Annotated in this window: 44 protein-coding genes and 1 pseudogene (1 of these 45 cut by a window edge); 28 read left to right on the top strand and 17 right to left on the bottom strand. The window is 73.6% G+C overall.

All coding sequences use genetic code 11. The features are described 5' to 3' along the window. A protein-coding gene (locus ACFZCY_RS41825; protein WP_391186141.1) for a hypothetical protein crosses the window boundary here: on the top strand, positions 1–779 show its 3' portion. Its footprint begins 16 nt before the window's first position; only the last 779 of its 795 coding nucleotides appear in the window; its start codon lies off the left edge, out of view; it ends in the stop codon at positions 777–779. A gap of 313 nt (positions 780–1,092) precedes the next feature. Here the strand turns inward: ACFZCY_RS41825 and ACFZCY_RS41820 are convergent, their stop codons facing one another. Continuing rightward, positions 1,093–1,275, bottom strand: a complete 183-nt coding sequence (locus tag ACFZCY_RS41820; protein WP_055553795.1) for a hypothetical protein — start codon at positions 1,273–1,275, stop codon at positions 1,093–1,095. Between the two features lie 143 nt (positions 1,276–1,418). Between ACFZCY_RS41820 and ACFZCY_RS41815 the strand changes: the two genes are divergently transcribed. The 3 genes from ACFZCY_RS41815 (at position 1,419) to ACFZCY_RS41805 (ending at position 6,893) form a co-directional block, all read left to right on the top strand. Further along, positions 1,419–4,352, top strand: coding sequence for an SNF2-related protein (locus ACFZCY_RS41815; protein WP_391186134.1), 2,934 nt, complete (start codon positions 1,419–1,421; stop codon positions 4,350–4,352). Continuing rightward, complete coding sequence (locus ACFZCY_RS41810; protein WP_391186131.1) at positions 4,349–5,662, top strand: SWF or SNF family helicase; 1,314 nt, start codon at positions 4,349–4,351, stop codon at positions 5,660–5,662. The genes ACFZCY_RS41815 and ACFZCY_RS41810 overlap by 4 nt, the downstream gene beginning before the upstream one ends. A gap of 133 nt (positions 5,663–5,795) precedes the next feature. Further along, positions 5,796–6,893 (top strand): pectinesterase family protein, encoded by a 1,098-nt coding sequence (locus tag ACFZCY_RS41805; RefSeq protein WP_391186129.1) that lies wholly within the window; start codon positions 5,796–5,798, stop codon positions 6,891–6,893. Positions 6,894–7,022: 129 nt separating this feature from the next. Here ACFZCY_RS41805 and xylA read toward each other — a convergent pair whose 3' ends face one another. Then, positions 7,023–8,195, bottom strand: a complete 1,173-nt coding sequence (gene xylA, locus ACFZCY_RS41800; RefSeq protein WP_391186127.1) for a xylose isomerase — start codon at positions 8,193–8,195, stop codon at positions 7,023–7,025. Positions 8,196–8,320: 125 nt separating this feature from the next. Here xylA and xylB point away from each other — a divergent pair, with 125 nt between their 5' ends. Together xylB and ACFZCY_RS41790 are read left to right on the top strand one after the other, a co-directional pair. Beyond that, positions 8,321–9,778 (top strand): xylulokinase, encoded by a 1,458-nt coding sequence (gene xylB, locus ACFZCY_RS41795; protein ID WP_391186125.1) that lies wholly within the window; start codon positions 8,321–8,323, stop codon positions 9,776–9,778. Positions 9,779–9,841: 63 nt separating this feature from the next. Further along, positions 9,842–11,089, top strand: a complete 1,248-nt coding sequence (locus ACFZCY_RS41790) for an ROK family protein (protein ID WP_391186123.1) — start codon at positions 9,842–9,844, stop codon at positions 11,087–11,089. On the opposite strand, the gene ACFZCY_RS41785 is transcribed toward ACFZCY_RS41790, so the two are convergent. Together ACFZCY_RS41785 and ACFZCY_RS41780 are read right to left on the bottom strand one after the other, a co-directional pair. Continuing rightward, a complete protein-coding gene (locus ACFZCY_RS41785) occupies positions 11,070–11,570 on the bottom strand; it encodes a GNAT family N-acetyltransferase (protein ID WP_391186121.1) in 501 nt (166 codons plus the stop codon). The two genes, ACFZCY_RS41790 and ACFZCY_RS41785, sit on opposite strands and share 20 nt — an antisense overlap. A 76-nt stretch (positions 11,571–11,646) precedes the next feature. After that, positions 11,647–12,507: a phosphatidylinositol-specific phospholipase C/glycerophosphodiester phosphodiesterase family protein gene (locus ACFZCY_RS41780; RefSeq protein ID WP_391186119.1), complete on the bottom strand. Its 861-nt coding sequence runs from the start codon at positions 12,505–12,507 to the stop codon at positions 11,647–11,649. A 457-nt stretch (positions 12,508–12,964) separates the two neighbouring features. Between ACFZCY_RS41780 and ACFZCY_RS41775 the strand changes: the two genes are divergently transcribed. Both ACFZCY_RS41775 and ACFZCY_RS41770 read left to right on the top strand, forming a co-directional pair. Further along, positions 12,965–14,377 (top strand): family 2B encapsulin nanocompartment shell protein, encoded by a 1,413-nt coding sequence (locus ACFZCY_RS41775; protein ID WP_391186117.1) that lies wholly within the window; start codon positions 12,965–12,967, stop codon positions 14,375–14,377. Between the two features lie 82 nt (positions 14,378–14,459). Further along, positions 14,460–15,848 carry a family 2B encapsulin nanocompartment shell protein gene (locus ACFZCY_RS41770; protein WP_391186114.1) on the top strand — a complete coding sequence of 463 codons (1,389 nt, stop codon included), beginning with the start codon at positions 14,460–14,462 and terminating at the stop codon, positions 15,846–15,848. Between the two features lie 31 nt (positions 15,849–15,879). Here the strand turns inward: ACFZCY_RS41770 and ACFZCY_RS41765 are convergent, their stop codons facing one another. From ACFZCY_RS41765 to ACFZCY_RS41750, 4 genes are all read right to left on the bottom strand, one after another. Then, positions 15,880–16,074, bottom strand: a complete 195-nt coding sequence (locus ACFZCY_RS41765) for a hypothetical protein (RefSeq protein WP_009720740.1) — start codon at positions 16,072–16,074, stop codon at positions 15,880–15,882. Positions 16,075–16,256: 182 nt separating this feature from the next. Further along, positions 16,257–17,393 (bottom strand): acyl-CoA dehydrogenase family protein, encoded by a 1,137-nt coding sequence (locus tag ACFZCY_RS41760; protein WP_391186110.1) that lies wholly within the window; start codon positions 17,391–17,393, stop codon positions 16,257–16,259. After that, positions 17,390–18,601, bottom strand: a complete 1,212-nt coding sequence (locus ACFZCY_RS41755) for an acyl-CoA dehydrogenase family protein (RefSeq protein WP_391186108.1) — start codon at positions 18,599–18,601, stop codon at positions 17,390–17,392. The genes ACFZCY_RS41760 and ACFZCY_RS41755 overlap by 4 nt, the downstream gene beginning before the upstream one ends. Next, positions 18,598–19,602, bottom strand: a complete 1,005-nt coding sequence (locus tag ACFZCY_RS41750) for a zinc-binding dehydrogenase (protein ID WP_391186105.1) — start codon at positions 19,600–19,602, stop codon at positions 18,598–18,600. Before ACFZCY_RS41750 ends, ACFZCY_RS41755 begins: the two co-directional genes overlap by 4 nt. A 411-nt stretch (positions 19,603–20,013) precedes the next feature. Between ACFZCY_RS41750 and egtA the strand changes: the two genes are divergently transcribed. The 6 genes from egtA to ACFZCY_RS41720 all read left to right on the top strand — a co-directional run bounded on the left by egtA (position 20,014) and on the right by ACFZCY_RS41720 (position 26,983). Continuing rightward, the gene (gene egtA / locus ACFZCY_RS41745; protein WP_391186103.1) at positions 20,014–21,279 is read left to right on the top strand and encodes an ergothioneine biosynthesis glutamate--cysteine ligase EgtA; all 1,266 of its coding nucleotides are present in this window, start codon (positions 20,014–20,016) and stop codon (positions 21,277–21,279) included. After that, positions 21,276–22,610 carry an ergothioneine biosynthesis protein EgtB gene (egtB, locus tag ACFZCY_RS41740; RefSeq protein ID WP_391186100.1) on the top strand — a complete coding sequence of 445 codons (1,335 nt, stop codon included), beginning with the start codon at positions 21,276–21,278 and terminating at the stop codon, positions 22,608–22,610. Before egtA ends, egtB begins: the two co-directional genes overlap by 4 nt. Positions 22,611–22,676: 66 nt before the next feature. Beyond that, entirely contained in the window at positions 22,677–23,432 is a 756-nt protein-coding gene (gene egtC, locus ACFZCY_RS41735; RefSeq protein ID WP_391186097.1) for an ergothioneine biosynthesis protein EgtC, read from the top strand. Further along, positions 23,429–24,394 carry an L-histidine N(alpha)-methyltransferase gene (gene egtD / locus ACFZCY_RS41730; RefSeq protein WP_391186094.1) on the top strand — a complete coding sequence of 322 codons (966 nt, stop codon included), beginning with the start codon at positions 23,429–23,431 and terminating at the stop codon, positions 24,392–24,394. Before egtC ends, egtD begins: the two co-directional genes overlap by 4 nt. Before the next feature lie 242 nt (positions 24,395–24,636). After that, positions 24,637–25,857, top strand: coding sequence for a transglycosylase family protein (locus ACFZCY_RS41725; RefSeq protein WP_391186091.1), 1,221 nt, complete (start codon positions 24,637–24,639; stop codon positions 25,855–25,857). 52 nt (positions 25,858–25,909) lie between these two features. Beyond that, on the top strand, positions 25,910–26,983 hold the full coding sequence (locus ACFZCY_RS41720) for an SGNH/GDSL hydrolase family protein (protein ID WP_391186088.1): 1,074 nt from the start codon (positions 25,910–25,912) through the stop codon (positions 26,981–26,983). A 16-nt stretch (positions 26,984–26,999) separates the two neighbouring features. On the opposite strand, the gene ACFZCY_RS41715 is transcribed toward ACFZCY_RS41720, so the two are convergent. Together ACFZCY_RS41715 and ACFZCY_RS41710 are read right to left on the bottom strand one after the other, a co-directional pair. Continuing rightward, entirely contained in the window at positions 27,000–27,914 is a 915-nt protein-coding gene (locus ACFZCY_RS41715) for an SDR family oxidoreductase (RefSeq protein ID WP_391186085.1), read from the bottom strand. Continuing rightward, a complete protein-coding gene (locus ACFZCY_RS41710; protein ID WP_391186082.1) occupies positions 27,911–28,717 on the bottom strand; it encodes an SDR family oxidoreductase in 807 nt (268 codons plus the stop codon). Before ACFZCY_RS41710 ends, ACFZCY_RS41715 begins: the two co-directional genes overlap by 4 nt. 86 nt (positions 28,718–28,803) lie before the next feature. Between ACFZCY_RS41710 and ACFZCY_RS41705 the strand changes: the two genes are divergently transcribed. The 9 genes from ACFZCY_RS41705 (at position 28,804) to ACFZCY_RS41665 (ending at position 41,175) form a co-directional block, all read left to right on the top strand. Then, positions 28,804–29,604 (top strand): enoyl-CoA hydratase family protein, encoded by an 801-nt coding sequence (locus ACFZCY_RS41705; protein WP_391186079.1) that lies wholly within the window; start codon positions 28,804–28,806, stop codon positions 29,602–29,604. Further along, complete coding sequence (locus ACFZCY_RS41700) at positions 29,601–30,470, top strand: CoA-transferase (RefSeq protein WP_391186076.1); 870 nt, start codon at positions 29,601–29,603, stop codon at positions 30,468–30,470. The genes ACFZCY_RS41705 and ACFZCY_RS41700 overlap by 4 nt, the downstream gene beginning before the upstream one ends. Next, positions 30,467–31,201: a CoA-transferase gene (locus tag ACFZCY_RS41695; RefSeq protein WP_391186073.1), complete on the top strand. Its 735-nt coding sequence runs from the start codon at positions 30,467–30,469 to the stop codon at positions 31,199–31,201. The genes ACFZCY_RS41700 and ACFZCY_RS41695 overlap by 4 nt, the downstream gene beginning before the upstream one ends. Continuing rightward, positions 31,201–32,259, top strand: coding sequence for a nitronate monooxygenase (locus ACFZCY_RS41690; protein WP_391186071.1), 1,059 nt, complete (start codon positions 31,201–31,203; stop codon positions 32,257–32,259). Before ACFZCY_RS41695 ends, ACFZCY_RS41690 begins: the two co-directional genes overlap by 1 nt. A 36-nt stretch (positions 32,260–32,295) precedes the next feature. Next, positions 32,296–33,810 carry a glutamate synthase small subunit gene (locus tag ACFZCY_RS41685; RefSeq protein ID WP_391186068.1) on the top strand — a complete coding sequence of 505 codons (1,515 nt, stop codon included), beginning with the start codon at positions 32,296–32,298 and terminating at the stop codon, positions 33,808–33,810. A 68-nt stretch (positions 33,811–33,878) separates the two neighbouring features. Then, positions 33,879–34,859: an MBL fold metallo-hydrolase gene (locus ACFZCY_RS41680; RefSeq protein ID WP_391186066.1), complete on the top strand. Its 981-nt coding sequence runs from the start codon at positions 33,879–33,881 to the stop codon at positions 34,857–34,859. A gap of 138 nt (positions 34,860–34,997) precedes the next feature. Beyond that, positions 34,998–36,467: a hypothetical protein gene (locus ACFZCY_RS41675; RefSeq protein ID WP_391186063.1), complete on the top strand. Its 1,470-nt coding sequence runs from the start codon at positions 34,998–35,000 to the stop codon at positions 36,465–36,467. A 243-nt stretch (positions 36,468–36,710) separates the two neighbouring features. Further along, positions 36,711–38,471: an ATP-binding protein gene (locus ACFZCY_RS41670; RefSeq protein WP_391186185.1), complete on the top strand. Its 1,761-nt coding sequence runs from the start codon at positions 36,711–36,713 to the stop codon at positions 38,469–38,471. Between the two features lie 79 nt (positions 38,472–38,550). Further along, positions 38,551–41,175 carry a hypothetical protein gene (locus ACFZCY_RS41665; RefSeq protein WP_391186060.1) on the top strand — a complete coding sequence of 875 codons (2,625 nt, stop codon included), beginning with the start codon at positions 38,551–38,553 and terminating at the stop codon, positions 41,173–41,175. On the opposite strand, the pseudogene ACFZCY_RS41660 reads toward ACFZCY_RS41665, so the two are convergent. Continuing rightward, positions 41,168–43,622: pseudogene (locus ACFZCY_RS41660) on the bottom strand (SpoIIE family protein phosphatase). The gene ACFZCY_RS41665 and the pseudogene ACFZCY_RS41660 overlap by 8 nt on opposite strands. A 204-nt stretch (positions 43,623–43,826) precedes the next feature. On the opposite strand from ACFZCY_RS41660, the gene ACFZCY_RS41655 reads away from it, so the two are divergent. After that, positions 43,827–44,039, top strand: a complete 213-nt coding sequence (locus tag ACFZCY_RS41655) for a hypothetical protein (RefSeq protein ID WP_391186058.1) — start codon at positions 43,827–43,829, stop codon at positions 44,037–44,039. Between the two features lie 33 nt (positions 44,040–44,072). Here ACFZCY_RS41655 and lpdA read toward each other — a convergent pair whose 3' ends face one another. After that, positions 44,073–45,473, bottom strand: a complete 1,401-nt coding sequence (lpdA, locus tag ACFZCY_RS41650; protein ID WP_391186055.1) for a dihydrolipoyl dehydrogenase — start codon at positions 45,471–45,473, stop codon at positions 44,073–44,075. Positions 45,474–45,503: 30 nt separating this feature from the next. On the opposite strand from lpdA, the gene ACFZCY_RS41645 reads away from it, so the two are divergent. Beyond that, a complete protein-coding gene (locus ACFZCY_RS41645) occupies positions 45,504–45,878 on the top strand; it encodes a S4 domain-containing protein (protein WP_391186053.1) in 375 nt (124 codons plus the stop codon). Between the two features lie 29 nt (positions 45,879–45,907). Here the strand turns inward: ACFZCY_RS41645 and ACFZCY_RS41640 are convergent, their stop codons facing one another. Genes ACFZCY_RS41640 through ACFZCY_RS41630 form a run of 3 tightly spaced genes read right to left on the bottom strand, consistent with a single transcriptional unit; the run spans position 45,908 to position 50,095 of the window. Then, the gene (locus ACFZCY_RS41640; RefSeq protein ID WP_391186050.1) at positions 45,908–47,161 is read right to left on the bottom strand and encodes an FAD-dependent oxidoreductase; all 1,254 of its coding nucleotides are present in this window, start codon (positions 47,159–47,161) and stop codon (positions 45,908–45,910) included. Continuing rightward, positions 47,158–48,588 (bottom strand): FAD-dependent oxidoreductase, encoded by a 1,431-nt coding sequence (locus ACFZCY_RS41635; protein WP_391186047.1) that lies wholly within the window; start codon positions 48,586–48,588, stop codon positions 47,158–47,160. Before ACFZCY_RS41635 ends, ACFZCY_RS41640 begins: the two co-directional genes overlap by 4 nt. Before the next feature lie 31 nt (positions 48,589–48,619). Then, a complete protein-coding gene (locus tag ACFZCY_RS41630; RefSeq protein WP_391186045.1) occupies positions 48,620–50,095 on the bottom strand; it encodes an FGGY family carbohydrate kinase in 1,476 nt (491 codons plus the stop codon). Between the two features lie 300 nt (positions 50,096–50,395). On the opposite strand from ACFZCY_RS41630, the gene ACFZCY_RS41625 reads away from it, so the two are divergent. Both ACFZCY_RS41625 and ACFZCY_RS41620 read left to right on the top strand, forming a co-directional pair. Continuing rightward, a complete protein-coding gene (locus tag ACFZCY_RS41625; RefSeq protein ID WP_391186042.1) occupies positions 50,396–51,403 on the top strand; it encodes a hypothetical protein in 1,008 nt (335 codons plus the stop codon). A gap of 86 nt (positions 51,404–51,489) precedes the next feature. Beyond that, a complete protein-coding gene (locus tag ACFZCY_RS41620; RefSeq protein WP_391186040.1) occupies positions 51,490–53,010 on the top strand; it encodes an amino acid permease in 1,521 nt (506 codons plus the stop codon). 101 nt (positions 53,011–53,111) lie between these two features. Here ACFZCY_RS41620 and ACFZCY_RS41615 read toward each other — a convergent pair whose 3' ends face one another. Further along, on the bottom strand, positions 53,112–54,353 hold the full coding sequence (locus tag ACFZCY_RS41615) for an FAD-dependent oxidoreductase (RefSeq protein WP_391186037.1): 1,242 nt from the start codon (positions 54,351–54,353) through the stop codon (positions 53,112–53,114). Between the two features lie 182 nt (positions 54,354–54,535). Here ACFZCY_RS41615 and ACFZCY_RS41610 point away from each other — a divergent pair, with 182 nt between their 5' ends. After that, positions 54,536–55,264 carry a peptidoglycan-binding protein gene (locus ACFZCY_RS41610; RefSeq protein ID WP_391186034.1) on the top strand — a complete coding sequence of 243 codons (729 nt, stop codon included), beginning with the start codon at positions 54,536–54,538 and terminating at the stop codon, positions 55,262–55,264. A 15-nt stretch (positions 55,265–55,279) separates the two neighbouring features. Here the strand turns inward: ACFZCY_RS41610 and ACFZCY_RS41605 are convergent, their stop codons facing one another. Further along, complete coding sequence (locus ACFZCY_RS41605; RefSeq protein ID WP_391186032.1) at positions 55,280–56,578, bottom strand: CAP domain-containing protein; 1,299 nt, start codon at positions 56,576–56,578, stop codon at positions 55,280–55,282. Between the last annotated feature and the right edge of the window lie 180 nt (positions 56,579–56,758).

Raw genomic sequence — 56,758 nt, 5'->3', positions numbered from 1 at the left:
AGTCGGGCGAGGACGCGCTGTATGTGCTGACCGCCGTGCTGCTGACGCCCGCACAGTTCCCGAGCGTGCTCGGCGACGACTATCCCGAGGCGTGCGCCGCGCTCGGGCTGGAGCCGTACGAGCCGGGCTACGGCCTGGTGCTGGGGCAGGACGGCCAGGGCGCCCGCTGGACGGTGGTCACCGACGATGTGTCGCTCGTGGCGTGCGCCATCGCGACCTGGGACTGCGGCATGGAGTACGAGCTGTCGCTCGACGACCGGACCGTGGTCGCCTCCCTGCCCGGCTGGCCGCTCGCGGTGGCGGTGGCCGCTCCGGGAGTGCCCGCGCCGCACGACCCCGCGCCCGACGCGCAGCCCGGGGGCGCGGCCCGGGCGCCGCTCGCACCGCCGGACTCCGGGCAGTGGGGCCCGCCGCAGCGGCGGCTCGGCGCGGACGAGATCGCGCTCCAGTGGGCGATCTGGCGCGAGCAGGTGGACGGCGAGGTGACGTTCGTGGCGCCGGGCGAGAAGCCGCACGGGGGCGTGCGGCGCGTCCTGGAGGAGGCGCGCGGCTATCTGGACAAGCCTCCGCCGCTGGGCCGGATCCGGTCCGCGTTCGCCGCGGGTGACGCGCGGACGCTGCGGGCCGACGGGCCGGGCTGGAGCATGGTGGCGCGGACCGACGACATCGCGTTCGTGCTGCTGGACGAGGCGCCGGGCGAGGTGCTGCCGGTCGGCCGCGGTCCGGAGCTGCCGGGGCTGCTGACGGCACTGGACGAGCTGGCCGTACGACCGCACTGAGCGCGGGAACCGGCGCGGGGCAGCCCGCGGACGCCCCCGGACAGCCCGCGGGGGCCTCCCGACAGCTCGCAAGGCCCGGCAGACGGCCCGCCCGGGCGCGGGCGGGCGTCTGTACCGGCCGGGGCGGGGAGCCGGGACGATCCGCGATCGGTATTGCGCGGTCACTCCCAGGCGCGCGTCGCCCCCGCTCCCGAACCCGGCCGGCGGCCCTATGGCCCGCCCGGGCGCCGGGGCCCAGGGGTGGTTTGTCGAGGTGCCGTGCCAGGCGTCGGGAGCCCGGCATGATCGACGAGACACCCCCTGGCGGCCGGGGTCAGCGCCCCAGCTGCTTGCGGGAGACCCCGCGCAGCCTGCGCCGCTGCGACGGGTCCAGCAGCAGATAGGCGGCCACCGGCACGCCGACCATCACGAGCAGCGCGGCCCAGAAGGGCAGCAGCCACAGCAGGATCACACCGGCCACCACACCTCCGGCGGCGACCTTCGCGCGCGTGGACATCGCACCCGCCTCCTTAACCCGGCCCATAGCCGTATTCACTCCTCACAACGGACACCGGCGGCCGCCGGTTCCACATCCGCCCCGACGTCCTGTACCCTCGGCCGCCCACTGCAGTAGTCAAATTTGAGGAATGCGTCAGAGCCGTGACCCCACCCTCCGCGACCACCCCCTCCGAGATCGCCGAACTCTGCCGCTCCACCGCCGTCTTCCTGCCCGCCGACCCCTCGCGCGCCGGGCGCGTCGCCTTCTGGCGGCCGGACGGACCGCCGCCCGGCGGGCCTTCCGGCTCCGCAGAGGAACTGACCGTCGTCGTCCCGGACGGCTCCACAGGGATCCGCACCCGCGCCGTACGAGCGCGGGTACTGCCCCTGTCCGACGCGCTGCCTGTCCTCACCCGGGCCCGGGCGCGGGCCGCCGCGCGGCCGGGCGGAGAGCCGTCGGACCGGGCAGGTGCCGACCCCGCGACGGCCTTCTGGGGTGCCGCCGCCGTCCTCGCCCTGCAACTCGCCGCCCGCGGCCGCCTGCTGCCCGGGCTCACCGCCACCGACCACGACGCCTGGCGCGCCGGCCCGCTCGACGGCGACGACCTGCAGCGGGTGCGGGAGCTGGCCGCCACCATGCCGCCCGCCGCCCACGCGGTGCCGCTGCCCGGCACCGACCCCCTGCTGCTGCCCGACCCCGAACGGCATCTGCGCGCCTTCCTCGACGCGGTCGCGGACGGGCTGCCGCGCTCCCCCGCCGCGTCCAAGGCCGCGGGCGGCCCCGCCTTCGCCGCCACCGCCCCACGGCGGCTGCCGGAACAGCGCGCCTGGGCGGCCGATGTCGCCGCCGGGCACGACGCGGGCGTACGGCTGTCGCTCCGTATCGAACTGCTCCACGGAGCCGGCGACAGCGGCCCCGGCTTCCGCGCCGTCCTCCAACTGCACAGCCTCACCGACCCCTCCCTGGTCGCGGACGCCGCCGAGGTATGGGCGGGCACCACGCCCGCCGGGGCGGCGCTCGGCCCCCGGGCCCGGATGGACGCCCTGCTCACCCTGCGGCGCGCGGCCTGCGCCTGGGCGCCGCTCACCCCGCTGCTGTCCGCCGCCGTGCCCGAGGCGGTCGACCTGGCCGATGAGGAGGTCACCGAGCTGCTGGGCCCGGCGACCGGGGCGCTGGACGCCGCCGGGGTGAAGGTGCACTGGCCCAAGGAGCTGGTGCGCGGGCTCACCGCGCGCGCCGTCGTCGGCCCGGACGACTCCGATGAGGCGGATGAAGCGGACGATCCCGAGAGGGCCCAGGGGCCCCGGATGCCCTCGTTCCTCTCCGCCGACGCGCTGCTCCGCTTCAGCTGGCGGTTCGCTGTCGGAGACCAGGAACTGACCAGGGAGGAGCTGGACCGGCTCGCCGAGGCCGGTCGCCCGGTGGTGCGGCTGCGCGACCAGTGGGTGGTCCTGGACCCCGAGTCGGCGCGGCGCGCCCGCGACCGTCAGGACCGCAAGCTCGCCCCCCTCGACGCCCTCGGCGCCGTCCTCACCGGTCGTGCGGAGGCCGACGGCGCCGAGGTCGAGGTGCGGGCCACCGGCTGGCTGGCCGCGCTGCGCGACCGCCTCGCCCGGCCCGGGGAGTCCGGGCCCGGGGAGGACGACGGCGCGCTGCCCGTCGCCCAGCCCGCGGCCCTCGCCGCCACGCTGCGCGACTACCAGCTCCGGGGCCTGGACTGGCTGGTCCGGATGACCTCGCTCGGTCTCGGCGGCTGTCTCGCCGACGACATGGGGCTCGGCAAGACCATCACCCTGATCGCGCTGCATCTGCACCGGCAGGACGTGCCGGAGGCCGCCGGGCCCACCCTGGTGGTCTGCCCCACCTCGCTGATGGGCAACTGGCGGCGCGAGATCGAACGGTTCGCGCCGGGTACGCCGGTGCGCCGCTACCACGGCACGGCGCGCAGCCTGGACGGCCTCGCCGACGGGGAGTTCGTCCTGACCACGTACGGCACGATGCGGCTCGACGCGCACCGGCTGGCCGAGGCGGGCCCCTGGGGCATGGTCGTCGCCGACGAGGCGCAGCACGTCAAGAACCCGTTCTCGGCGACGGCCAAGCGCCTGCGCACCATCGGCGCCAAGGCGCGCGTCGCGCTCTCCGGCACCCCCATCGAGAACAACCTCTCCGAGCTGTGGGCGATCCTCGACTGGACCACGCCCGGGGTGCTGGGCACCCATGACGCGTTCCGCAGGCGCTACGCCCAGGCGGTGGAGAGCGGAAGCGACCCGGCCGCCGCGGCCCGGCTGGCGAAGCTGGTCCGTCCCTTTCTGCTGCGGCGCCGCAAGTCCGACCCGGGCATCGCGCCCGAACTTCCCCCCAAGACCGAGACGGACCGGGCGGTGGCGCTCACCAAGGAGCAGGCCGGGCTGTACGAGGCGGTGGTGCGGGAGATCCTCGCGGAGATCTCGGACAGCAGCGGGTTCGAGCGGCGCGGACTCATCGTCAAGCTGCTGACCGGGCTGAAGCAGATCTGCAACCACCCGGCGCAGTACCTGAAGGAGGACCGGCCCGTGGTGCCCGGCCGGTCCGGGAAGCTGGAACTGCTCGACGAGCTGCTGGACACCATCCTCGCGGAGGGCGCGAGCGTCCTGGTCTTCACCCAGTACGTGCGGATGGCCCGGATCCTCGAGAGCCACCTGGCCGCGCGCGGAGTACCGGCCCAGCTGCTGCACGGGGGTACGCCGGTGGCGCGCCGCGAGGAGATGGTGCGGCGCTTCCAGGACGGCGGGACGCCGGTGTTCCTGCTGTCACTGAAGGCGGCGGGCACCGGGCTGAACCTCACCCGGGCGGGCCATGTCGTGCACTACGACCGCTGGTGGAACCCGGCCGTCGAGGCGCAGGCCACCGACCGCGCGTACCGCATCGGCCAGACCCAGCCGGTGCAGGTCCACCGCCTCATCACGGAGGGCACCGTGGAGGACCGGATCGCCGCGATGCTGGAGCGCAAACGGGAGCTGGCCGACGCGGTGCTGGGCTCCGGCGAGGCCGCGCTGACCGAACTGACCGACGCCGAGCTCACGGAGCTGGTGGAGCTGAGGGGGACCGAGCGATGAGCCGTACGACCGATGAGCACGGGTACGCCGAGGACGCGCCCGGCGCCCGCCCCGAGCGCACCCTCGCCGCCCTGCCGCCCGCCCACGGCCGCGGCTTCGCCCGCACCTGGTGGGGCCGTGCCTGGCTGAAGGCCCTGGAGGACACCGCGCTGGACAACGCGCAGCTGAAGCGCGGCCGCAAGCACGCACGCGAGGGCGCGGTCGGCGCGGTGTGCGTACGGCCCGGGCGGATCACCGCGGTGGTACGGGACCGGGACCGCACCCCGTACCGCTCCGATGTGCTGCTGCAGGAGCTGGACGACGGTGAGTGGGACCGGCTGCTGGGGGTGGTCGCCGAGCGCTCGGGGCACATCGCCGCGCTGCTCGACCGCGACATGCCGCCGCAGCTCGTCGAGGACGCGGCCGCCGTGGGCGTCGATCTGCTGCCGGGGATAGGCGACCTGGAGCCGGAGTGCGCATGCGAGGCGTGGGACCACTGCCCGCACACCGCCGCGCTCTGCTACCAAGTCGCCCGGCTGCTGGACGAGGACCCGTATCTGCTGCTGCTCATGCGCGGCCGCGGGGAGCGGGAGCTGCTGGACGAGCTCCAGGTGCGCAGCGTGGCGCACGCCGCCCGGCACGCCCCGCAGGCAGGGGAAGAGGCGCCCGCCGCGGCTCCTGAGGGCGTACCGGCTCGGGCGGCGTTCGCCGCTCCCGGCCGGACCGCACTGCCCGCTCCCCCACCGGCCGTCGCCGCGCCCGGCCGTCCCCCGGCGCTCGCCGGTGGTACGGACCCGGCGCCCGGACTGGACGTGGCCGCGCTGGAGTTCCTCGCGGCGGACGCCGCCGTACGCGCCCAGCGGCTGCTCGCCGAGGTGCTGGCCCCCGGCCATGCCGAGTCCGCCGTCCCGGCCGCGCTGACGGAGTGGCAGGACACGGTGCGGCTGGCCGCCGCCGGTCCGCCGGCCGCGATCGCCGCCCGGCTCGCGGCGGGCTGCGAGCGCGATCGCCTGGATCTGGCCCGTGCCGTACGGGCCTGGGAGCACGGCGGGACGGCCGCGCTCACGGTGCTGGAGGAGGAGTGGACGCCGGACGCCGAGGCCCTGGCGCGCGCCCGTGCCCAGCTCGCCGCCGCCTGGGAGGAAGGCGAGCGGGCGCCCCGGCTGCGCGCGGCGGGCAACCGCTGGACGGCGGTGGGTACCGATGCCCAGGTGCGCTACGGGCGTGACGGGCGCTGGTGGCCGTACCGCAAGGACCGGGGGCGCTGGTGGCCCGCCGGTCCGCCGTCCCAGGATCCGGAGGCCGCCCTGGCGATGCTCGCCGTGGACTGACGCGGCACCAGGCCGGGGCGTCGGTGCCCCCGGCGCGGACGCGGCGGCGGGGCGGCAACCTTTCGCGGGGGCGTGGCAACCGTAGGGCGTCAGAACACCCCCCGCACACGCCTCCACGGGACGGAGATCCCCCATGCTCCCATCGCGTCCGCGCTCCCGGCGCCGCCGCCCCGGTCCGCTCATCGGCCCCCTGGCCCTCGCCACCGGCGCCACGCTGATCGCCGCTCCGGCCACCGGATGGTTCGGCGACGGCGGCCGGGCCCACGCGGCCGAATCCGCCGCGGCGGCGACCCTCGTCGTCGCCAAGGACGGCAGCGGTCAGTACACGACCGTCCAGGCAGCGGTCAACGCGGTCCCGGCGAACAACTCCTCCGCGGTCACCATCTCCGTCAAGCCCGGCACCTACCGGGAGACCGTGAAGATCCCCTCCAACAAGCCGCACATCCGGCTGGTGGGCAGCACCGGCAACAAGGGTGACGTGACCATCGTCTACAACAACGCCTCCGGCACCCCGAAGCCCGGCGGCGGGGCCTACGGCACCAGCGGCAGCGCGACCGTCGCCGTCGAGGCGGACGACTTCCAGGCGCGCCATCTGCAGTTCGTGAACGACTTCAACGAGGCCAACACCAGCATCACCGACAAGCAGGCGGTCGCGCTGCGCACCGCGGCGGACAAGATCGTGCTGGACGGCATCGGCGCGGTCGGCGACCAGGACACCCTGCTGCTCGACTCCGCGAGCAAGGCCACGACCGGCCGGGTGTACGTCAACAACAGCGTGATCCAGGGCAATGTCGACTTCGTCTTCGGCCGCGCCTCCGCCGTTGTCAACAAGTCGACGATCCGGCTCGTCAAGCGCTACGACGGCAGCTCCGGCGGCTATGTGGCGGCGCCCTCGACGGCGGCCGGGAAGAAGGGCTTCCTGTTCATCAACAGCACCATCAGCGGGGACGTCAGCAGCCGGTCGTTCTATCTCGGCCGCCCCTGGCACGCGGGCGGGGACGCGAGCCTCGATCCGCAGGCTGTCGTCCGCAACACGAGCCTGTCCGCCGCGGTCAAGACCACGCCGTGGACGGACATGAGCGGCTTCTCCTGGAAGGACGACCGCTTCGCGGAGTACAAGAACACGGGCGCCGGTTCCGGTTCGGCGAGCGGTGACCGGCCGCAGCTGACCGACGCGCAGGCCGCCGACTACGAGATCGCGGACTGGCTCGCCGGCTGGCAGCCGTCCTGATCCGGCGGGTCCGGCCGGTCCATCGGGCCCGGCCGGTCCGTGAAGTCCGGCCGGACCGTCGCGCTGAGCCGGTCCGGTGAACTTCGGCCGCCGGTCCCGTCGGGGGGCGGGACCGGCGGCCGATCGCGGTCAGCCGCGCGCGGCCAGCAGATGGTCCATGGCGAGCTGGTCCAGGCGCTCGAAGGCCATGCCCCGCTCGGCGGCGGCCTCGACGTCGAACTCCTCGAAGGCGGTGCGGTCGGCGAGGAGCGCGGCCGGGGTCTCGCCCTCGTCCAGGGTGGTCCGGGCCAGCTCGTCCAGGCGCGAGGCGCGCAGCGCCTCCTGGACCTCCGGGTCGGCGCGGAAAGCGGCCGCCCGGTCCTTGAGGATCAGGTAGTTGCGCATGCAGCCGGCGGCCGAAGCCCACACGCCCGCGATGTCCTCGGTGCGCGGCGGCTTGAAGTCGAAGTGGCGCGGCCCCTCGTAACCGGCCGTCTCCAGCAGGTCGACGAGCCAGAAGGCGGCCCGCAGATCGCCCGCCCCGAACCGCAGGTCCTGGTCGTACTTGATGCCGGACTGACCGTTGAGGTCGATGTGGAAGAGCTTGCCCGCCCACAGCGCCTGGGCGATGCCGTGCGGGAAGTTCAGCCCGGCCATCTGCTCGTGGCCGACCTCGGGGTTCACCCCGTACAGCTCGGGCCGCTCCAGCCGTTCGATGAAGGCGAGGGCGTGGCCGACGGTGGGCAGCAGGATGTCGCCGCGCGGCTCGTTGGGCTTGGGCTCGATGGCGAAGCGCAGGTCGTAGCCCTGCTCGGTGACATACGCGCCGAGCAGGTCGAAGGCCTCCTTCATCCGGTCGAGGGCGGCGCGCACGTCCTTGGCGCCGCCGGACTCGGCGCCCTCGCGGCCGCCCCAGGCCACATAGGTCCTCGCGCCCAGCTCGACCGCGAGGTCGATGTTGCGCAGGGTCTTGCGGAGGGCGTAGCGGCGGACGTCGCGGTCGTTGGCGGTGAAGGCGCCGTCCTTGAAGACCGGATGGGTGAACAGGTTGGTGGTCGCCATGGGCACGGTCATGCCGGTGGCGTCCAGGGCCTGCCGGAAGCGCTTGATGTGCGACTCGCGCTCGGTCTCGGAGGCGCCGAAGGGGATGAGGTCGTCGTCGTGGAAGGTGACGCCGTACGCGCCGAGTTCGGCGAGCCGGGTGACGGACTCGACGGGGTCGAGCGCCGGGCGGGTGGCGTCCCCGAACGGGTCCCGGCCCTGCCAGCCGACCGTCCACAGGCCGAAGGTGAACCGGTCCTCGGGGGTGGGGCTATAGCTCATCGCAACTCCCTCGCCTATTTCGTCAGGGCGCTTTACAAATTAGTATGCGCGAGCATTCCGGGGAAGCCCCGCTCAGGCCGGATAAGGCTCGTCGCAGCACACAGGGACGCAAGGGAGAGCGCGAGATGGCAGCAGCAGCCGTACCCGTGCCGGAAGGACCGCTGGTCGTCGGCGTGGACAGCTCCACGCAGTCGACCAAGGCGCTGGTCGTCGACGCCGCGACCGGCCGGGTCGTCGCACGCGGCCAGGGTCCGCACACCGTCGGCGGAGGAGCCGGCGGCGAGGGCAAGGAGAGCGATCCCGAGCAGTGGTGGGAGGCGCTGGCGGAGGCGCTGCGCCAGTGCGGTCCGTACGCCCGGCAGGCCGCCGCGGTCTCCATCGGAGGCCAGCAGCACGGACTGGTGACGCTGGACTCCGCCGGCCGTCCGGTGCGCCCCGCGCTGCTGTGGAACGACGTGCGCTCGGCGCCGCAGCGCGACCGGCTGGTCGAGGAGCTGGGCGGCCCCAAGGCGTGGGCGGAGCGGATCGGCAGCGTGCCCGCGACGTCGTTCACCGTCACCAAATGGGCCTGGCTCATGGAGAACGAGCCGGAGGCGGCCCGCGCCACCGCCGCCGTCCGGCTCCCCCACGACTACCTCACCGAACGGCTCACCGGATACGGCACGACCGACCGTGGCGACGCCTCGGGCACCGGCTGGTGGGCGTCCGGCACCGAGGCGTACGACGAGGAGATCCTCGGCCGGGTCGGACTCTCCCCCGCCCTGCTGCCGCGCGTCCTGCGCCACGGCGAGGCGGCGGGGACCGTACGGGACCTGCCGGACCTGCCGCTGCCCACGGGCGCCCTGGTGGCCACCGGAACCGGCGACAACATGGCCGCGGCCCTCGGGCTCGGGCTGCGCCCGGGGCAGCCCGTGCTCAGCCTCGGCACCTCCGGCACCGTGTACGCGGTCTCCGAACACCGGCCCGCCGACCCCACGGGGGTGGTCGCCGGGTTCGCCGACACCCGTGAGGCCTGGCTGCCGCTGGCCTGCACCCTGAACTGCACGCTCGCCGTCGACAAGGTCGCCGCGCTGCTGGGCCGGGACCGGGAGGCGGTGGAGCCGGGCGGGTCGGCCGTGCTGCTGCCGTTCCTGGACGGTGAGCGCACCCCGAACCTGCCCCATGCCTCCGGGCTGTTGCACGGGCTGCGCCACGACACCGGGCCGGGCCAGCTCCTCCAGGCCGCCTACGACGGCGCCGTCTTCGCCCTGCTGACCGCGCTCGACCAGGTGCTGGACGCGGACGCGGCCCCCGACACGCCGCTGCTGCTCATCGGCGGCGGCGCCAAGGGCACGGCCTGGCGGGAGACGGTGCGGCGGCTGAGCGGCCGCCCCGTCCAGGTGCCGCGGGCGCAGGAACTGGTCGCCCTCGGCGCCGCCGCCCAGGCCGCGGGGCTGGCGCTGGGCGAGGACCCGGCGGCGGTGGCGCGCCGCTGGGCGACCGCGGAGGGGCCGTCGTACGAGGCGGTGGAGCGCGACGAGGAGGCGCGGGAGCGCATCTCGCGGGTGCTGTCCGACGCGGACGGGCTGCTGCGCCGGGCCTGAAACCCACCGGGCCCCTGCGAGACGGACTGCCCTACCAGACGGACTGTGCGAGAGGAGACGACGGTGGCAGCGCCACTGCCCAATACCCAGCAGGCGATGCGCCGCCGCAACCTCTCCCTCGTGCTGCACGCGGTGGCCGCGCACGGGCCGCTCTCCCGCGCGTCCGTCGCGACCCGGGTGGGGCTGACCCGGGCCGCGGTCTCCACGCTGGTGGACGAGCTGATCCGGGACGGGCTGCTGGTCGAGCTGGGCCCGTCCCGGCCCGGCACGGTCGGCCGTCCTGGCAGTGCGCTGCAGCTCAACGAGCGCGGTCCGGCCGGGATCGGCGCGGAGATAGGCGTGGACCACCTGGCCGTCTGCGCGGTGGACCTGGGCGGCCGGGTGCGGGCCCGTACGGAGGTGGCGTCGGCGAACCGGGACCGCGCCGTGGGCCCGGCGCTCGCCCGGCTCGCCGAGCTGGTCCGGCTGGTGGCGGCGGAGGCGTCGCGCGAGGGGCTGCGGCCGGCCGGGCTCGCGGTGGCGGTGCCCGGCCTGGTGACGCGCGAGTCGTCGCTGGTGGTACGAGCGCCCAACCTCGGCTGGGAGGGCGTGGACATCGGCCCCGCCCTGCGCGCCGCGCTGCCCGGTCTGCCGCTGACGGTCGACAACGAGGCCAACCTCGGGGCGCTCGCCGAGCTGTGGCGAGGCGGCCATGACCCGGCGCCGCGCGACTTCGTCCATGTCTCGGCCGAGATCGGCATCGGCGCCGCGGTCGTGCTCGACGGGCGGCTGCTGCGCGGCACGCACGGCTTCGCGGGCGAGCTGGGCCATGTGCCGGTGCGGCCCGAAGGGCCCGCGTGCGCGTGCGGCGGGCGCGGCTGTCTGGAGCAGTACGCGGGCGAGGAGGCGGTGTTGCGGGCGAGCGGCCTGTCCCCCGAACAGGCCGCCGCCCAGCACCGCGGGCCCGGCGGCCGGATCGCCCTGCTGGCCGAGCGGGCGGCGGGCGGCGACCGCCGGGTGCGGCGCGCGCTGCGCGGCGCGGGCGCGGCACTCGGCATCGCGCTGGCCGGGGCCGTGAACCTCCTCGACCCGCGCACGGTGGTGCTCGGGGGCGCGCTGACCCCGCTCGCGCCCTGGCTGCTGCCCGCCCTGGAGCGGGAGTTGGCGCTGCGGGTCGCGGACCCGGCGCGCTCCGGTCAGGGCGCGGTGACGGTCTCGCGGCTGGGTTCCGACGGTCCGCTGCTGGGCGCGGCGCACTCCGTGGTGCAGGCCGTCCTCGACGATCCGGCCGGGCTCAGGGAGGCGGCCGCGGTCACAGGAAGCGGTGCATGATGTGCAGGCCGACGTAGCCCTCCGCCGGATGGTGGAACGCCTTGGGGACGGTGCCCACCACCTCGAATCCGAGTGAGCGCCACAGCGCGACCGCCCGGGTGTTGGCCTCCACCACGGCGTTGAACTGCATCGCCTGGTAGCCCTCGGCGCGCGCCCACTCCAGGACGTGCTCGCCGAGGGCGCGGCCGACACCGCGCCCGGCGCTCTCGGGCGCCACCATGAAACTGGCGCCCGCCACGTGCGCGCCGGGCCCCATCTGGTTGGGGTTCACCTTGGCCGAGCCGAGCACCGCGCCGTCGGCGTCGGTGGCGACGACGGTCCGGCCCGGGGGCGTCAGCATCCAGATCTCGCGGGCCCGTTCCTCGTCCAGGTCGCGCGGATAGGTGTAGGTCTCGCCCGCGGCGACGATGCGGTGCAGGAAGGGCCAGATCGCGGGCCAGTCCTCGGGGGTGGCGGTCCTGATGAGCATGACGGCCAGCATGGCGGAGCGGGCCGGCGTTTCGCGAACCGATTTCCGCGCGTCCGCCGGGCCCGTCCGCCGGGATCCCCGTGCCGCGTCAGTGAGCGCCGCGCAGGAAGTCCTCCAGACCCGCCAGGTCATCGGTGTTGAGGTAGTCGACGTGCGCGGAAAGCAGCTCGCGCCAGACGGCGTCGCGCGCCGGGCCCGCCAGGTCGGGGGTTGCCCAGAAGCGCACCTTCTGCCGGGCCGCGCGGGCGGCGACGGTGATCTGGTACAGCTTCTCCCGCTCCTCCTTCGGCATCGGGCCGACGCCCTGCCAGGTGAAGGTCTTCGTCCAGTCGGCGCTGACGAGCGGGATGAAGGAGGCGGGCACGCCGGTGCCCATGTCCTCCAGCCGCCCGTCGTAGAAGGCGTGGCGCACCTTCTCGGCCTCCATGGGGGCGCGTGCTCCGCGGTCGCCCGATATGACGGCGGTCACCGCGCCGCGCCGCACCCGGCCGCCGACGCCCCCGTAGGCGGTGCTGAGCATCCGGCTGTAGCGGCGCAGCCGCTTGGTGAGTTCGAGGTAGGTGGCCTCGCCGGGGGTCTTGATGTCGATCAGCAGTTGCAGCGAGAGGTCGTAGCCGCGGTAGACCCGGCCGGCGTTGGCCGTGACGCGCTGGAACAGCGGGTCGAGGTAGAGGGATTCCAGCGTGCGGGTGGGGTCGAGTTCGGTCGCGTCGTGGGCGATCAGCAACTGACCGTCCACCAGCCAGATGTCGGCCTCGACACTGCCGAAGCCGTGGGACAGGGCGTCGGTGAGCGGGTGCGGGTGCTCGTAGTCGTTGTGCGCGTGGGCTCTGGCCAGCGGCGGCTTGGGCCTGGGGCCAGTTGAGTCCGCGAACGCCGGGGCGGCGGTGCCGCCCGCGAGTGCGGCTCCGAGGGTGACGACAAATGCGCGGCGTGTACGGCGGACCATGGGGCCTCCCGGTCTCGTTCCGGCGTGGTGCCGGATGTGCGCGTTCGGACGCCAGTGAGTATCGGGGGGCGGCGGGCCCCGTGGGCAGGGGCGTGCGAAGAGTTCCGCAGGTGGTCCCCGGCCATTTCCACGGCGTTCCCGCGATCCGGGCGGCGGGTGGCGACGTCCGGTGGCGGCGGGATCGGACTTCGGCGCACACCGGCGCCCGCGCGCCGCATTTCGGCTCAAGCGCCGTCATCGCGCCGGGCGTCGCATACCGGACCCGGGCATCTGGCTCGACCCGTTGACCGAACGGCCGCCCCGAATGGGATCGGAGTATTCACCCGCCGCTAATTCCGCAAACCCCCGATGACGCACTCTTTTGAGTGAATGCACCGCCCAAAGTCCGCTGCTAGCTTGGCAGTTGCTCGAGCGGCATATCTCTTCAAGTCCGTACAGGGATGGGTGAGCATTCACGATGACGACGTCCGTTGAATCAGGTTCCGGTATCGGCAATCCGCAGCCGCCCACCAGTCTGGGTACGGAGGCGGCACGGAATCTGGCGACGACGACAAAGTCCGTGCCGCAGATGCAGGGCATCACCTCGCGGTGGCTGCTGCGCATGCTGCCGTGGGTGCAGGTGCCGGGTGGCTCGTACCGGGTGAACCGCCGGGCGTCGCACACGCTCGGCGACGGGCGGGTGGAGTTCACCACCACCGGATCGTCGGTGCGCGTCATCCCCGTCGAGCTGCGCGAGCTGCCGCTGTTGCGCGCCTTCGAGGACACCGCGGTGCTGGAGGCGCTGGCCGACCGCTTCACCCAGCGCGAGTTCGCCCCCGGAGAGCTTTTGGTGGAGGCCGGTCACCCGGCCGACGAGCTGGTCCTGCTCGCCCATGGCAAGGTCGACAAGCTGGCCGAGGGGGCGTTCGACAAGCCCTCGGTGGTCGGCTCGGCCGCCGGCGGTGACCACTTCGGCGAGCGGGAGCTGGCCGCCGCCGAGCCCGGCACCTGGGGCATCACGGTCAAGGCGATCACCTCCTGTACGGCGCTGACCCTGTCCCGGCAGGAGTTCGAGGAGCAGCTGGACCGGTCCCGGGAGCTGCGGGCGCATGTGGAGGCGGTGCGCTCGGCGCCGGTGGCCGCGCAGAACGAGCACGGTGAGGCGGCCATCGAGCTGACCTCGGGGCACGTGGGCGAACCGGCCCTGCCGGGAACGTTCGCGGAGTACGAGCTGTCGCCGCGGGAATACGAGCTGAGCGTCGCCCAGACGGTCCTGCGCGTCCACACCCGCGTCGCCGACCTCTACAACGAGCCGATGAACCAGGTCGAGCAGCAGCTCCGGCTGACCATCGAGGCCCTGCGCGAGCGTCAGGAGCACGAGCTCGTCAACAACCCCGAGATCGGCCTGCTGCACAACGCCGACCTCTCCCAGCGCATCCACACCCGCGGCGGCCCGCCCACCCCCGACGACCTCGACGCGCTGCTGGCCACCGTCTGGAAGGACCCGGGGCTGATCCTGGCCCATCCGCGGGCCATCGCCGCCATCGGCCGGGAGCTGAACAGCCGGGGCATCGTGCCGCAGCACGCGGAGGTGAACGGGCACGCGGTGCCGGCCTGGCGCGGGGTGCCCATCTTCCCGTGCAACAAGATCCCGGTGACCGGCAGCGGGGTCACCTCGATCCTGGCGCTGCGCACCGGCGAGGAGAACCAGGGCGTCATCGGCCTCCACCGCACCGGAATTCCGGAGGAATACCAGCCGAGCCTTTCCGTCCGGTTCATGGGAATCAACGACCAGGCCATCATCTCCTACCTCGTCAGCGCCTACTATTCCGCGGCCGTCCTGGTCCCGGACGCGCTCGGAATCCTGGAGAACGTGGAAATCGGACTCTGACGGCCCGGCGGCCACGCCACCGGCCGCCCGAATGGCCTTCCCATAACGCCCCCACATCTACCGAAATGGGTGATGAACACAGATGACCACCTCCGTGGAGTCCGGTGAGCAGCCGCAGAGTCTGGGAACGGCCGCCGCCCGGAATCTGGCGACCACGACCAAGTCCGTGCCGCAGATGCAGGCCGTCTCCTCCCGGTGGCTGCTGCGCGTGCTGCCGTGGGTCCAGGTGTCGGCCGGTACGTACCGGGTGAACCGGCGGCTCAGCTACACGGTCGGGGACGGGCGGATCGAGTTCATCAGCACCGGATCCGAGGTGCGGGTGATTCCGCCCGAGCTGGGTGAGCTGCCGACGCTGCGCGGCTTCGGCGACACCGCGGTGCTGGAGGCGCTGGCGGACGGCTGCGTGCAGCGGGAGTACGCGCCCGGCGATGTGCTGGTCGAGGCGGGGCGCCCGGCCGACCAGGTGTTCCTCATCGCCCATGGCAAGGTCCGGCAGATCGCGCCCGGGGCGTACGACGAGGGCACGGCGCTGGGGCTGCTGGCCGATGGGGAGTTCTTCGGCGACTCGGTGCTGACCGGGCCGGAGGGCACCTGGGAGTTCACCGCGCGGGCCGTCACCCGGACCACGGTGCTCACCCTCCCCCGCCGGGTCTTCCAGGAGGCCGCCGACCGGTCCGAGGCGCTGCGCGGCCACCTCCGGGAGGCGTCCGAGCGGAGCGCGCCCGCGCAGAACCGGAAGGGTGAGGCCGATATCGCGGTCGCCTCCGGCCACACCGGGGAGCCGACGCTGCCGGGGACGTTCGCGGAGTACGAGCTGAAGCCGCGGGAGTACGAGCTGAGCGTCGCTCAGACCATTCTGCGCGTCCACACCCGCGTCGCCGACCTCTACAACGAGCCGATGAACCAGGTCGAGGAGCAGCTCCGGCTGACCATCCAGGCGCTGCGCGAGCGTCAGGAGCACGAGCTCGTCAACAACAAGGAGTTCGGTCTGCTGCACAACGCGGCCCTCTCCCAGCGCATCCACACCCGCAGCGGCCCGCCCACGCCGGACGATCTGGACGAGCTGCTGGCCCGCCGCCGCAAGACGCAGTATCTGCTGGCGCATCCGCGCACCATCGCCGCCTTCGGCCGCGAGTGCAGCAGCCGGGGGCTGTATCCGCAGGGCGCCGAGGTGGCGGGGGTCGCGGTGCGCGCCTGGCGCGGGGTGCCGCTGCTGCCCTGCAACAAGATCCCGGTGAGCGAGTCCGGCACCAGTTCGATCCTCGCGATGCGCACCGGGGAGGAGAGCCAGGGCGTCATCGGCCTGCATCAGACGGGCATCCCGGACGAGTACGAGCCCAGTCTCAACGTGCGGTTCATGGGCATCAACGACCAGGCCGTGACGTCGTATCTGGTGAGCGCCTACTACTCGGCGGCGGTTCTCGTGCCCGATGCCCTGGGGGTGCTGGAGGACGTCGAGATCGGCCGCTGAGCGGTGGCCGTACCGCGTTCGCGGGCGCCGGTCAGGGGCGGACGCTGCTGACCACGTCCGCGGTCGCGGACAGGCCCTCGGAGATGGTCGGGGCGATGCTGCTGCTCGCCAGGTAGAAGCCCAGGGTGACGCAGACCAGGGCATGCGAGACGCGCAACCCGCCGCTGCGCAGGAAGACCACCGCCAGGATGAGCAGGAGCAGGACCACGGAGATCGAAATGGCCATGGGGAGCCTCCTGGGCCGCTTCAGGGGATCGGGATCCGGCCGTCAGTGTGGCCCAGAATCGTCCTGAATCCGCTCAAAGCGGGTACTCCACACGAGTGCCGATTTCCCGTTCGACCTCCGGATGCCCCGGTGCCCGGTGAATCCGGCCCCCTCGGGGGGTGGATTCACCGGGCACCGACCGGTCAGCCGGTGGGGGCCGGGAGGTCCACCAGGGCGGCGAGCGCCTGACGGTGGCGGCCGGGGGTGCCGAGCAGGGTCTCGGCGCTCTTGGCCCGCTTGAGGTAGAGGTGCGCCGGGTGCTCCCAGGTCATGCCGATGCCACCGTGCAGCTGCACGCACTCCTGCGCCGCGTGCACGGCCACCTGCCCGCAGTACGCCTGCGCGACGGCCACCGCGACCGGGATGTCCGGGCTGTCGGCAGCCAGCGCGTCGGCGGCGTGCCGGGCGGCGGCGCGGGCCGAGACCAGCTCCAGCCAGAGCGCCGCCATCCGGTGCTTGAGCGCCTGGAACGACCCGATGGGGCGGCCGAACTGATGGCGCTCCTTGGTGTGGCGGACGGTCTCGGTCAGACACCACTCGGCCACGCCCAGCTGCTCGGAGGCGAGCAGTCCGGCGCCGGTCAGCAGCGCCCGTACGACGGCGGCCCGCGCGCGGTCGGGCCCGGCCAGCCGGCGCGCGGGGGCGCCGGTGAGGGTCACGGCGGCGATGGGCCGGGTGAGGTCGAGCGAGGTCAGGGGTTCCACGGTGGCGCCGGCTTCCGTGGTCTCCACGGCGTACAGGCCGTATCCGTCCGGTCCGTCGGCGGGGACGAGCAGCACATCGGCGCCCGCCGCGCCCGCGACATGTGTGATCCGTCCGCTGAGCGTCCCGTCGTCGTCCACCCGTACGGTCGCGGCCGGGGCGCCGTCGCCGGGCGTGGTGGCCGCCGGAACCGCCAGCGCGCCGACCGTGCGGCCTTCGGCGAGGCCGCCGAGCAGCCGCGCCACGGCGGCCTCGCCGGTGTCGCAGCCCAGCACGGCGCCGACCGCGAGGACGGCGCTGGTGAGGTACGGCACGGGGGCGACGGCCCGGCCCAGCTCCTCCATCACGACCGCCGCCTCGCGCGCGGTGGCGCCCTGGCCGCCGAGCTTGTCGGGCACGAGCAGCCCCGCCGTGCCCATCTCGGTGCCCAGCGAGCGCCACAGCCCGGGGTCGTGCGCCCGGCCGCTCTCGGCCTCGGACAGCACGGCGCCGGGCGGGCAGCGGTCGGCGAGCAGCGACCGCACGGCCGCGCGCAGGTCGTCCTCGGCCTCGGTGTAGAGCAGGTCCGGGGTGCTCATCGGGGCAGTTCCTTCCAGGGGACGTCCTTGTCGGTCCGCGGCTCGGGCGGCAGGCCCAGGACGCGTTCGGCGATGATGTTGAGCAGGACCTCTGAGGTGCCGCCCTCGATGGAGTTGCCCTTGGCGCGCAGATAGCGGTAGCCGGCCTCGCGTCCGGTGAAGTCGACGAGTTCGGGGCGGCGCAGCGTCCAGTCGTCGTAGAGCAGGCCCTCCTCCCCCAGCAGTTCGACCTCCAGGGCGCTGAGCTCCTGGTTGAGCCGGGCGAAGGCGAGCTTCATGGCCGAGCCCTCGGGTCCGGGCTGTCCGACGGCGAGCTGCTGACCCAGCCGCTCGCCCGCGAGCCGGGCGGCCTCGGCGTCCACCCACAGCCGCAGCAGCCGCTGGTGCAGATCGTGGGTGCGCAGTTCGGGGCGGTCGCGCCAGGTCCCGGAGACCAGGCCGATCATGCCGCCCTCGCGGGGGACGCGGCCGCCGCCGATGGCGACGCGCTCGTTCATCAGGGTGGTCTGGGCGACCCGCCAGCCCTCGCCGATCTCGCCGAGGCGGTGACTGTCGGGGATGCGTACGCCGGTCAGGAAGACCTCGTTGAACTCGGCCTCGCCGGTGATCTGGCGCAGCGGCCGGACCTCGACACCGGGGTCGGTCATATCGCAGACGAAGTAGCTGATGCCGCGGTGTTTGGGCAGGTCGGGGTCGGTGCGGGCGATGAGGATGGCCCAGCGGGCGAGGTGCGCGCTGGACGTCCAGACCTTCTGCCCGTCGACCACCCAGTCGTCGCCGTCGCGCACCGCCCGGGTGGCGAGTGCGGCGAGGTCGGAGCCGGCGCCGGGCTCGCTGAACAGCTGGCACCATACCTCCTCGCCGGTCCACAGCGGGCGCAGCAGCCGCTGCCGCTGCTCCTCGGTGCCGAAGCCGAGGATGGTGGGCGCGGCCATGCCGAGGCCGATGCCGATGCGGCGGGGGTCGTTGTCGGGTGCTCCGGCGGCCTCGAGTTCGGCGTCCACGACGGCCTGGAGAGAGCGGGGCGCGTCGAGGCCGCCCAGCCCCACCGGGTAGTGCACCCAGGCGAGTCCGGCGTCGAAGCGGGCGCGCAGGAAGTCCAGGCGGTCGGTGGTGGCGGGCGGGTGGGCGTCGAGGAGCTCGCGGGTGCGGCGCCGCAGTCCGTCGGCCGTGGTGTCCTGTGCGGTGGCGTTCCCGGGAGTGCTCATCGGGCGCCCCCTTCGGGCTGTCCGGGGACGACCACGAGGCGGCCGGTGGTCACGCCGTCGGCGACGCGCTGGACGGCGTCCGCGGCCCCTGCCATCGGCACCCGCTCGCTGACCAGCGGCTTGATGGCGCCCTGGGCGGCGAGCTTGGTCAGCTCGTCGTGGCAGGCGCGGATCGCGGCCGGGTCGTAGGTGTTGTAGAGGCCCCAGTGGAGGCCGAGGATGGCGTAGTTCTTGACCAGGGCGTGGTTGAGGGCGGCCTGCGGGACGACGCCACTGGCGAAGCCGACCACCACGATCCGGCCCTCGAAGGCGATGCATTTGACGGACTGGGCGAAGGCGTCGCCGCCGACCGGGTCGTAGACGACGTCGGCGCCGCGGCCGCCGGTGGCCTCCTTGACCCCGGCCACGATGTCGTCGGCTCGCCGGTCGAGCACCACGTCGCAGCCCAGGTCGCGGGCGACCCGGGCCTTGTCCTCGCCGCCGACGACGCCGATCACCCGCGCCCCGGCCGCCTTGCCGAGCTGGACGGCGGCGCTGCCGACGCCGCCCGCGGCGGCGTGCACCAGCAGCGTGTCACCGGCCCGCAGCCCGGCCCGGCGGTGCAGGCCGAACCAGCCCGTCTGGTAGCCGATGTGCAGGGCCGCGGCCTGGGCGTCGTCCAAGGCGTCGGGGGCGGGCAGCACGGTGGCCGCGTCGACGGTCACGTACTCGGCGAAGCCGCCCGCGGGGAGCGTGGGGGTGGCCAGGACGCGCGCGCCCACCTCGCCCTGCGCCCCCTCGCCGACGGCGGCGATCTCGCCGCACAGCTCGACGCCCGGGGTGAACGGCAGCGGCGGCCGCACCTGGTAGTGGCCACGGCACAGCAGGGCGTCCGGGAAGTTGACGTCGACGGCCCGGACCCGCAGGAGCAGTTCCCCGGGACCGGCCACCGGATCCGGCACGTCGTCGAGGCGCATCACCTCACGCGGCTCGCCATTGTCGTGCACTCGCCATGCCTGCATCCGGTGGCCTCCAGAAGCTTTCGATAGGGGCGCGGTAGGGGGTGTCTTGCCGATCATGCCGGGCTCCCGACGCCTGGCACGGCACCTCGCGGCCCGGCGCTCGTCGCACGCAGCGCCGCTGCGCTCTCCTCACGCGGGTTGCGAGGCACCGCACCAGACGCCGCTCGCTGATCCAGCCTGATCAACAAGACACCCCCTCACGCGTTCGGGGCGCACATACTAACCAGTCGGTAGGGGCAGGGGAACCGGCTCGTACGGAGGCTTCAGCCATCCTGCCTTCCCCGCCCGGCGCCCGGTGAACTCTTGTGCAACTCTGGAGGCACCCTTGAGCCCGGGACCTCGAGAGATAAGAGTGGGCGCCGACATATCGGTTCGTATCGCAGCGATCCGATGGCCGGAACGGGACGGGAGATGACGACTTTGCCCGACAGCAAGGCGATCGACGAGGCCGAGATGGAGGCCAGACTCCACGGCATCTGTTTCAAGACCGGTCCCCCGCGACGCATCGGCGTCGAGCTCGAATGGCTCATGTACGACCCGCACGACCCCGCACGACCCGTCGAGGCGGCCCGGCTGGAAGCCGCGGTCACCGCGCTGCGCGGACTGCGCCTCACATCCGCGCTCACCTTCGAACCCGGCGGTCAGCTGGAGCTCAGCTCCCTCCCGGCCGACTCCCTCACCGCGTGCGTGGAGTCCGCCGCCGCCGATCTGGTCCTCGTCCGCTCGCTCCTCGCCGAGCTGGGCCTCGGCATCGCCGGGCACGGACACGACCCCTGGCGCCCGCCGCGCAGGATCCTCACCACACCCCGTTACGAGTCCATGGAGACCTACTTCAACCGCCGGGGGCCGGCGGGGCGCTCCATGATGTGCAACACCGCCTCCGTACAGGTCTGCGTGGACGCCGGGCACGAGGAGCCCGGTCCGCTGGGTCTCGGGCGGCGCTGGCGGCTGGCCCATCTGCTGGGCGCCGTGCTGACCGCCGCGTTCGCCAACTCTCCGCTGCGCGAGGGCCGCCCGACCGGCTTCCGGTCCACCCGGCAGGCACTGTGGGCGGCGATGGACCCCGGGCGCACGCTGGCCCCGCCCGACGACAGGGATCCGCGCTCCGCATGGGCCGGATATGTGCTGGACGCGCCCGTGATGGCCATCCGGGACGACGGCACGCGCTGGGAGGTGCCGGACGGCCTCACCTTCCGCCAGTGGACCCGTACGGGGCTGCCACGGCCGCCCACCCAGGACGATCTCGACTTCCATGTCTCGACCCTCTTTCCGCCCGTCCGTCCGCGGGGCCACCTCGAACTGCGCATGATCGACGCGCAGAGCGGCGACGACGGGTGGATCGTGCCCCTCGCGGTGACAGTGGCGCTCTTCGACGACCCTCAGGCCGCGGAGACCGTCTACCGCGTGGTGAAGCCGCTCGCCGAGACGGCGGGCACCCGGCCCGCACCCTGCAATCCGCTGTGGATGACGGCGACCCGTGACGCCCTGACCGACCCCGAACTGCGCGCCGCCGCCGTGGCCTGCTTCGCCACGGCGCTGGAGGCGCTGCCCCGGATCGGGGCCTCCCCCGCCGTCGTATCCGCCGTCGCCGGCTTCGCGGACCGGTATGTCGCCCGCGGCCGGTGTCCGGCCGACGATCTGCTCGCCCCCCTTCCCGGGAAGGAGGAACGGTCATGACCGCTTCTGGCCCCGCACTCGACCCCGAGGCGCTGCGACAGCGCGCCGAAACGGTTCTGCGCACCGCGCGCGACCGTACCCACACCCTCACCACCTGCGTGGACGAACACGACCTCACCGCCCAGCACTCCCCCCTGATGTCGCCGCTGGTCTGGGACCTGGCGCACATCGGCAACCAGGAGGAGCAGTGGCTGCTGCGCGCCGTCGGCGGACAGGACGCGCTGCGCCCCGAGATCGACTCGGTGTACGACGCGTTCGAGCATCCGCGCGCGTCGCGCCCCACGCTCCCGCTGCTGGCGCCCGCCGAGGCCCGCGGCTATGTCGCGGACGTACGCGACCGGGTGCTCGACGTCCTGGAGCGGAGCGAGCTGCGCGGCGCCCCGCTGGTCGACGCCGCCTTCGCCTTCGGCATGATCGCGCAGCATGAGCAGCAGCACGACGAGACGATGCTCATCACGCATCAGCTGCGCCGTGGCCCGGCGGCCCTCACCGCCCCGCCGCCGCCCGACACCTCCGGCGACGTCCTGCCGGAAGAGGTGCTGGTCCCGGGCGGCCCGTTCACCATGGGCACCTCGTCCGAGCCCTGGGCCCTGGACAACGAGCGCCCCGCGCACCACCGGCTGGTGCCGCCCTTCTACATCGACACCACCCCGGTGACGAACGGCGCGTACGCGCACTTCATCGCCGACGGCGGCTACACCGAGCGGCGCTGGTGGACCACCGAGGGCTGGGCCCACGTCCAGGAGCACGGCCTGAGCGCCCCGCTGTTCTGGCGCCGCGAGGGCGGCCAGTGGCTGCGCCGGCGCTTCGGGGTGACCGAGCCGGTGCCGCCGGAGGAGCCGGTGGTCCATGTGAGCTGGTACGAGGCGGACGCGTACGCCCGCTGGGCCGGGCGCCGGCTGCCCACCGAGGAGGAGTGGGAGAAGGCCGCCCGCCACGACCCCGACAGCGGCCGGTCCCGGCGCTATCCGTGGGGCGACGCGGACCCGACCCCCGACCACGCCAATCTCGGCCAGCGCCACCTTCAGCCCGCGCGGGCGGGCAGCTATCCGCGGGGCGCCTCGCCGCTGGGCGTACGGCAGCTGATCGGGGACGTGTGGGAGTGGACGTCGAGCGACTTCCTGCCCTACCCGGGGTTCACCGTCTTCCCCTACCCCGAGTACTCACAGGTCTTCTTCGGGCCCGCGTACAAGGTGCTGCGCGGCGGCTCGTTCGCCGTGGACGCGGTCGCCTGCCGCGGCACGTTCCGCAACTGGGACCTGCCGATCCGCCGCCAGATCTTCTCGGGCTTCCGCACCGCCCGCGACGCGTCCCCGGCGGAGGTCTCATGAGCGCGCGCCGGCGCACCGGAACGCGACGGCGGGCGGCGGGTACGCGGGGGCTCACCGGGGGCGCCGGTGTGTAGGCATCTGGCGTACCTGGGGCCCGAGAGGCCCCTCGGCGAGGTCGTCATCGCACCGGAGCACAGCCTGTTCACGCAGTCCTGGGCGCCGCGGCGGCAGGCGCACGGCACCGTCAACGCCGACGGGTTCGGCGTCGGCTGGTACGCCCCGGGCGACCCGGTGCCCGCGCGCTACCGGCGCGCCGGGCCCATCTGGGGCGATCTGTCGTTCGCCGATCTCGCCCGGGTGGTGCGCGCCGAGGCGCTGATGGGCGCGGTGCGGGACGCCACCGAGGCGAGCGCCGACGGCGAGGCGGGCGCCTCGCCCTTCGCCTCCGGCGCCTGGCTGTTCAGCCACAACGGGGCCGTCCGCGGCTGGCCGCACACGCTCGCGGGGCTCGCCGCGTCCCTGCCGTCCGCCGATCTGCTCGGGCTGGAGGCGCGCTGCGACTCGGCGCTGATCTGGGCGCTGACGCTGCACGCGCTGCGGCTGGGCCACGAGCCGGGCGGGGCGCTGGCCCGGACCACCGAGGCGGTGGCCGCCGCCGCCCCCGGTTCGCGGCTCAACCTGCTGCTCATGGACGGCGAGACGATCGCCGCCACCGCCTGGGGCGACACGCTGTGGTACCTGACCGGCCCGGACCGCGCGGTCGTGGTCGCCTCCGAGCCGTACGACGACGATCCGCAGTGGACCGAGGTCCCCGACCGCACCCTGCTCACCGCCACCCGCACCGACGTACTCCTCACCGCACTCAAGGAGGGTTCCGCGTGAGCCCCTTCACCGTCACCCGCACCCTGCCCGCCGACGCCACGGCCGCGGCCCTGCGCGCCGATGTCGCCGAAGGGCTGACCCGCACCCCCAAACAGCTGCCGCCGAAGTGGTTCTACGACGCCCGCGGCAGCGAACTCTTCGAGGAGATCACCCGGCTGCCCGAGTACTACCCGACGCGCGCGGAGCGGGAGATCCTGATCGCGCGCGCGGCGGAGATCGCGGACGCGACCGGCGCGCGGACCCTGATCGAACTGGGCTCCGGGTCCTCCGAAAAGACCCGTCATCTGATCGAGGCCCTGCCGGATCTGCACGCCTACGTCCCGGTGGATGTCAGTGAGAGCGCCCTGGAACTGGCCGGGCACGCCCTGCTCGCCGACCAGCCGGGGCTGACCGTGCACGCGCTGGTCGCCGACTTCCTCGGCGGGCTCACGCTGCCCGACGACCTCCCGGGGCCGCGCCTGCTGGCGTTCCTCGGCGGCACGGTCGGCAATCTGCTGCCGCCCGAGCGGGCGGAGTTCCTGGCCTCGGTGAGCGCCCTGCTGGCGCCGGGTGACGCGCTGCTGCTGGGCACCGACCTGGTCAAGGACGAGGCCACGCTCGTCGCCGCATACGACGACGCGCAGGGCGTCACCGCGGAGTTCAACAAGAACGTGCTCAGGGTGCTGGACCGCGAACTGGGCGCCGATCTCGACCCCGCGGACTTCGACCATGTGGCGGTGTGGGACGCCGAGCGGGAGTGGATCGAGATGCGGCTGCGCGCGCGCAAGGACCTCACCGTGAAGATCCCCGCGCTGGATCTCGCGGTGTCCTTCGCTGCCGGGGAGGAGGTCCGTACCGAGGTGTCCGCGAAGTTCCGGGAGGAGAAGGTGCGGACCGAACTGGCGGCCGCGGGGCTGGAGTCGCGGCGCTGGTGGACCGACGCCGCGGGCCGCTTCGCGCTGTCGCTGGCGGTACGGATGTGACCCGTGGGGCTGATGTGGCGCGGCCTCGCCTGCCCGTCACCCTGTGTTCCACTTGAACCACCGACCGAAATCATGTGATGCACATCACATCACCGGAAGAGGGCCGCAGCACAGCGCGCTGTGGCCCTTTTTCGGTGTGAACTCCCTCTTGTTGTGGCCAAATCGGGCCCCTTATGTTTGGCCCGCTTTGGCAGCCCGCCTCACGGGCAGCACCTCACAGGCAGCAGGAGAAGGAGCCGTCCATGCCCTTACGGGGACGCCACCGCCGTTACAAGCCCAACCGCATCTCCCGTGCCTCGCTGAGCGTCACGGCGGGCGGCGCCGGCATCGCACTTCCCCTCGTCGCCGCCGCGGGCGCGAACGCCGCCTCCAGCGAGACCTGGGACAAGGTCGCCCAGTGCGAGTCCACGAACAACTGGGACATCAACAGCGGGAACGGCTTCTACGGCGGGCTGCAGTTCACCCAGAGCACCTGGGAGGCGTACGGCGGCACCGCCTACGCGGCGCGGGCCGATCTGGCCACCAAGGACCAGCAGATCGCCGTCGCCGAGAAGGTGCTCGACGCCCAAGGGCCGCGGGCCTGGCCGGTGTGCTCGGGGAAGGCCGGTCTGGCGCAGGGCGGCGCCGCACCGCAGAGCGCCCCGAAGATCGTCAAGACGGTGGCCAAGGAGAGTGCGAGCACCGCCGAGCGGGTGCGGCACAGCAAGCCGACACCCACCAGCCTGCCGGGCAACGCGACCACGAAGTCCGGCCCCTATGTGGTCGTGGGCGGCGACACCCTGTCCCGGATCGCCGACACGCAGGATGTGCGCGGCGGCTGGCACGCGCTCTACGAGAACAACCGCGCGACGGTGGGCTCCGACCCCGACCTGATCTACCCCGGCCAGAAGCTCTCCCTGAGCGGGACCAAGGCCACGCCGAAGGCCGAGCCCGAGGCGAAGGCCGAGCCCGCAGCGAAGCCCCAGGCCAAGCACAGAGCCCAGGCCAAGGCGAAGGCCAAGGCCCACCACACGGAGCGGCGCGCGAGCAAGCCCGCCGCGAAGCCCGCCGCGGCGACCGGCTTCACCGCTCCCGTGAGCGGCGTCAGCCCCACCACCTCGTACCGCGCCTCCGGGTCCAGCTGGTCGAGCGGCCATCACACCGGCATCGACTTCCCCGTGGGGGTCGGCACCTCGGTGAGGGCCATGGCCACGGGCCAGGTGGTCTCGGCGGGCTGGGCTGACGCGTACGGCTACGAGGTGGTCATCCGGCACCCGGACGGCAAGTACAGCCAGTACGCGCACCTGTCCCAGCTGTCGGTACGGGCCGGGCAGGGCGTCAACGTCGGCCAGCAGATCGGGCGTTCGGGCTCGACCGGGAACACCACCGGCCCGCATCTGCACTTCGAGGTGCGCACCGGGCCCGCCTACGGCTCGGACATCAACCCGCTGAGCTATCTGCGCGCCCACGGCATCAGCATCTGAGCCGGGTTCGCTGCCGCCTCCGTTGTCGGTGGGGCGTGCCAGACTCCCTGTCATGCACGATCGGCCCGCCCCGCTCGACATCGGTGACGACGATCCGCGCCTGACCTACCGGGGCGCGGTGTCCCTCCAGCGCGGCCCCGGATGGACCGCTCCCTGGCGGCTGCCGTACGAGGACGTCGCGCTGTACCTCCCCGAGGGCGGGCTGGGGCGGGCCGCGATGCCGTCCGGGGTGCGGGTGACCCTGCGCACCGACAGCTCCTCGCTCGTCTGCCGCTACCAGGCCGATCCCCCGCCGAAGCTGAACGGACCCGAGGAGCGGGCCCGGCTCGACGTGGTGTGCGACGGACGGCGGACGGCCACCGTCCCTCTGGAGACGCACGGCGGGGACGCGGAGGTCCGGATCGACGGGCTGCCGGGGCGCATGACGGCGGTCGAGCTGTGGCTGCCGTACTACCACCAGTTCCGGCTGCGAGGGCTGACCCTGGACACAGGCTCGGCCGTCGAGTCCGAGAGCCGCGGCAGCGCGGAGCGGCGGCCGCGCTGGGTCCACTTCGGCAGCTCCATCTCGCAGGGGCGCGGGGCCGCGTCGCCGAGCCGTACATGGGCCGCGCTGGTGGCGCGCCGCGCCGGCTGGGACCTGACCTCGCTGGCCCTCGGGGCGGCCTGCTGCCTCCAGCCGATGACGGCGCGGCTGATGCGGGACCTCCCGGCCGAGCTGCTCACCATGTGCGTGGGCATCAACATCCAGGCGCTCGGCAGCCACAACCGCGACGCCCTCGCCTCGGCACTCGTCGGCTTCGTGCGCACCGTACGGGAGGGACATCCCGACACCCCGTTCGCCGTGATGTCGACCATCACCGCGCCCGAGCGGGAGGAGGTGCCCGGGCCGTCGGGGATGACGATGCGCGAGTGCCGGGCGCACATACGGCGAGTCGTGGCGCTGCTGCGCGACCACGGCGACAAGAATCTGCATTATGTCCACGGTCCGCAGGTGTTCGGACCCAGCTGCACGCGGCTGCTGCTCGAGCCGGAGGGGCTGGACCGGCTGCACCCCTCGGCCGACGGTCACCCGGTCTTCGCCTCCAGGTTTCTGACGGTGCTGCGGCGCGCCGGATGCGTGCCCTGAGGCGTCTGAGGGTGAGTCAGGACGCCCCGTACACCGGCCCCGGCGGCCGGGCACCGGCGAGCAGCTTCGCCGCCGCCTCACCTGCCTCGGCCGGGGTCCAGCGGGCGCCCTTGTCGGCGGTCGGCCCGGGCCGCCAGCCCTCCATGACGGTGATGCGCCCGGCCTCGGCCTCGAAGACCCGTCCGGTGACCCCGGCGCAGGCGGCGGAGCCGAGCCAGACGACGAGCGGGGAGACGTTGCCGGGCGCCATCGCGTCGAACGCGCCGGGCTCGTCGGGGGCCGCCATGGTGTCGGCGAAGGTCGACTCCGTCATACGGGTGCGGGCCGCCGGGGCGACCGCGTTGACCTGGATCCCGTAGCGGCCCAGCTCGGCGGCGGCGACGAGGGTGAGGCCGACGATCCCGGCCTTGGCGGCCGCGTAGTTGCCCTGCCCGACACTGCCCAGCAGTCCGGCCCCGGAGCTGGTGTTGACCACTCGCGCGGTGGGCGTCCGGCCCGCCTTCGCCTCGGCGCGCCAGTGCGCCGCGGCGTGTTTGAGGGGCAGGAAGTGCCCCTTGAGGTGGACGCGGATCACGGCGTCCCAGTCGTCCTCGCCGAGGTTGACGAGCATGCGGTCGCGGAGGAATCCGGCGTTGTTGACGAGGGTGTCGAGCCGCCCGTAGGTGTCGAGGGCGGTGGCCACGAGGGAGGCCGCGCCGTCGGCGGTGGCGATGTCGCCCGCGTGGGCCACGGCCTGGCCGCCGTGGGCCCGTATCTCCTCGGCCACCTCCTGGGCGGGGCCCGTGGACTCCCCGGCGCCGTCCGGCCCGACGCCGAGGTCGTTCACGACGAGCCGGGCACCCTCGGCGGCGAAGGCGAGCGCGTGCGCCCGGCCGAGGCCGCGGCCGGCGCCGGTGACGACGGCGACCCGTCCGGTGCAGATGCCTGTCATCCTGCTCCTCCTTCTGCGGATGGTGCGTCCGCCGGCGGCTGTGCCGCCGCCAGGAACGCCGGGCGCTCTCCGCCGCCGTGGACGGCCAGGCTCGCACCGGTGATGTAGGCCGCGAGGTCCGAGGCGAGGAAGACGCACGCGTCACCGGCCTCCGCCGGGGCGGCGAGGCGGCCCAGCGGCACGGTGCGGGACACGGCGGCCACACCGGTGGCGTCGCCGTAGTGCAGATGCGCGAGTTCGGTGTGGACCATGCCGAGGACCAGGGTGTTGACCCGGATCGCTGGGGCCCATTCCACGGCGAGGGTGCGGGCGAGGTTGTCCAGACCCGCCTTGGCGGCTCCGTAGGCGGCCGTGCCCGGCGAGGGGCGGGTGCCGCTGACGCTGCCGATCATCACCACCGACCCGCCGCCGTCCTGATCGCGCATCACCTCGTAGGCGCCGAGGGCGACCGTCATCGGGGCGATCAGGTTCAGTTCGACGATCCGCGCGGCGCGGCGCGGGCCGGAGCCGGCGAACAGCCCGTACGGACTGCCTCCGGCGTTGTTGACCAGGATGTCCAGGCGGCCGTACGTCGCGCGCACCCAGGCGAAGAAGTCCGCGACGGCGGCCGGGTCCCGCACGTCCAGCGGCCGGAAGCGGGCCGTGCGCCCGGCGGCCGCGACCGGATGGCCCGGCGGGCGGCGGGCGCAGACCGCGACCTCGGCGCCCGCCGTGAGCAGGGCCCGGGTGATGCCCGCGCCGACGCCACGGGTGCCACCGGTGACGACGGCGACGCGGCCGGACAGGTCGATGGAGACGGCCATGGTCCCTTCTCACCCTCCCGCTGTGCGCCGGGCGCTGCTACCTTCAAACCTAACAAACGTTTGGTGGAAAGGTAGCGGATCTGCTCATGGGTGTCTCCACCTCCGTCCGCGAAGCGGGCGTCGCCGTCGTCACCGTGGACTTCCCACCGGTCAACGCCCTTCCCGTGCACGGCTGGTACGAGCTGGCCGACGCGCTGCGCACCGCGGGCGCCGACCCCGGGACGCGCTGCGTGGTCCTGGCCGCCGAGGGGCGGGGGTTCAACGCGGGGGTGGACATCAAGGAGATGCAGCGCACCGAGGGGCATCAGGCGCTCATCGGCGCCAACCACGGCTGCCACGCGGCGTTCGCGGCCGTCTACGACTGCCCGGTCCCGGTCGTCGCCGCCGTGCACGGCTTCTGTCTCGGCGGCGGCATCGGTCTGGCGGGCAACGCGGACGCGATCGTGGCGGCCGAGGACGCGACGTTCGGGCTGCCGGAGCTGGACCGGGGAGCGCTGGGCGCGGCCACCCATCTGGCCCGGCTCGTCCCCCAGCATCTGATGCGCGCGCTGTACTACACCTCGCGCACCGCGACCGCCGGCGAATTACACCGGCACGGCTCGGTGTGGCGGGTGGTGCCGCGCGCCGCGCTGCGGGAGGCCGCGCTGGAGCTGGCCCGGGAGATCGCTGCCAAGGACGGCGCGCTGCTGCGGCTCGCCAAGGCGGCCATCAACGGCATCGACCCGGTCGACGTCCACCGCAGCTACCGCTTCGAGCAGGGCTTCACCTTCGAGGCGAACCTCGCGGGGCTTTCCGACCAGCACCGGGACGCGTTCGTCTCGGGCGGGACGGGAGGCGGATCCCGGTCCGGCGGCGGATCCCGGATCGGCGGAGGTGAGCGGCGGTGAGCGACAAACGGATGAGCGCGGAGGAGGCCGTCGGCCGGATCGAGAGCGGTATGACGGTCGGCATCGGCGGCTGGGGCTCCCGGCGCAAGCCGATGGCGCTGGTGCGCGCGCTGCTGCGCTCGGACGTCCGCGACCTGACCGTGGTCTCGTACGGCGGGCCGGACGTCGGGCTGCTGGCCGCCGCCGGGAAGGTCCGCAAGCTGGTCACGGCCTTCGCCACGCTGGACTCGATTCCGCTGGAGCCGCACTTCCGGGCGGCGCGCGAGCGCGCGGACTTCGAGCTGGTGGAGCTGGACGAGGCGATGTTCCTGTGGGGGCTGACCGCGGCCGTGCACCGGCTGCCCTTCCTGCCGATCCGGGCAGGGCTCGGGTCGGACGTCATGACGGTCAATCCTTTGCTGCGGACGGTGGTCTCACCGTACGAGGACCGCGAGGAGCTGGTGGCGGTGCCCGCGCTGCGGCTGGACGTCGCGCTCGTCCACCTCAACCGGGCCGACGCGCAGGGCAACGGCCAGTATCTGGGCCCCGATCCGTACTTCGACGACCTGTTCTGCGAGGCGGCCGAGCAGGCGTATCTCTCCTGTGAACGCGTCGTCGCCGCTTCGGAGTTCCTGTCGGCGGCCGGTCCGCAGACGCTGCTGGTGGGGCGCCATGCGGTGACCGGCGTGATCGAGACCCCGCACGGCGCGCACTTCACCTCGTGCGCCCCCGACTACGGACGGGACGAGGCGTTCCAGCGCGCGTACGCGAAGGCCGCCGCCGACCCGGCGGCGTGGCAGGCGTTCACCCGGCGGTTCCTGGCCGGGGACGAGGACACGTACCAGGCCGCGGTCGCGGCGTACGCGAAGGAGGGCGGGGACGTATGACCGTCACCCGGGCCGAGTACTGCGTGCTGGCCTGCGCCGAGGCCTGGCGGGGCGACGGGGAGGTGCTGGCCGCCCCGATGGGTCTCATACCGCGGCTCGGCGCCCGGCTCGCGCGCCTCACCTTCGCGCCGGATCTGCTGCTCACCGACGGCGAGGCGCTGCTGACCGGCGCCGATGACGAGACCGTGGAGGGCTGGCTGCCGTACCGCCGCCACCTCGGGCTGGTCATGGGCGGCAAGCGCCATGTGATGATGGGCGCGAGCCAGCTCGACGCCCATGGCAACCAGAACATCTCCTGTATCGGCGACTGGAAGCGGCCCCGGCGGCAGCTTCTGGGGGTGCGCGGAGCGCCCGTCAACACCCTCAACAATCCGACGAGTTACTGGGTGCCCCGGCACTCCCCGCGCGTCTTCGTCGAGCGCGTCGACATGGTGTGCGGCGTCGGCTACGACCGGGCCGCGGCCGCCGGTCCCGCCGCGACCCGCTTCCACCGCATCCCCCGCGTGGTGACCGACCTCGCGGTACTCGACTTCGAGACGCCCGGGCGCACCATGCGGGTGCGCTCCCTGCACCCCGGCGTGTCCGCCGAGCGGGTACGGGAGGCGACCGGTTTCCCGCTCGCCGTGGCCGACGGCGTTCCCGCCACCCGGGAACCGAGCGCCGAAGAGCTGCGGCTGATCCGGGAGGTCATCGATCCGGCGGGGCTGCGCGAGCGGGAGGTACGGCCCTGATGGACACCGCGCTGACCCGGCTCGTCGGCGTCCGGCATCCGGTCGTCCAGACGGGCATGGGGTGGGTGGCGGGCCCCCGGCTGGTCTCGGCGGCCGCGAACGCCGGGGCGCTGGGCATCCTCGCCTCCGCCACCATGTCCCCGGAGCGGCTGCGGTCGGCGGTGCGGGAGGTGGCGTCCCGCACCGAGGCGCCCTTCGGCGTCAATCTGCGGGCCGACGCGGGGGACGCCGGGGAACGGGTGCGGATCATCATCGAGGAGGGGGTGCGGGTGGCGTCCTTCGCGCTGGCGCCGAAACCGGAGCTGATCTCCCGGCTGAAGGACGCGGGCGTGGTGGTCATCCCCTCCGTGGGCGCCCGCCGGCACGCCGAGAAGGTGGCGGGGTGGGGCGCGGACGCGGTGGTGGTGCAGGGCGGCGAGGGCGGCGGGCACACCGGCGAGGTGGCGACCACGGTGCTGCTCCCCCAGGTCGTGGACGCGGTGGACATCCCCGTGGTGGCCGCGGGCGGCTTCCACGACGGGCGCGGCCTGGTGGCGGCGCTCGCGTACGGGGCGGCCGGGATCGCCATGGGCACCCGCTTCCTGCTGACCTCCGACAGCACCGTCCCGGCCGCGGTGAAGGCGCGCTATCTGGCAGCCGCCGCCTCGGACGTCACGGTCACCACCGCGGTGGACGGGCTCCCCCACCGGATGCTCCGCAGCGAACTGGTCGCCTCCCTCGAACGCTCCGGGCGCGCCGCCGCGCTCGTACGCGCCGTGCGCCATGCCGCGGCCTTCCGGCGGCTGTCCGGGCTGAGCTGGGCGCGCATGGTGCGCGACGGCCGGGCGATGCGGCGGGGCAAGGGGCTCTCCTGGAGCCAGGTGCTGCTGGCCGCCAACACCCCGATGCTGCTGAAGGCGTCGATGGTGGACGGCCGCACCGACACCGGTGTGATGGCCTCCGGGCAGGTGGCCGGGGTGATCGACGATCTGCCGTCGTGCGCGGAGCTGGTGGAGCGGATCATGGCCGAGGCCGCCGCGGCCCTGGACCGGATGCCCGGCGGCCGTACAGTGGGGTGAAAGCGGCCAGACCGGACATGGGCACTGGAGGAGGTCATGGCCGATCCGAAGGGCTTTCTCACCACACCACGCCGCCTTCCGCCGCGCCGTCCGGTGGACGAGCGGGTGCGTGACTGGGACGAGGTGTACGTACCCGGCGGACTGCTGCCGATCGTCACCGCGCAGGCGGACCGCTGCATGGACTGCGGGATCCCGTTCTGCCACGACGGCTGCCCGCTGGGAAACCTCATCCCGGACTGGAACGACCTGGTGTCCCGCGACGACTGGCGGCGGGCGAGCGAGCGGCTGCACGCGACCAACAACTTTCCCGAGTTCACCGGACGGCTGTGCCCGGCACCCTGCGAGAGCGCGTGTGTGCTGGCGATCAACCAGCCCGCGGTGACCATCAAGAACGTCGAGGTCGCCATCGCCGACCGGGCCTGGGAGAGCGGCTACGCGGTCCCGAAGCCGCCGGAGCGGCTGTCGGGGCGGACCGTGGCGGTGATCGGCTCGGGCCCCGCGGGGCTGGCCGCCGCCCAGCAGCTGACCCGCGCGGGGCACACGGTGGCGGTGTACGAGCGGGACGACCGGGTGGGCGGGCTGCTGCGGTACGGCATCCCCTCGTTCAAGATGGAGAAGCACCATCTGGACCGGCGGCTGCGGCAGATGCGCGCGGAGGGCACCAAGTTCCGTACCGGCGTGGGCGTGGGCACCGACGTGGACGCCGCCGAGCTCAGGGCGCGCTATGACGCGCTGGTGATAGCGGTGGGCGCGCGGGCCTGCCGCGAACTGCCGGTGCCGGGCCGGGAGCTGGCCGGAATCCACCAGGCGATGGAGTACCTGCCGCTGGCCAACCGGGTCCAGGAGGGCGACTACGACCGGCCGCCGATCACCGCGGAGGGCAAGCACGTGGTCATCGTCGGCGGCGGGGACACCGGCGCGGACTGCCTGGGCACGGTGCTGCGGCAGGGCGCGGCCTCGGTGACCCAGCTGGACATCCACCCCCGGCCCGGTGACGAGCGGACCGAGGGCGAGCCCTGGCCCACGTACCCCAAGATCTACCGGATGTCCGCCGCGCACGAGGAGGCGCGGGAACTGGCGGCCTCCCCGGAGGCGGACGTGGACGCCCGGGTCTTCTCGGCCGCCACCGTCCGCTTCGAGGGCGACGCGCCGGGCCCGGGGCGGCCGCACGGCAGGGTCCGGGCGCTGCGCCTGGTCGGGGCGGAAGCGGAGGGACGGGCGGAGGCGACCGGGAGCGGAGGCGGTGAGCGGGTGCTGCGGGCCGATCTGGTGCTGCTCGCGCTCGGCTTCCGCGGTCCGGAGCGGGACGGCGGACTGTTCGGCCAGCTCGGTCTGGAGCTGGACGCGCGCGGCACCATCGCCCGCGGCGCCGATTTCGGAACCGGCCGGGACGGGGTCTTCGTGGCCGGTGACGCGGGACGCGGGCAGTCGCTGATCGTGTGGGCGATCGCCGAGGGCCGCTCGGCGGCGGCCGCGGTGGACCGCTACCTGACCGGCGAGACCGCCCTCCCGGCCCCGGTCGGACCGGCGGACCGGCCCATGACGGCCTGAGCCTCGGGCCGGGCCGGGCCGGGCCGGGTTCGAGTGAACGTCCGGCTCTCCGTGAGTAGTCTGCGAGCATGAATGCGCAAGCGCCGCTCCACCACCTCGCCGACGGTGTCTACCTGTGGTCTCCCACGCCCAGCGCCGGATGGGGGCTCGCCAACTGTGGGCTGATCGTGTCCCCCGATGGCGCCGCCGCCTGGATCGACACCCCCTACGACCGGCACATGGCCCGGGACTTCCTGGACCGCAGCCGGTCGCTGATGCCCGAGGGGGGCCGGATCGGGCGAGTGATCGTCACCCATGCGAACGGTGACCATCTGTGGGGCGCGGAGGTCGTGCGCGGCGCCGACATCGTGGCCACCCGCGAGGCGCTCGGCCACATCGAGTACGAACCGGCTCCGCAGCAGCTGCACGCCATGGTGCGCGGCAGCGACCCGGCGACGCCGCTCGGGTGGTACCTCCAGAGCCACTTCGGACGCTTCGACTGGGCCGGTACCGAGGTCGTCGAGCCCACGACGACCTTCACGGGCGAGCTGGACCTGCGGATCGGGCAGGTGCCGGTGCAGCTGACCGCGCTGCCCGCCGCGCACACCACCGGCGATCTCATCGCGTATCTGCCGCGGCAGAAGGTGGCGTTCACCGGCGATGTCATCTTCGCCTCCAGCCCCCGGGACCCCGGCGACCACGCGGTGCACTGGGCCGGTCCGCTGGACAGTGTGATCGCCGCCTGTGAGCGGGTGCTGGCCACCGGGGCGGAGACCATCGTCCCCGGCCATGGGCCGGTGCTCGACCGGGAGGGCGTCCGCGGCCACATCGGATATCTGGAGCACATCCGGGACCGGGCGCGGCAGTTGCACACGGCCGGGGTCCCCGCCCTGGAGGCGGCCCGCAAGATCATCGCCGAGAACGCCTACCCGCTGCCGGGGCTGCCCGAGCGCATGGTGATCACGGTGGGCACCGAGTACCGCCATCTGAACGGCGGGGAGGACCGGCCGGACATCGTCGCCATGATCGCCGATGTCGCCCAGGTGGCCTGGGACCTGCGACAGAGCTGACCGAGCGGGCGGTCGGCGGCCGCCCGCACCCCGCCGCGTTGTCGTACCCGGCGGATAACGTTCTCGGGTAGTGGGCGGCGAACGGCCGCCCATGGCGAGGGGTTACGCTCCCGTGCGGGTCGGAGCGGAGGGAAGGCAGTGGCACAGGTAGCGGGGGAAAGCCGGCACGCGCCGGGCCGGGGGGTGATCGACCTGGCCGACCGCCGGGCGCTGCTGGCCGCCCGGCCCGACGATCCGGTGGTGGCCGAGGAGGGCCGCAGGCTCAAGGAGGCGGCGCTGCTGGACTTCGGGGTCAAGGACAGCGTGGTGTCCTCGTGGCTGTACGCCAAGTGCCACCACCAGATCCCCACCACGGCGGTGGACACGGCGGCGGTGGTGGCCACGGGGGACGGCAGCTGTCTGCTGCTGTACAACCCGGAGTTCTTCGTCGCGATCGGGCCGAGCGGGGTGCGGTTCGTCCTGTTCCACGAGGCGCGGCATCTGATCCACCGCCATCTGTACGTGGACGAGGAGCTGCGCGCCGACCCGGTCTTCGGCCTGGCGGCCGAAGTCGCGATCAACCATGTGGCGTTGGTCCGGCTGGCCCAGGGCGGCCTGCCGACCCGTGCGGTGCCGGACGGCGCGGGCGGCACCCGCCGGGAGCCGGTGGGCGTCGATCCGCACGAGGTGCACCGGCGGTATGTGGCCGATCTGCGCGAGCAGGGCTTCGAGCCGCTGTCCTACCGGGACTTCACCGAGACCGACCTGAGGATCTACGGGGAGCTGAAGCGGATGCGCACCCCTCCCGTGCCGCCGGTCCTGTGCGTCCACATGAGCCCCGGCGGGGACGGCGAGGGGGACGGGGCGCGGCACCGGCTGCCGATGGACGCGGAGGCGGTGGCCTCGGCCGTCGAGGAGACGCTCGCCGAGGTGACGCGCGGCGCGCTGCGCGGCGAAGGGCTCGCCCGGGACGAGCTGCTGGCCCTCGCGGACCGCACCACCGGCGGCGGCAGGCGGCTGGAGAAGTTGTGGGGGCGGATGGGGCTGGGCGCGCTGCGCGGGGAGACACAGCGGACCCGGCGGGTGGAGTGGTGGCGGCGCTGGCTGTCCGACACCCTTGCCTCCAGACTGCGCGAGGGCGAGCGGCTGATCTACCCGAAGAAGCAGGGGGCGGTGCTGCTGGCGCTCGGGCACGATCCGATGCTGGCGCGGCGGGGCCCGGAGCGCACCAAGGTCGTGGTCATCGCGCTGGACACCTCGGGGTCGATGCCCCAGCCGGTGATCGACTGGATCACCACGCTGGTGGGCCGCGCCGAGGGAGTCGAGAGCCACTGGCTGAGCTTCGACGGCGCGCTGATGCCGTTCGTCCCCGGCGAGCGGGTGCGCGGCGGCGGGGGCACCGACTTCCAGCAGGTCGTGGACTACGTGGAGGGGCGGCGGGCGGTGGACGGCCGCCGGTTCGAGGAGTGCGCCGACGCGGTGATCATGGTCACCGACGGCCACGCCCCCACGGTGACCCCGGCCCAGCCCGACCGGTGGATCTGGCTGATCACGGACGGCGGCGACGACTGGCCGGAGCGGCACGACCCGCCGATGGCCTGCCACCGGGTGGTCACCGGCGACAGCTGAGCCGGGGACCGGGAAACCGTCTTCGCCGAGGGGCAGGGCGCGCGACACGTACGAACGAACGACACGGGTAACGGGGGATCAGTCACCGTGAGCAGTGTGGACACGAGTGTGGTCACGACGGCGCCGACCGCGGCCGCCGGGCGGCAGGAGCGAGCGGCCGCGGAAAACGGCCGGCGGGCCACCGCCGGCGCCTCCGAGCCGCCGCGCCGGGCCGGGGCCCGGCTGGAGCAGTTCATCAGCGCCATGATCGCGATGCGGCAGACCGGCCAGGTCTTCGGCGAGCACGGGATCGGCAAGACCTCGACGTTTCTGTCCTACATCCCGCGGGCCCATCCGGGCACCGAGGTCATCCTGGTCCCGGCGGCCAACCTCACCCCCGACGATCTGCTGGTGAACGCGCCGGTGCGGGACGACCGCACCGGGGAGCTGGTACTCACTCAGCTGATCATGCGTCAGCTCACCCCGGGTGTGCCCTTCGTGCTGCTCATCGACGACTCGCTGCAGGCCGGGGAGACCATCCAGTCCCAGCTGATGCAGATCGCCTGCAACTGGACGCTGGGCGAACACGATCTGCGCGCGCTCGGCTGTGTCGGGGTGTTTCTCGCGGACAACGAGTCGCCGGCCGAGACCAGCGCCCGGCGCGGCGATCTGGCCGTCCTGGACCGCATGGTCACCCTGCGGATCACGGCCAATGACACCGCCTGGCGGTCCACGCTGGCCGAGCGGTACGAGGACTGGGACCTGACCGGGGTGTTCCAGATCTGGGCCGGGCTCACCCCGTATCTGCGCTCGCTGCTCTCCCCGCGCACCCTCCAGCACGTCCTGGACTGCGCCCGCGCCGGGTTTCCGCTGTCCTGGGGGCTGCCACTGGTGGGCGGGGTGCGGCTGCGGCTGCGCGACCGCGGGGCCGACGGCTCCCCCGGCCCCGACCGCACCGCCGAGCTTCTCGACGCCATCGCAGGCGCCCTGGGCCTCCCCAATCCCGCCACCATCCCCGACCCGGTGCGGAGCATCCTGCGCACCGCGGTCCGGGAGAACTGGGCGGTGCTGCTCCAGGGCCCGCCCGGCTGCGGAAAGACGGAGATCACCAAGGCGGTGGTCCGCGAGGAGAGCGGAAGCGAGCCGGTGTACTTCTCGCTGCCGGTGACCAACGTGGAGGACCTGTGCGTGCCGATCCCCACGCCGGACGGCACGCTGGACACCCTGTTCAGCCGCGCGCTGATGGGCCCCGACCCGAAGGTGATCATCTGGGACGAGTACAACCGCCCCAAGGACAAGGCCACGTTCGCCAAGCTGATGGAGATCACCCAGGAGTGGTCGCTGGCCGGGCGGCCGATCCCGGGGCTGCGCGCCCAGGTCGCGCTGCAGAACCCGCCGTACCACCTCGGCCGCAAGCTGCTGGTCAGCAGCAACAACGTGGCCCAGGCCAGCCGTTTCACGGTGAGCTACGAGGTGAGCCCGCAGGACATCCCGGCCAACGAATGGCTGATCGGCACCTACGGCGAGGTGGCCGAGACGGTTCTGGAGTGGTGGAAGAGCGACATCGACGACGAGGGCCGGGACTGGATCACCAAGCGCACCCTGGAGCGGCTGATCAAGCTGCACCACGCCGGGCAGCCGCTGGAGACGGGGCTGATCTATCTGGGCGACGGCGAGTACGCCCCGGTGCCGCTGTCCAAGCTGGAGGCGCGGCTCGCCGAGCGCGCCGAGCAGCGGGTGATCGGCCTGCGGGAGATAGCGCGCGACGTGGACCGCTGGGAGGCCCGGCTGGCGGCCGCGTCCGAAACGTCGGACGAGGGGACCAATGACACCGATCTGGTGCACCAGGTGCTCGCCAACGCCGAGGTGTCCCAGCTCAAGCGGAACGCCGAGGTGGTCGCCCGGCTGCTGCGCCATATGCCGCCCAAGCTGCGCGCCGCCCACATGGTGGGCCAGTCGCCGGAGCGGCAGCGGTTCTGGATCGGCGCACTGGCCCGGATGACGGAGCTGTCCGGCACCGGATGAGCCCGGCCCCGCCCTCTTCCACATCCCTCCCTTCCCCCGCTCGCACAACGGGACCGAACGACGAACGGAGCGCGCCCGCGTGGTGACGTACGAACGGGACACCCTGGTGTCCGCGGCCTTCCAGGTGGCCGGCCCCTCCCTCTCCTCGGCGCTGATGCCCCGGCTCCGGCAGGAGACCCTGAGCCTGCTCCGGTCCCGGGAGCGGCTGCCCGCGCATCTGGTGGACGAGGTGTTCGCCTCCGGCGACCGGGAGCTGCTGGAGGCCCTGGCCGGGGCGCGGGCCGGCGCCGAGCGGCAGGCCGAAATGCTCCGGCTCGCCGAGCTGGCCGACCCCGGCCTGGCCCGCACGCTCTACACCGAGCCGCTGTCCGGCACATGGCGGCAGCACCTACGGCGTACGGTGCTCAGCGCGGCGGCCGCGCACCCGGCCGACCCCGGCTGGCGCGCCCCGGGCGGCCTGGTGGACTTCCTGCTGTCCGCCACCGCGCCGTACGACCTGCTCCCGGCGCTGGAAGCGCCCTTCCCCGAGGTGGTGCGGCATGTGCTCGAGAAGATCGGCACATCGCTGGACGCGTCGCAGCAGCTGAGGGCCTGCCGCGCGGCGCTCACCCACGGTGGGGTGGCCGAGGTGGCCGCCCTGGCCGAACTGGCCGCTGTGCACCCGGCGGTGGCGGAGGTGGTGCGCCGGGCGGAGGCGGCGCAGGACCCGGCCGCCGTGCTGGAGGCGGCCGAACGGGCGGCCGTCGAGGCGGCTTCCGTCGGTGAGGAGACGGCCGGGGAGCCCGAGGCGGCCGAGGCCGCACCCGCCGGTGATGAGCTGGTGCGGCGGCTCCGCGAGCTCACCTACGGGATGGCGAATCCCCCGCTGGACGCCGTGGACTGGGAGTTGCTGCTGGCCGAGGACAAGCGGGAGCCCTTCTCCGGGCGCACCCTCCTGCTGCTGGCCTCCCACCCGGACTGCCCGGACGAGCTGGTGCTGGCCATGTACCGAAGGTCCTCGGAGCCCCTCCCTGCCACCTCCCCGCTGCCCTGGCGCCTGCTCACCGAGACCGACTGGAAGGACGGCTACCACCACGACCGTCTGGCGCGGCTGCTGCGGCGCGGCATCCGGGAGGGCGCGTTCCCGGTGGACCGCGTCCTGGCCGAGGTGCAGCCCGCGTCCCGGGTCCTGGCCTCGCTGCCGTACGGCACGGAACCGCTCGGCCCGGCGATGGCCGCGCTGCTGGAGCCGCTGGGCGACGACTTCGCGGCCTGGCGCGCGCTGTATTCGCTGCTCCCCCGGTTCACCGGGACGAGCACGGAGCTGGTCGCGGCCGCAGTCGAGCAGCAGGCCAAGCACCGCGGCAAGACCTGGCCGAGGCCGCTGGAAGCCGAGTATCCGGTGAAGCGCCCGGAAGGGCTCCGCGGGGTGTTCCTCCGGCTGTTCCTCCAGGCCGCCGAGGAGGTGCAGAGGGCACTGGCGCCCCATCTGGACCGGCGCGGCGTCCAGCATCTGCTGGTCTTTCACCAGCCGTCGTCCGCCCTGCGCGACCTGTTCGTGAACCTCCACGGCACGTCGGTGCTGGCCTGTACCGCCTCCGACTGGGAGCTGCCCGCGGGCAAGATCGAGGAACTGCTGGCCCACGACGAGCCCGAGATCAACACCAATCTGTATGTGTACACGGCGCTCACCGACGAGCAGCGCCGGGGCGTCCTCGCGGGCCGCCGGTTCGGCGCCCCACCCGGAGCGGACGGGGCGCCGGACGCGGAGCCGCTGCCGATCACCGATGAACTGATCGAGCACATACGGCTCAGCGGGCGCCGGCACTGGCTGCTGCCGATCTGCGACTCGGGCGATCCGCGGCTGGCCCGCGTCCTGCTGGGCAAGATCAAGCTGCACACGCTCGCCGGGCAGCTGCGTCTGCTGGTCCGGGTGTGGGAGCGGCACGGTGCCGAGGAGGTGCGAGGGCTGCTGGAGGAGACCGAGTTCCCCGAGCGCCGCAGCCGCAAGCATCCGCTGCCGAAGGCGACCCATGAGATCGTCCGGAGCGCGCTGGAGGCGGCGGACGGTCCGGCCGTGCTGCGCGCGGAGCTGGACCGCTCCCGGGGGCCCGCGGGCCGGGTGGCGTTCCTGCGCGCCCAGGGCGCCACCCGGGACCTCGTCACAACGGCGCTGGAGCGGCTGGCCGAGGAGGCCGGACCGGGGCTGCCCTGGGCGGAGCTGGCCCGGGAGCATGAGCGCGATCCGCTCCCCGACGCCCTGCTGGTGGTGCTCGCCGAGGCGGGCGACTGCCCGGAGGAGTTGCGCACCGAGGGCGGTGTGGCGGAGCTGCGGCTGCAGCACCACGCGCATCCCCACAAGTCCACCGGGCCGCGGCCGGACCCCTTGGACCTGGTGCGCCACCATCCGCTGCCGCCGCCGCCCCACCGCCGGAACGACTGGCTGGACAAGGCGGCCGGCCTCGGCACGCTGACCCCGCTGGACGTGCTGTACGAGGCGAGGCCCGCCGGGGACGCGGCCGCCTATCTGGCGTACCGCCACAACCGCACACGGCAGGACGGGCCGGACTTGGCGGGGCTCGCCGCGAGCCGCAAGGCCCTGGAGCTGGCCACCACCCATCTGGGCGAGGATCCGGAGGCGTGGGCGCTGGCGCTGCGGCTGCTGCCCGACTTCACCGGCACTTTCCCCGAGCTGCTGACCACGGCGGCCGCCATCGTCAGTTGACCGCCGGCGGGAGATCCTGCTCGGCCCAGATGATCTTTCCTTCGCTGGTGTAGCGGGTGCCCCAGCGCTGGACCATCTGGGCGACCAGGAACAGGCCCCGGCCGCCCTCGTCGGTGATGGCGGCGCGGCGCAGATGCGGGGAGGTGCTGCTGCCGTCGGCGACCCTCGCAGATCAGCGTGCGGTTGCGCAGCAGCCGCAGGCGGATCGGGCCGTCGGCGTGGCGGATGGCGTTGCCGAGGAGTTCGCTGACGACCAGTTCGGTGGTGAAGACCGCCTCGTCGAGGTTCCAGTCGGTCAGCGTGCGGGCCACGGCGGCCCGCATTCCGGCGACCACGGCGGGATCCGGGGCCAGGTCCCAGGAGGCCACGTGCCGCTCGTCCAGGGCGGTGGTGCGGGCGACGAGCAGGACCACGTCGTCGGTGGGGCGCGGCGGCAGCAGGGCGCGCATCACGGCGTCGCAGGTGTGCCCGGGGTCGGGGTCGGGGCCGGCGGCAGCGAGTGCCTGGCGCAGCAGGCCGAGTCCGGTGTCGATGTCCCGTTCTCGGTCCTGGACGAGTCCGTTGGTGTAGAGGACCAGTCGGCTGCCGGCGGGCAGCGGGATCGCGGACGCCTCGAAGAGCCGCCCGCCGAGTCCCAGCGGCGGCCCGGCGGGCAGGTCCGGGAAGGTCACGGTGCCGCCCGGGCCGACGACAGCGGGCGGCGGATGACCGGCCCGCGCCATGGTGCAGCGCTGGGCGACGGGGTCGTAGACGGCGTACAGACAGCCGGCCCCGACCGCGCCGATACCGCCATTCCTGGCGGCCTCCTCCTGGTCGAGCTGGGCCACCACGTCGTCGAGCTGGGTGAGCAGTTCATCGGGCGGCAGGTCGACGACGGAGAAGTTGTGGACCGCGGTGCGCAACCGGCCCATGGTGGCGGCGGCGTGCAGTCCGTGGCCGACGACGTCGCCGACGACGAGGGCGACCCGCGCGCCCGACAACGGGATGATGTCGAACCAGTCGCCGCCCACTCCGGCGTGGGCGGGCAGATAGCGGTACGCGGCGTCGACGGCGTGCTGTTCGGGGCGGCCGCGGGGCAGCAGGCTCTGCTGCAGGGCCAGTGCGGTGGCGTGTTCGCGTGCGTACCGCCGGCCGTTGTCGATGGCGACGGCCGCCTGCCCGACGAGTTCGTCGGCGAAGGACCGGTCCTCGTCGTCGAAGGGGGCGGCGCCCTCCAGACGCCGGAACTCGGCCTGTCCCAGCAGCACACCGCGGGCGCTGAGCGGGACGGTCAGCAGGGTGTGGCCGGAGGGCGGGCGGAACCGCTCCTCCCGTACGGCGCTGACCGCGACGCGGCGCATCCGGGACCGCGCGTCGACCGGTTCCTCGCCGCGCAGCACGGACTCCAGCAGGTCGACGGTGGCGATGTCGGCGAAGCGCGGGACCGCGACGTCGGCCAGTTCCTCGGCGGTGCGCGTCATGTCGAGGGTGGTGCCCACGCCCACGCTCGCGCCGTACAGGAGTTCCAGGCGTGCCCATGCCGCGTCGGCCTTGTCGGTCAGCGCCTGGAGTTCGGTGGTGTCGCGCAGGGTGGCGACGCTGCCCCAGAGCTGTCCGCGGCCCGAGGTGGGGCGCTGGTTGACGGCCAGCCGCCGGTCCCCGATCTGGATGACCTCGTCGGTGACGGGGCGGCCGGAGGCGAGCAGTCCGGCGGTCTCCGGGGCCAGGCCGGCCTCGGTGATCCGCCCGCCGCGCACCTCCGGCGGCAGTCCGAGCAGCCGCCGGGCCTCGTCGTTGGCGAGCACCATCCGGCCCTCGCCGTCGAGGATGAGCACGCCTTCCCGGACGGCGCGCAGCACGGCGTCGTGATGTTCGTACATTCTGGTGATCTCGGCGGGGTTCAGCCGGTGGGTCTGGCGCCGCAGCCGCCTCCCCACCAGCGCCGCGCCCCCGGCTCCGAGGACGAGGGCCAGCGCGGTGGATCCGTAGAGCATCGGCAGTTGACGATCCACCGAAGCGGTCACGCCGTGGAGGGCGACCCCGACGTTGACGATGCCGATGACCCGGCCCCCGGCCCCCGCGACGGGGGCAGCCGCGCGGATCGAGGGGGCGGAGAGGGGGACGGCGGAGACCTTGTCCGTGAAGGGTCTGCCGGCCGTGGCCGGGTAGAGGGGGAGGTCGGCGCGGGTGCCGATGAGCTTCGGGTCGGGGTGGGTGTACCGGATGCCCCGGGGGCTGGTCACCACGATGTAGTCGACACCGGACTCCCGCCGGAGCCGCATCGCGTAGGGCTGGAGGGTCGCGGAGGGGTGGCGGGACTCCAGCGCCCGCCGGACGCCGGGGGCGATCGCCAAGGTCTGCGCGACGGTGAGGGCACGTCCCCGGGCCTGGCTCTCATGGCTGCCGCGGGCCTGAAGGACCAGCGTGGTCCCTGTGGCGAGCACCAGCAGCGTCACGATCACCAGCATCAGGGCGCACACCTGCCCGGCGACGCTGCGCAAGCCCAGGGCCGAACGCACCTTCACAGGGTTTTTATCTCACATATGGACATACATCACACCTGGTGATGATTCCCTCCGTTGGAGGGACGCTGGGCCGCCATTCCCCGCGCAAGGCGAACTACGCGTGGCAAGCCGGGTATAACCGGCTACTCATCCCCATAAGGAGTTCCCATGCGTATCCAGACGGCCCTGTCCACGCTCGCCCTCGCCGCCGCGTTCCTGGCGGTCGGCGCGACCGGCGCCACCGCGAACGACGGACCCGATGTCAACGTCTACAACTCGAGCAACACGGCCTTCCCCGGCGTGTGCGCCAGCAACGAGTTCTCCTTCGTCACCGTCCCGGTCAATCTCCTGGGCGCGTCGGACTCCAGCTCCTGCCGGTGACCAGCTCCGCCCGCACGCACCTCACCGCTCGGCTCACAGATTGACCATGTGTCCGGCGAGGCCGTGCAGGGCCTCCTTCACCGCCTCGCTCAGGGTGGGGTGGGCGTGGATGTTGCGGGCCAACTCGTGGACCGTCAGATCCCACGCTTGAGCGAGGGTCAGTTCCGGCAGGAGTTCGGTGGCCTCGGGGCCGATCAGGTGGCCGCCGAGCAGTTCGCCGTGGCGGTCGTCGCTGATGAGCTTCACGAAGCCGCCGGGGTCGCCGAGGCCGTGGGCCTTGCCGTTGGCGGTGAACGGGAACGTGGCCACCTTGACGTCGAAGCCGCGTTCGCGCGCCTGGGCCTCGGTCCAGCCGAAGCTGGCGATCTGCGGCTGGCAGAACGTCGCCCGGGGAATCATCACGTAGTCGAGTTCCATGGTTTCCGCGCCGCCGATGGTCTCCGCCGCGACGATGCCCATGGCCTCGGCGGCGTGGGCGAGCATCAGCTTGGCGGTCACGTCGCCGACCGCGAAGATGTGCGGCACGCCGGTGCGGCACCGGCCGTCGACGTCGATGGCGCCCCGGTCGGTCAGCCGGACCCCGGCCCGGTCCAGCCCGTACCCCTGCACCCGCGGCCGGAAGCCGATCGCCTGGAGCACCCGCCCGGCCTGCAGGGTCTGGCGCTGGCCGCCCGTGGTCACCATGACCTTGACGGCGGGGCCCGCGTCGTTGATCGCCTCGACCCGGGTGGAGGTGAGGATGTTGATGCCCAGTCTGCGGTAGCGACGGGTCAGCTCGGCGGAGACGTCCTCGTCCTCCAGGGGGACGATCCGGTCCAGGAACTCCACAAGCGTCACCTGCACCCCGTAGCTGTGCATGATGTACGCGAACTCGACGCCGATGGCGCCCGCGCCCGCGATCAGGACGCTGCCGGGCAGGTCCGGCGCGAGGATCTGCTCCTCGTAGGTGACCACCCGCTCGCCGCGCGAGGTGCCGGGCAGCAGGTTCGCGGTGGCTCCGGTCGCGATGACGCAGTGGTCGAAGGAGACGGCCTCCGTCCGGCCGTCGGCGAGCGTGACCCGCAGGGTGTGGGGGTCGGTGAAGACGCCCCGCCCGTCGTACTGCGTGATCTGGTTCTTCCTCATCAGGTAGTGGATGCCTTTGACCCGGCCGTCCGCCACCTTCCGGCTGCGTTCGTAGGCCACCCGGTAGTCCAGGCTCAGCTCGCCGTTCACCCGGATGCCGAAGGTCTGCGCCTCATGGGTGAGCAGATGGGCCAGCTCGGCGTTGCGCAGCAGCGCCTTGGACGGGATGCATCCCACGTTCAGGCAGACGCCGCCCCAGAACCGCTCCTCGACGACGGCCGTGCGCAAGCCCAGCTGCGCGGCGCGGATCGCCGCCACATAGCCGCCCGACCCCGCCCCCAGGACCACGACGTCAAAATGTGCGCTCATGCGTCGCACCTTAGACATTAGAGTCGGGGTATGGCTTCAGACGAGGGGTCCGTTCGGGTCGACAGCTGGATCTGGTCCGTGCGGCTCACCAAGACGCGTTCGCTCGCCGCCTCGGCCTGCCGGGCCGGGCACGTCCGCGTCAACGGTGAGCGCGTCAAGCCCGCCCAAGCGGTGCGGCCGGGTGACGAGGTGCGGCTGCGCCATGCGGGGCGGGACCGGGTCGTGGTGGTGTCGCGGATCGTGCGCAAGCGGGTCGGGGCGGCCGTGGCGGTCGAGTGCTACGTCGACAACAGCCCGCCTCCGCCGCCGCGCGAGCAGACCGTGCCCATCGGGCTGCGGGACCGTGGCGCGGGCCGCCCCACCAAGCGCGACCGGCGTGAGATGGAGCGGCTGCGCGGGCTGTGACACCGGGCCCGCGCCACCGGCCGCCCCGGTCACTCCACGCCGATCCGTACCGGGCCGCCGTGCGCGTCGGCCCGGGCGACCCAGTCGGCGGACAGATGGAGCGGGCGGCCCGGGGCCACGGTGTGCGGGACACGCTGCCGGTGCAGCGTACGGCCGTCCTGGCGGACCACGAGCACCGGCCGGGTGAGGAACGCGGCGGTGCGCAGGATGAAGTGGCGATGCGGCGGGGGCGGGCCGTCCGGGGCGATACGGCCCGGCGCCACCCACCGCAGGGGGGCGTCGGTCCGGACCGGCAGCGGGGCCCCCGGCCACGGCTCGCCGGCCAGATGGCGCAGCACCGGACCGGCGGCGAACCGGCCGTCCAGCGCGGCGGTGGCGGCCGTCTCGACGGGGTGCAGCAGATTGCCCACGGCGAAGACCCCGGGTTCGCGGGTACGGAACCCGGCGTCGGTCTCCGGCCCCCGGGTGCCGGGGTCGAGGGGGATTCCGGCGCCGCGGGCCAGTTCGTGGTCGGGGATCCAGTCACCGGTGAACACCACGGTGTCACAGCCGATGGTCGCGGTCCGGCCGTCCCGGTGCCCCACGCGGACCCCCGTCAGCCGGTCGCGGCCGGTCAGTCCGGTCACGGTGGTGTCGGTGAGCAGCGGAACGCCGTGGCGCAGCCGGGCGGCGAGGTGGCGCGCCGGGTGGGTCTGGTGGCGGGGCAGGCCGGTGACCATGGCGGCGACCTCGACCCCGGCGCCGCGGAGGGTGTCGACCGCGGAGTAGCCGACGCGTTCGGCGCCCACGACGACCGCCCGGCGGCCGATGTTCTGGTGGTGCACATGGACGGCTTGCTGCAACTGCCCGGTGGTGTAGACGCCCGCGGGCCGGGTGCCGGGCACCAGTCGTGCGCTGCGCGGGCGTTCGCGGGCGCCGGTGGCCAGGACCACGGCCCTGGCGGTGACGCGCTCCAGCCCGGTCGGCGCGGTGAGGTCCACGGTGCGCGGCCCGGCCCATCCGGTGGCGGTGACGCCGGTGCGCAGGACGGCCCCGGCGCGCAGCGCGGCGGCGATGTGGCGGCGGGCGTAGTCCGGGCCGCTGAGCAGCCGGCGCAGATCGCGCAGCCCGAATCCGGTGTGATCGCAGTGGCGCGGGATGCCTCCGGCGTGCTGCTCGCGGTCGATGACCTCGACGGTGTCCACTCCGGCCCCGGCCAGCCGGGTGGCGACGGCCAGTCCGGCGGGTCCGGCGCCGATGACCAGGACGTCCACGGTGCGGTGGGTGCGGTCGGTGGCGTTCATCGGCGGGCCTCGGTGGGTGCGGCGGCGGGGGTGGCGCGGTCCTCGTCGAACTGGGCGCGTACGGCGGCTCCGCAGTAGAAGCCCTGGCAGCGGCCGCCCAGCGCGCGGGTGCGGCGCCGCAGTCCGTCGAGCGACCCCGGGGGCACGGTGGCCCGCAGCGCGTCGCGGATCTCGCCGCGGGTGACGCGCTCGCAGTGGCAGACGACGGTGCCGTACGCGGGGTCGGCGGCGATGAGGTCGGCGCGCTGGTAGGGGCGCGGGAACGCCTCGCCGATGTTCGGCATCCTGGGTGGTTCGAGTTCCTGCGCGGGGCCCGGGTCGAGGCCGCAGCGGGTGAGCAGGTCCCGGACGTGTGCGGCGATGGCCATCGAGGCGGTCAGCCCGGTGGAGCGGATGCCGCCGACGGTCACGTAACGCTGCTCGGGGTGGGCGCGGATCTGGAAGTCGGCGTGTTCGGTGGCGGCGCGGAGCCCCGCGTAGACCGCGGTGACCTCCTCGTCCAGCAGCTCGGGCATGATCCGGGCGCCCTTGTCGCGGAGCAGGGCCAGCCCGGCGGCCGAGGAGCCGGTGGCGTGCTTGTCGTCGAGGTCCTCGGCAGTGGGGCCGAGCATGACGTTGCCGTACACGGTGGGCGCCACCAGCACGCCCTTGCCGCGTGCCGTGGGCACCGGCAGCAGGATGTGGCCGACCAGGCCGCGGGCGAACTTGTCGAAGACGATGAGCTGGCCGCGCCGCGGGGTGACGCTGAACTCGGTGTGGCCGAGCCGCCGGTCGATCTCGTCCGAGTGCAGTCCGGCGGCGTTGACCAGGTAGCGGGCGCGCAACGGGCCGCGGCTGGTGGCGATCTCGTGGTGGCCTGCGGTGGTGATGGCTCCGGCGGTGCAGTTGAGGTGCAGGTCCGCTCCGGCGCGCACCGCCTGGGTGGCGTAGGCGAGGGTGGTGGTCCAGGGGCAGATGATGCTCTCGCCGGGGACTTCGAGGGCGCCGAGGGCGCCGGGCCCCAGACGCGGTTCGCGCGCGTACACCTCGTCCGCGGTGAGGACGCGGGTGTCGTGGCAGTCGTTGCGCGCGGCCTTCTCCGCGAGGGCGGGCAGGGCGGCGAGCTGTTCGGAGTCCCAGGCGACGAGCAGGGCGCCGAGCGGTTCCACCGGGATGCCGGCCTCGGCGGCGTAGGCGTTCAGCCGCCGGTAGCCCTCGCGCACCAGCCCGGCCTCCAGGGTGCCGGGAGTGGCGTCGAAACCGGTGTGCAGAATCGCGGTGTTGGCCTTGGATGTGCCGTCGCCGACGTCGTCGGATGCCTCCACGAGGGCGATGCGCAGCGGGTGCGCGGCGAGTTCGCGGGCGATGGCGGTGCCGACCACCCCGGCGCCGATGATGGCCACGTCGTAGACCTCGCCGGGGAGGTCACCCGTGGTCGTTACGGTCATGCTGGGTTCCTTGGCTCCTCGGGGCGGTTGCTCAGTGGTGGGTCAGCAGCGTGGCCACGGCCGACCGGAAACCGGCCCGGCGCTCGGCGGCCTCGTCCGCGCTGATCCGCGGTGTGTAGACGGCGGCCGGTTTCCACTCCGGGACGGCCTGCGCGAGCGGCAGGCCGGGGTCGAGTCCCAGCCGGGCGACGGCACCCACGCCGAGGGCGGTGACATCGGGCAGGGCGGACACCTCGACGGGCAGTTGCAGCAGGTCGGCCTGGGCCTGCATGAGCAGCGCGGAGCGGGTGAGGCCCCCGTCGGCCCGGAGGGTGGTGAGCGGTGCGCCCAGGTCGGCGGCGGCCGCGTCGGCGATCTCGGCCACCTGCGCGGCGATGCCCTCGCACAGGGCGCGCACCAGGTGGCCGGCGGTGGTGTCGAGGCCGAGGCCGGTCACCGAGCCCCGGAGGTCGCCGCGCCACCAGGGTGCGGCGAGTCCGGCGAGCGCCGGTACGAAGGTCACTCCCCCGGTGTCCGGCACGGAGCCGCCCACCGGGTCGAGGTCCTGGGGGCCGCCGATCACGCCCAGGCCGGTGAGCCAGCGTACGGCGGAGGCGGCGGTGTACACCTGTCCGTCGAGGCAGTAGCTGGTCTTCCCGCCGAGCCGCCAGGCCACGCAGCTCACCAGGCCGCTGGTGCCGCGGCGGGGCCGGGAGCCGGTCTGGGCGAGCAGGAAGGCGCCGGTGCCGTAGGTGCATTTGGCGGCGCCGGGCTCGGTGACGCTCTGGGCCAGCAGGGCGGCCTGCTGGTCGACGAGGAGGCCGGTGAGCGGGATCTCGTCCCCGAAGGCGGTGGTGGTTCCGGCCATGGTGTCCGCGTCGACGACCCTGGGCATCTGTTCGCCCGTCAGTCCGTAGACGTCCAGCGCCTCCGGGGACCATGCGACGCGGTCGAGGTCGAGCAGCCCGGTGCGCCCGGCGGTGGCCGCGTCGGTGACGAACGCGCCGGTGAGCTGGTGGATCAGCCAGACGTCGCTGGTGGTGACGACGCCCTCGCGGGTCCGGTGGCGGCGCAGCCAGGCCATCTTGGGCGCCGCGAAGTACGGGTCGAGGGGCAGTCCGGTGAGTTCGCGCAGGGTGTCGGCGTGTTCCTCGAGGTCCGCGCACACCGTCCGGGCCCGCCGGTCCTGCCACACCAGGGCGTCGGTCAGCGGGGCGCCGGTCGCGGGATCCCACACCAGCACCGTCTCGCCCTGGTTGGCGAGGCCGACCGCCACGACCGGCTCACCGGCCCGCGCGAGCGCCTGGCGTCCGGCGTCGACAACGGACGCGAGGAGTGCGGCGGGGTCGACCTCGACCAGCCCGCCGGCGAGGTGGCGCGTGCGCACGGCCACCTCGGCGGAGCCGAGCACACCGCGCTCCGGGCAGAGGACCAGCGCCTTGGTGCCCGAGGTGCCTTGGTCGACGGCGAGCACCGCTCCGGTCGCGGGGCCGGCCGGTGTGCGGTGGGGACGCTCTGCAGGCAGCATGTCCGGTTCTTCGGTGGGCGGTCGTTCTTCGTGTCGGGGGTGTTCTTCGGTGGGACGTACTTCGGTGGGATCGTTCCGTGGCGGCGGAGATCTTGGCTGAAAGCGTGGTGCAGCGGCGAGGCCGCGTCAAGAGCCCATGCCCGGTGTTCGGTTGCCGGACACCCGGTCCGGGGTCGCGCCGGATGCGGACCCTGGCCCCCTTGAGTCATGACGGGATGGCTATAGGATCCCGGACATCCACTCGTCAGGCCCTGGAATCCGTCGCGCCCGGTACATCACGCTCCGTCCGAAAGTCATCCGATGCCCGAGGAAGTGTTCCGCCCCGTCTACCACCCCGCGGGTTACGACAGCGGACTGCGCATCGCGTTGCAGGACGTGCGTACGGGCCGGTGGATATCCATGCGCGACCTGCTGGCGGCGACACCGACCTGGGCCCAGTGGACGCAGCGCACGCAGGTGCTGGCCGCGGTGGCGGCCGGGTCCAATGTGGTGGAGGCGTGGCGCGCCGAGGAGCCGCACAGCGTCGCCGCGCTGGTGATGTACAGCCGGGTGGTGGTGGAGCGGACCATGCGCGCCCATCGCGAGGGGCACCAGCGCACCCGCGAGCTGTGGCGGGAGGCATGGGAGTCCTGCCAGCTGGCCGCGCACAACTCCCCGGCCGACCCGGTGCCCTGGGTGTGCCAGCTGGCGCTCGCCCAGCTCGACAAGGAGCAGCGGCTGCCGGACCACCGCACGGACCCGCCGGGGCCGTTGCTGTTCCCCGGCCCGTGGGGGCTGCTGGCGGAGGCCGACCGGCGCGATCCGCACAACCGCGAGGCGTACCACCGCATGCTGCAGTTCGTGTACGCGCGGCGGGCGGGCGGTTCGCTGGCCGAAGCGGTCAACTTCGTGCAGTGGGTGGTCTCGGGGGCGCCCGGGGGCTCCCCGCTCCATGTGCTGCCGCTGTACGTCCACGTCGAGCGGTACCGCGAGGAGCGGGGCTACGAGAAGGCGCTGGACCTGCACTGGGCCACCGAGGACGCGGCACGCGACGCCGACAAGGCGCTGCACCTCTGGTTCGACCACGCGGACCCGGAAACCAGCTCGCTGCTGGATCTCAACCATCTGGCGCACGCCCTGTGGGGCGCACTGCAATTCACCGAAGCGGCCCGGGTCTTCGATGCGCTGGGACCGTATTTCACGCCACTCCCCTGGGCCTATCGCACGTCCGACGCGAATGACCGCGCGCAGGCCGAGGACATGTTCCTGCGCGCCCGGGTCCGCTGTCTCGCGGGCGCCCGCGGAAACAGACCCGGCTACGGCGGCTGAGCCGTCCCTTCCCCTGGCCGATCCCTTTCCCCCACCCTTTTCCCACCTCTGCTGACCGTCCTCGCTTTCCCCTTCGGAGGTATGTCATGTCCACACCCTGGTCCCGTTCCGTTTCGACACCACAGCAGGACGAAGAACAAAGACTGCGCGAGCTGGGATACCAGCCGGTGCTGGCCCGCCGGATGGGGAGCTTCGGCAATTTCGCCATCAGCTTCTCGGTCATTTCCATTCTGTCCGGTTGCATGACCCTGTACGGGTTCGGGCTGGACACCGGCGGCCCCGCGGTGATGCTGTGGGGCTGGGCCGGTGTCGGGCTGTTCGTGCTGTGCGTGGGCCTGGCGCTGGCGGAGGTCACCAGCGCGTATCCGACCTCCGGCGCCCTTTACTACATGGCCGACCGGCTCGGTGGCCGCGCCTGGGGCTGGTACACCGGCTGGCTGAACCTGCTGGGACTGCTGGGCGCGATCGCCGGTATCGACTACGGCGCGGCCCAATTCACCGGCGCCCTCCTCAATTTGCAGTGGGGATTCACCCCCACCCCACAGTCGACCATGGTTATTTTCGTCTGCATTCTGTTGTTGCATGCCACACTGAATCTGTTCGGAGTGCGCCTGGTCAGTCTGCTCAACTCGGTCAGCGTGTGGTGGCACTTGGCGGGAGTCGCGGTCATCGTCGGCGCGCTGGCGATCATTCCGTCCCACCATCAGTCCCCTGAATTCGTGTTCACCGAGTTCGTCAACAACACCGGCTGGTCGAATCCCCTCTATGTGGCCGCCATCGGCCTGTTGCTCGCCCAGTACACCTTCTCCGGGTACGACGCCTCGGCGCATCTGTCCGAGGAGACGTCCAACGCCTCCGTGTCCGCCGCCCGTGGCATCGTCCGCGCCATCTGGGTGTCCTGGGTGGCCGGGTTCGTGCTGCTGGCGGGGCTGACCTTCGCCATCCAGGACTACGCCGGGACGCAGAAGAGCGCCACCGGGGTGCCGCCCGCGCAGATCCTCATCGACGCCCTCGGCACCGGTGGGGCCACGGCCATGCTGCTCATCGTCATCATCGCGCAGCTGTTCTGCGGGAACGCGGAGGTGGCGGCGGCCAGCCGGATGGTGTTCGCGTTCAGCCGGGACGGCGCGCTGCCGGGCTCCCGGCTGTGGCAGCGGGTCAGCAGCCGCACCCAGACCCCGGTCCTCGCGGTGTGGCTGTCGGTCGCGGTGGCGTGCCTGCTGGCCCTGCCCTCCCTGTACTCGGAGACCGCGTACGGCGCGGTGACGGCCATCAACGTCATCGGCATCACCCCCGCGTATGCGATCCCCGTCTTCCTGCGGCTGCGCGCCGGGGACCGGTTCACCAAGGGGCCGTGGCATCTGGGCCGCTGGAGCAAGCCGATCGGCTGGGTGGCGGTGGTGTGGGTGGCGCTGGTGACGGTGCTGTTCTGCCTGCCGCAGTCCAGCCCGGTGACGGTCGATTCGATGAACTACGCGTCGATCGCGCTGGCCGCGGTGCTGGTCCTGGCCACCGTCTGGTGGTTCGTCGCCCGCCGTTCGTACAACACGCCCTCCGCCTATGGCTCCGCCCGTGAGGAGGCCGAGATCGCCGAGGGCATCGTCTGAGACGGAGCATCGTCCGAGACGGGCTCTCCTCCGAGCCGCGAGACCGCGGGGCCGGATGCGCAGATACGTTTCTGCGCGTCCGGCCCCGCAGTCGCGCGCGCTCACTCCCCGCGCAGCAGCGACGAGACCGGGGGCCGCTCGCGCTTCGCGCCGTACGCGAGGAAGTACGCCGGGGCCCGCTTGAGCCAGGGCGCCCTGGTCAGCACCTCCGCCAGCCGCAGCGGCTTCCTGCCGTCGCCGAGTGGTGACCGCCCCGCGAGCAGTGGCGCGATGACCCGGGCGTGGGCGATCCGCTGGAGCGCCTGGGTGCCCGCGGCGGTGGGCCAGCGGCGGCGCTGGACGGCACGGACGTCGTGCAGGCCCAGGGTGCCCTCGCGCAGCGGTCCGACCAGGTGCCGGGCGGCGGCAACGGCGTCCTCGACGGCGAGGTTGATACCGATGCCGAAGACGGGCGACATGGCGTGCGCCGCGTCGCCGATGCACAGCAGCCCGGGGCGATGCCAGCGGCGCAGCCGGTCCAGCCGTACGTCCAGCAGCTTCACCTCGTCCCAGGAGCGCAGCTCCGGCTCGCGATCGCCCATCCACGGGGTGGCGGCCGCGAACGCGGCCTGGAACCGGTCCAGACCACCGGCGCGCCGGGTGGCGTCGGCTCCCTTGGGGATCAGCACGGCGCACTGCCAGTACTCGCCGCGGTCGATCATGGCGGTCAGGAAGCGGTCGCCGACGTTGCCCACCAGCCCCCTCGGATCGCCCTCGTGCCGCGGCAGCCGGAACCACCAGGCGTCCATCGGGCAGGAGAACTCCCGCAGTCCCAGCTCGGGCAGCCGGCGGGCCAGCGAGCCGCGGCCGTCGCAGGCCACGGTGAGGGTGGCCCGCAGCTCACCGGTGCCGCCGTCGGCGGTGCGGTAGCGCACCCCGGTGATCCGGCCGCGCTCCTGGAGGAAGGAGGTGGCCTCGGTGTTCATCCGCAGCCGGAACGACGGCTCCTTCCCGGCCTCGTCCGCCAGCAGGTTCAGCAGATCCCACTGCGGCACCATCGCGACGTAGTTGTACGGGCCCGGCAGCGCGCTCAGATCGCCGACGGTGAACAGCTCGCCGTCCGCGCCGATCGGCAGCTGCACGGAGTGCACATGACGCTGCGGCAGCGCGGCGAACCGCTCGGCCAGGCCCAGGTCCTCCAGCAGCGCCAGGGTGCTGGGATGCACGGTGTCGCCGCGGAAGTCGCGCAGGAAGTCCCCGTGTTTCTCCAGGACGGTGACGTCCACGCCCGCCCGGGCCAGCAGCAGCCCGAGGACCATCCCGGCGGGACCGCCGCCCACCACGCAACATGTGGTCCGCTCCATCGATGTGCTCCCTTCGGAGTTCCGGGGCCGTTCCGTATCGCTTCCCTCCGGACGCCCGGCACCGGGCGCGGCACTCGGGTGAACGTCACGGCTCCGCGATCGCCGGATGGCGATCGGCTTGAGTCTTCCCGGACTTCCGTCCGTATCCCCCGCTGAACGGCGTGGGGCACAAGGAGGTCTGTATGGCAGCCGAAACCGATCCCGACCGGACCGGCGGGCGTCACGTGATCGAGCCGACCGCGATCTTCCGTCCGGGGGCGGAGGGCGGCGAGGACGCGGACGGGCCGGTGGAGGAATGGATGGAGGACCTGGATCTGTTCCGGCCTCCGGGCGAAACGGGTGATGCGCTCCCCCCGGAGGCGCACCGGCTCGCCGAGGACGAGACCCAGGTGATGGATGCCCGCGTCTCGGCGTCCGACTCCTGGGGCGCGGTCGACCCGCCGCCCGAGCCCGCCGCTCCCCCACCCGCGACGGTACGGCGCCATGCCCGGACCGCCGCGCTGATCGTCGCGGGAGTCGGGCTGGGCGTCGCCCTCGCCCTCGTTCTGCTCCTCCCCGGCGGCGCGGCCATCAACGTCGCCGCACCGGGCGGCGGCCCCACGGCGTCCGACGCCGGCCGCCCGCCGACCGCGTCCGCCGCCCCCACCACGGCGGTCCCGGCGCCGCCGGGAAGCCAGGCCGGGGTGCTGAGCCAGGGCGACAGCGGTCCACAGGTCTCCGAGCTTCAGACACGACTGCTGAAGATTCCCGACGTCTACCGGGACGGACAGGTCAACGGCCGGTACGACCGGACCCTCACCGAGGCCGTGGCCCGATTCCAGCTGTGGTACGGGATCCGCGGCGACGAGGACGGGGTGTACGGCGACGCCACGCGGCGCGACCTGGAGTCCCGTACCGGCACCGTCACCTGACGGCGCCCCGGGCGGCTACCGGCTCGCGCCGAAGACCTGGGTCCAGTACGTGCCGGCGCGGCTGCCGGTGGCGTAGCCGACGCCTATGTGCGTGAAGTCGGGCTTGAGGATGTTGGCACGGTGGCCGGGGCTGTCCATCCAGCCGCGCACCACCTCCGCCGGGCCGCGCTGCCCGCACGCGATGTTCTCGCCGATGCCGGGGTGGGTGGCCCCGGCGGTCGCGGCCCGGTCCCAGGGCCGGCTGCCCTCGGGGCTGATGTGGTCGTAGAAGTCGCGGGCGACCATGTCGTCGCTGTGCGCCTGCGCGGCCACCGTCAGCCGCGGGTCGGGGGCCAGCGGCGCCAGCCGGGCGGCGGCACGCTCGGCGTTGGTGAGCGCGATGACCTCGGACGCGAGGCGCCGCAGACCGTCCGCGGTGAAGGGCTGCGCCCATACCGCCGTCCAGAACACGTCTCCGGCGCCGGTCGCCCGGCCGATGCCCACATGGGTGACCGCCGGGTCCCGGAACGGGCCGCGGCGCTCCTCACCGGACAGGCAGTAGTCCACGAACGCGTCCGGGGTGCGCGGCCCGGAGACCAGGTGCTCGGCGACCGTGAGCGGGGCGTAGCCCCCGGCCGCGATCCGGTGGAAGAGCGACGTCCCGTCAGGGCCCTCCGAGCCGAGCGCGCCCTGGGCGGCCATGGCCGCCGCGTGGGCCTCGGCGGCCCGGGTGAGCCGTGGGTCGAGGGTCACGGGTGGTACGCCGTGCCGTGACCGGGCGGCGTTGACGAGCCCCATGACCCCGTCACCGCCGGGCGGCGGGGGCTCCGGCGCGGCCGGGTGGTCCGCGGTGCCGTCGTCCGCGACGTCGACGCCGAAGTCGCGCGCCACCCCGGCCAGCCCGTCCGCGTACCCCTGGCCGATCGCCCGCACCTTCCACCGGGGGCCGCGCCGGTAGATCTCGGCGAGCAGCAGCACCGTCTCGGCCCCGGGGCGCGGCGGGGCGAACCGGGCCGGCGGAGCGCCGCCGCTTCCGGTGACGCTCATGACGGGCGCGGGCAGCCGGCCGAGCGGGGTGCCGGGGTCGGCGGGGCTGACGACGACGGTGACCCGGCTCGCGCCGGGGCGCAGCTGTCCGGGCCGCACGGTGACGGTGTCCCCGTCGACTCGGACACCGGGGGCGGTGGGCTGGTTGAAGAAGACGAAATCGCCGTCGCCCGCCACCTTTCCGTCGTCGCCGGTGATCAGCGCGGACAGGTCGAAGGGACCCGGGACGCGGATGGTCAGCGTGCCGTCCGGCAGCGGTTGGTTGCCGCCGGGCACCAGCTCGGCCATGGGTCCCCTCCTTGCGCACCGCGGATCCACCAGGCCAACGGCCCGCCCGCAGCGGCGGTTCCCGGCTGGGGCTTTCCCCTACCCGCCCCCGTTATCTTCTTCGCGGTCCTGCAAGGGGACCGCTGGCCTCCGGGCCCGGCATGACTGTTCCCCCCTGTCGAAGGGATGACCTGGGGGGTG

Origin of the sequence: Streptomyces sp. NPDC007983, assembly GCF_042958345.1 — a bacterium.
Taxonomy (GTDB): Bacteria; Actinomycetota; Actinomycetes; order Streptomycetales; family Streptomycetaceae; genus Streptomyces.
The sequence above is the reverse complement of the archived record's forward strand: the minus strand, read 5'-3'. Positions and strand labels throughout refer to the sequence as shown.

Excerpts from the sequence above, each read along its gene's own strand:
- ACFZCY_RS41820 (WP_055553795.1), bottom strand. The coding sequence starts at position 1,275 with ATGTCCACGCGCGCGAAGGTCGCCGCCGGAGGTGTGGTGGCCGGTGTG.
- ACFZCY_RS41810 (WP_391186131.1), top strand. The coding sequence starts at position 4,349 with ATGAGCCGTACGACCGATGAGCACGGGTACGCCGAGGACGCGCCCGGC.
- ACFZCY_RS41805 (WP_391186129.1), top strand. The coding sequence starts at position 5,796 with ATGCTCCCATCGCGTCCGCGCTCCCGGCGCCGCCGCCCCGGTCCGCTC.
- xylA (WP_391186127.1), bottom strand. The coding sequence starts at position 8,195 with ATGAGCTATAGCCCCACCCCCGAGGACCGGTTCACCTTCGGCCTGTGG.
- xylB (WP_391186125.1), top strand. The coding sequence starts at position 8,321 with ATGGCAGCAGCAGCCGTACCCGTGCCGGAAGGACCGCTGGTCGTCGGC.
- ACFZCY_RS41785 (WP_391186121.1), bottom strand. The coding sequence starts at position 11,570 with ATGCTGGCCGTCATGCTCATCAGGACCGCCACCCCCGAGGACTGGCCC.
- ACFZCY_RS41780 (WP_391186119.1), bottom strand. The coding sequence starts at position 12,507 with ATGGTCCGCCGTACACGCCGCGCATTTGTCGTCACCCTCGGAGCCGCA.
- ACFZCY_RS41775 (WP_391186117.1), top strand. The coding sequence starts at position 12,965 with ATGACGACGTCCGTTGAATCAGGTTCCGGTATCGGCAATCCGCAGCCG.
- ACFZCY_RS41770 (WP_391186114.1), top strand. The coding sequence starts at position 14,460 with ATGACCACCTCCGTGGAGTCCGGTGAGCAGCCGCAGAGTCTGGGAACG.
- ACFZCY_RS41765 (WP_009720740.1), bottom strand. The coding sequence starts at position 16,074 with ATGGCCATTTCGATCTCCGTGGTCCTGCTCCTGCTCATCCTGGCGGTG.
- ACFZCY_RS41760 (WP_391186110.1), bottom strand. The coding sequence starts at position 17,393 with ATGAGCACCCCGGACCTGCTCTACACCGAGGCCGAGGACGACCTGCGC.
- ACFZCY_RS41755 (WP_391186108.1), bottom strand. The coding sequence starts at position 18,601 with ATGAGCACTCCCGGGAACGCCACCGCACAGGACACCACGGCCGACGGA.
- ACFZCY_RS41750 (WP_391186105.1), bottom strand. The coding sequence starts at position 19,602 with ATGCAGGCATGGCGAGTGCACGACAATGGCGAGCCGCGTGAGGTGATG.
- egtA (WP_391186103.1), top strand. The coding sequence starts at position 20,014 with ATGACGACTTTGCCCGACAGCAAGGCGATCGACGAGGCCGAGATGGAG.
- egtB (WP_391186100.1), top strand. The coding sequence starts at position 21,276 with ATGACCGCTTCTGGCCCCGCACTCGACCCCGAGGCGCTGCGACAGCGC.
- ACFZCY_RS41725 (WP_391186091.1), top strand. The coding sequence starts at position 24,637 with ATGCCCTTACGGGGACGCCACCGCCGTTACAAGCCCAACCGCATCTCC.
- ACFZCY_RS41720 (WP_391186088.1), top strand. The coding sequence starts at position 25,910 with ATGCACGATCGGCCCGCCCCGCTCGACATCGGTGACGACGATCCGCGC.
- ACFZCY_RS41715 (WP_391186085.1), bottom strand. The coding sequence starts at position 27,914 with ATGACAGGCATCTGCACCGGACGGGTCGCCGTCGTCACCGGCGCCGGC.
- ACFZCY_RS41710 (WP_391186082.1), bottom strand. The coding sequence starts at position 28,717 with ATGGCCGTCTCCATCGACCTGTCCGGCCGCGTCGCCGTCGTCACCGGT.
- ACFZCY_RS41705 (WP_391186079.1), top strand. The coding sequence starts at position 28,804 with ATGGGTGTCTCCACCTCCGTCCGCGAAGCGGGCGTCGCCGTCGTCACC.
- ACFZCY_RS41695 (WP_391186073.1), top strand. The coding sequence starts at position 30,467 with ATGACCGTCACCCGGGCCGAGTACTGCGTGCTGGCCTGCGCCGAGGCC.
- ACFZCY_RS41690 (WP_391186071.1), top strand. The coding sequence starts at position 31,201 with ATGGACACCGCGCTGACCCGGCTCGTCGGCGTCCGGCATCCGGTCGTC.
- ACFZCY_RS41685 (WP_391186068.1), top strand. The coding sequence starts at position 32,296 with ATGGCCGATCCGAAGGGCTTTCTCACCACACCACGCCGCCTTCCGCCG.
- ACFZCY_RS41680 (WP_391186066.1), top strand. The coding sequence starts at position 33,879 with ATGAATGCGCAAGCGCCGCTCCACCACCTCGCCGACGGTGTCTACCTG.
- ACFZCY_RS41670 (WP_391186185.1), top strand. The coding sequence starts at position 36,711 with ATGATCGCGATGCGGCAGACCGGCCAGGTCTTCGGCGAGCACGGGATC.
- ACFZCY_RS41655 (WP_391186058.1), top strand. The coding sequence starts at position 43,827 with ATGCGTATCCAGACGGCCCTGTCCACGCTCGCCCTCGCCGCCGCGTTC.
- lpdA (WP_391186055.1), bottom strand. The coding sequence starts at position 45,473 with ATGAGCGCACATTTTGACGTCGTGGTCCTGGGGGCGGGGTCGGGCGGC.
- ACFZCY_RS41645 (WP_391186053.1), top strand. The coding sequence starts at position 45,504 with ATGGCTTCAGACGAGGGGTCCGTTCGGGTCGACAGCTGGATCTGGTCC.
- ACFZCY_RS41640 (WP_391186050.1), bottom strand. The coding sequence starts at position 47,161 with ATGAACGCCACCGACCGCACCCACCGCACCGTGGACGTCCTGGTCATC.
- ACFZCY_RS41635 (WP_391186047.1), bottom strand. The coding sequence starts at position 48,588 with ATGACCGTAACGACCACGGGTGACCTCCCCGGCGAGGTCTACGACGTG.
- ACFZCY_RS41630 (WP_391186045.1), bottom strand. The coding sequence starts at position 50,095 with ATGCTGCCTGCAGAGCGTCCCCACCGCACACCGGCCGGCCCCGCGACC.
- ACFZCY_RS41625 (WP_391186042.1), top strand. The coding sequence starts at position 50,396 with ATGCCCGAGGAAGTGTTCCGCCCCGTCTACCACCCCGCGGGTTACGAC.
- ACFZCY_RS41620 (WP_391186040.1), top strand. The coding sequence starts at position 51,490 with ATGTCCACACCCTGGTCCCGTTCCGTTTCGACACCACAGCAGGACGAA.
- ACFZCY_RS41615 (WP_391186037.1), bottom strand. The coding sequence starts at position 54,353 with ATGGAGCGGACCACATGTTGCGTGGTGGGCGGCGGTCCCGCCGGGATG.
- ACFZCY_RS41610 (WP_391186034.1), top strand. The coding sequence starts at position 54,536 with ATGGCAGCCGAAACCGATCCCGACCGGACCGGCGGGCGTCACGTGATC.
- ACFZCY_RS41605 (WP_391186032.1), bottom strand. The coding sequence starts at position 56,578 with ATGGCCGAGCTGGTGCCCGGCGGCAACCAACCGCTGCCGGACGGCACG.